Genomic DNA, 57,671 nt, shown 5'->3' with positions numbered 1-57,671 from the left:
TTGGCGGTACGCAAGTACCGCTCGGCCACGGCCTGATCATCGACCGCCCGATCATCCGGAGCAGATGACTGAGGGGCAGTGCACCACGAAGCCCCCGGCATATCGACTCGTCGACTCATGCCGGGGGCTTCGCGCTGTCCGGTGGCGGGCTCAGCCCGTGTACGGCTTGGCGTCGAGGATCTTCACCGAGGCCGTCCTGCCGTTCGGCAGCTCGTAGTCCGCGTCCTCGCCCACCTTCTTGCCGTTCACGCCGGCCCCCAGCGGGGACTGCGGGGAGTACGTCTCGATGTCCGCGCTCGCGTACTCGCGCGAGGCCATCAGGAACGTCAGGGTGTCGTCGGGGTCGCCGTCGAAGGCGATCGTCACGACCATGCCGGGCTCGACCACGCCGTTGTCCGCGGGGGCCTCGCCGACCTTGGCCTTCTCCAGGAGCTGGGTCAGCTGGCGCACACGGAGCTCCTGCTTGCCCTGCTCCTCCTTGGCCGCGTGGTACCCGCCGTTCTCCCGCAGGTCGCCCTCCTCACGGGCCGCCTCGATCTTCTTGGCGATCTCCGTGCGCGCGGGACCAGACAGGTACTCCAGCTCGGCCTTGAGCTGGTTGTACGCCTCCTGGGTGAGCCAGGTGACGTTCTCGCTGGTCTGGGTCACAGGTGCTCCTCGTAGGTACTGGGAATACAAAGCATCGCCCTACCCAGAAGGATGTGCCTCCATGGATGGGCGAAACCACGAGCCTAACAATTTCGTGGCGGAAGGGGGAGGACGAAAGCCATGAGAATTACGTCATCGCAGGTCAGCGCCGAGACCCGCCGTGAGTCTGTAGCCTCAGTGGGCGGTGCATTCCACGAGCTCGGCGCTGGTCGCGCGCGCCTTTGTACGGACCTTCACAACCTGGTCGATGCGCGTCTCGCCGCGCTGCCCGACGGGCACGTCGAGCCTGGCCACCTCGTCGCCGTTCTCGGCGCGGCTGCGCAGTGTGCAGGTGCCGGTGGCGTCCGCGTCCTTGCGCACCTCCAGGTGCACCTGTACCTCGGTGTCGGAAGTGACCTCGAACTTGATCACTTCGGCGCTGATCTGCTGCCCGGCGATGTAGTCGTAACCGAACCAGCCGATCACCCCGAGGAACACCGCACCGAGGCACGCGCCGACGATCTTGAGCTTGCGGTCGGCGCTCTCATCCGCGGAGCTGCCGTAACGGCCCGTGGGGACGTCGTCGCGCAGCGCGGTCATGTCAATTCCTCTCGGCGGGGGCTGCGGAATTTTCCGTCCCCCTATTCGGTCACTATAGAAGCCGCCCGCCCGTCACCCGACCGCCGCCCCACATCGATGTCTCTCCGGACGGCACCGGTATCACGCGACGAATCACTGAGGATCGAGTCTTGACTGAGCAGCTGCGACTGATGGCCGTTCACGCCCACCCCGACGACGAGTCGAGCAAGGGCGCGGCCACGATGGCCAAGTACGTGTCCGAGGGGGTGGACGTGCTGGTTGTGACCTGCACGGGAGGCGAGCGCGGCTCCATCCTCAATCCCAAGCTCCAGGGTGACGCGTACATCGAGGAGCACATCCACGAAGTGCGCAAGAAGGAGATGGACGAGGCACGCGAGATCCTGGGCGTCAGCCAGGAGTGGCTCGGCTTCGTCGACTCCGGCCTGCCCGAGGGCGATCCGCTGCCTCCGCTGCCCGAGGGCTGCTTCGCGCTCGAGGACGTCGAGGAGGCCGCCGGCCGTCTGGTGAGGTCCATCCGCGCCTTCCGCCCGCAGGTCGTCACGACGTACGACGAGAACGGCGGCTACCCCCACCCCGACCACATCATGACCCACAAGATCTCGATGGTGGCCTTCGACGGCGCGGGGGACGCCGAGAGGTTCCCGGAGTCGGAGTTCGGCCCGGTCTGGCAGCCGCTGAAGCTCTACTACAACCAGGGCTTCAACCGTCCGCGTACGGTCGCGCTGCACGAGGCGCTGCTGGAGCGCGGCATGGAGTCCCCGTACGGGGAGTGGCTGGAGCGCTGGAAGGAGTTCCAGCGCGCCGAGCGCACGCTGACCACGTACGTTCCGTGCGCCGACTTCTTCGAGATCCGCGACAAGGCGCTGATCGCGCACGCGACGCAGATCGACCCCGACGGCGGCTGGTTCCGCGTCCCGATGGAGATCCAGAAGAAGGTCTGGCCGACGGAGGAGTACGAGCTCGCCAAGTCTCTGGTCGATACCTCCCTCCCCGAGGACGACCTCTTCGCGGGCGTACGCGAGAATGCCTGATATGAGCGCGAGCCTGGCACTGACGACGCACCTGGTCCCTCTGGCCAAGGAGATCGACAACGACAAGGTGACGCCCGGCGTCCTCGGCTTCATCGTCTTCGCGGCGCTGGCCGTGGGGGTCTGGCTGCTGATGAAGTCGATGAACCGGCACATGGGGAGGGTGAACTTCGAAGAGGCGCCCGACGGGGAGGCGAAGCCTGCGTCGGTGGACGGCAAGCGGGAGGCCGGCCCCGCGTCGGCCTGAACCCGGGGCTTGTTCCGCCACCCCGCCCTTTCCCGTATCCAGGGGGCTTCGCCCCCTGGATCCCCAGTCCTCAATCGCCGGACGGGCTGGATTTTCCAGCCCCGTCGGCGATTGAGGCGTGAGGTCCGGGGCGGAGCCCCGGCGGGGTGCTAGGTCGTCGCGGCCACCGGGACGCCCATCACCTCCCGCGCATGGCGGTTCGGGACCATCCCCAGGTGCCAGGCCTGCCAGCCGTCCTCCAGACGGACGCCGCGTTCCAGCATCACCGCGAGCGCCTCCGCGCAGTCCTCCAGCTTGCCGTCGCGTGACGGGTGCGGCCGCTCCATCAGCCGGGTGAGCTCCTCCTGGGCCACCACCGTGCCGACGTCGATACCGCCCGGGGACGCGTACGGCAGCAGGGTGCAGCGCAGGAAGCGGGCCCAGTCGGCGCCGCGGTCGTCCTCGTACGAGGCGAACAGTTCCACCGCCTCGTCGCACAGCGTCAGCGCCTGCGCCGGGCGGTTGTTCCCCGCGTCGATCAGGGCCAGCTCCAGACAGGTCCAGGCCTCTCCGTGGGCCACCCCGATGCGGTGGAAGTCGGCGCGGGCGTCCACCAGAAGCTGGCGGGCGAAGCCGGAATTGCGCAGATTGCCGGTCTGTTCCGCGCGCTGGTCGCGGGTGACCCGGCCCGAGTGGTGGCGGGCGCACGCCAGGCCGTAGACGTCGCGCATCCGGGAGAACATCGTGCGGGCCCGCTCCAGCTCCCGTACCGCCTGGTCGCGGTCCCCGCTCTCCTCCAGCGCCTGGCCCAGGTAGTACAGCGTCCAGGCCTCGCCGCGCGCGTCCTCGTTGTCCCGGTGCCGGGACAGGGCCTGGCGCAGCTGGTCCACCGCCGGTGCCGGATCGCCGTCCACCAGCCGCGCGCGGGCCAGCTGGGTCAGCGCCCAGGCCTCGCCGCGGCCGTCACGGGTGCGGCCGTACAGATCCAGGGCGGTGTGGAGCTCCGACTCCGCGCGCGGGACATCGCCCATGCGCAGGCACACCTGGCCCAGCTGGAAGTGCGTCCACGCCTCGCCGTGCAGCGACTCGCCCTCCCGGTGCAGCGTCAGCGCCGTTGCCAGCAGGGTCAGCGCCTCCTTGAGATTGGCCCGGTCGCGCTCCACCGCCGCCAGCGCGTGCAGCGACCACGCGCGGTCCTCGGCCTGCTCGTCCGAGGACTGCAGCTCGATCGCCTCGTGCAGCTTCGCCGCGGCCTCGGTCAGATTGCCCTGGTGGTGCAGCGTGATGCCGAGCGAGCAGAGCGCGAGCGCGGTGCCCGAGTCGTTCTGCGCCTCGCGGTAGAGGCCGACGACGGACGACAGGGTCGTACGGGCCTTGTCGAGCTCGCCGAGCTGGCGGGCCGCGATTCCGGTACGCCAGCGGACGGACCGCTCCAGCAGCCCCTGGTCCACGGCCTGCGAGAGCTCGCTGATCTCACCGAGGCGGTACAGGTCGCCGCGCAGCAGGCAGTAGTCGCACAGTGCGCCCAGCAGATTGAGCACGGTCTGCTGGTCCACGCCCTCCGCGTACCGCAGTGCCGAGGTGATGAAGCTCGACTCGTCGTCCAGCCAGCGCAGTGCCGCGTCCAGCGAGGGGAAGCCGTGCGCCCCGAACTGGCCGGCGCGCGTGGACATCTTGCCGTCCACCATGCGGATCACGGCCCCGGCCAGATCCGCGTAGTTCTGGATGAGCCGCTCCTGTGCGGCCGTGCGCTCGGCGGGCTCCTCCTCGTCGAGGAGCCTGGCCCGGGCGAAGGACCGTACGACGTCGTGCAGCCGGTAGCGGCTGGCCCGTACATGGTCGATCAGGCCCGCCCCGGCCAGGTCTGTCAGCAGCCGCTCGGACTCCTGCTCGTCCGTGGACAGCAGGGCCGCCGCGGCGGCCGCGCCCAGCGAGGCCCGTCCGGCCAGCGCGAGCCGACGGAGCAGCCGGCGCGCCTGCTCGGGCTGGTCCGTGTAGCGCAGCCACAGCGCACGCTCGACCGGGTCCACCGGACCGTAGGCGCCCAGGTCGGCCGCCAGCTGGTGCGCGGTGCGAGGGCCGAGCGAGGAGCCGGCGATACGCAGCGCGAGCGGCAGCCCGCCGCACAACTCCCGTACGGCGTCGGCCGACTGGGCGTCGTACGGACCGGACGAGGACTCCTCGGCCGAGGCCCGCAGCAGCTCTTCGGCGCCCGCCGGGTCCAGCGCGTCGACCGGCAGCTGGTGCACCCACGCCGGAATGTCGTCCGGCAGGTCGAGCGGCCCGCGCGCGGTCACCAGCACCAGACTGTCCGAGCGCTCCGGCACCAGGGTGCGCACCTGCGCCGGGTCGCTCGCGTCGTCCAGGACCACCGTCACCGGCAGTCCGGTCAGATGCTGGTGGTAGAGCTCGCTCAGCCGCCGCACCTGCTGCTCGGCCGAGGACCGCTCTCGGAACAGCAGCTGCTCGCGCGGTGCGCCGAGACGGTTCAGCAGGTGCAGCAGGGCGTCCCGTGTGGAGAGCGGCTGGTCGCCGTCGCCGCGCAGATCGACGATGCACGCGCCGCGGAACTGGTCCCTGAGGTGGTGCGAGGCACGCACCGCGAGCGTGGTGCGGCCCGAGCCCGGCTCGCCGTACAGCACCACGATCGTCGGCTTCGTCTCGGTCGACGCGCGGGCCGCGTGCACCCACTGCGCGATCTGCGTCATCTCGTCCCGCCGGCCCGCGAACGGCCCTTCCGGGTCCGGCAGATGCCCGAAGGACTGCTCGAGCACGGAGCGCCTGCGGGCCGCCGCGCTCCGGTCGGTGCCCCGCAGCTGCGGCGCCGCGGCCGCCTTCTTCGTCGCTGTACGCGTCGTCGATGCCAGCATCCGCTGCTGGTCCAGGAACGGGCGGATGCCCCGTACCTCCAGCGCGGTCAGCCACTGCAGGCGCAGCTGCTCGGCGCCGCCCGGCTGCCCGAGGGCCCCGGCGCGGCGGTGCGCGGCCGGCCAGTGCGAGGCGGTCACCTTGGCGACGGTGGTCGCGGCCCCGGCGACGGCGACGACGGCTCCGGCGCCGATCGCGGTGCCCGCGGCCGTGCCCAGCGCCAGGTCCGCGCCGATCGCGGCGGCCGCGGCAATGGCCGTCACCAGCACGGGTGTTGCTATGTTCTGCCGGTTGAACTGCGCGGACAGTGGCTGCTGCCCGGCCTCCGCCTCCGCCAATGCCTGCTCGTACGCGGCGTACTCCTCGCCCGCACTCGCCGCCATGCTGTCCAGGGCTGCCCGCCCGCGTGCCAGCAGCACACCCGAGTCCGACCGCCCTCCCGAACGCCGTACCTCTTCCTCGACGGCGCGTACCAACAGCCGCTCGGCTTCCGCCCGATGGCTGTCCCGCATGTGCGTCCCCCTCTGAGAGTTCCGGTTTCCGTACGGTTCGGTTCCGGTTCCGGTTCCGTACCGGCGTCAAGTGTCCTGCGTACGGGGCTTCAGCGCGAGGGAGCCACAAGGGACGGCAGTGCGGCGAGCGTGTCGAGGGTCCTGGGGTGCCCGGGCCCGAAGTGCGCTTTCTGGCAGGCGAGTACACGTTTCAGCTCGGTACGGCCCGGTCATTCCGGCTGCCCGGTGGTCCGCGCGGCGGGCGGCGCGTCCGCAGGCGCGACCCCTCACTGAACGTGGCTCCGGTTCCACCGTGTGTCACCACCGTGGCGCATGCGCGTGCCTTCGCCGTGTGCGCAAAGATTGAGGTATGCCGAACCGCCTCGCTCATGAGACTTCCCCCTACCTCCTGCAGCACGCCGACAACCCGGTCGACTGGTGGCCATGGTCGGACGAGGCCTTCGAGGAGGCGCGCAGGCGGGGTGTGCCGGTGCTGCTCAGCGTCGGGTATTCGAGCTGTCACTGGTGCCACGTCATGGCGCACGAGTCCTTCGAGGACGAGGCGACCGCCGAGTATCTGAACGAGCACTTCGTTCCGGTCAAGGTCGACCGTGAGGAGCGGCCCGACGTCGACGCCGTATACATGGAGGCCGTGCAGGCGGCCACCGGGCAGGGCGGCTGGCCGATGACCGTCTTTCTCACCGCGGACGGCGAGCCCTTCTACTTCGGTACGTACTTCCCGCCCGAGCCCCGGCACGGCATGGCCTCCTTCCGGCAGATCCTCGAAGGGGTCGTGGGCGCCTGGACCGAGCGGCGTGACGAGGTCGGCGAGGTGGCCGGGAAGATCGTCCGGGATCTGGCGGGGCGCTCGCTCGCGTACGGCGGGGAAGGGGTGCCCGGCGAGGAGGAGCTGGCGCAGGCGCTGCTCGGGCTGACGAGGGAGTACGACGAGCGGCACGGCGGCTTCGGCGGGGCGCCCAAGTTCCCGCCGTCCATGGCGATCGAGTTCCTGCTGCGGCACCATGCCCGCACGGGGGCCGACGGTGCGCTGCAGATGGCCGCCGAAACCTGCGAGGCCATGGCACGCGGCGGGATCTACGACCAGCTCGGCGGCGGTTTCGCGCGGTACTCGGTGGACCGCGAGTGGGTGGTGCCGCACTTCGAGAAGATGCTCTACGACAATGCGCTGCTGTGCCGGGTGTACGCGCATCTGTGGCGGGCCACCGGATCGGAGCTGGCCCGACGGGTGGCGCTGGAGACAGCGGACTTCATGGTGCGGGAGCTGCGCACGCCCGAGGGCGGGTTCGCGTCGGCGCTCGACGCGGACAGTGCCGTCGGAGACGGATGGGGGCACCCCCCGGCCGAAGGCTCTGGGGGAGTTGCGGGCAAGCATGTCGAGGGTGCCTTCTATGTCTGGACGCCTCAGCAGCTGAGCGACGTGCTGGGGGACGAGGACGGGCGGCTGGCCGCCGAGCGCTTCGGGGTGACGGAGGAGGGCACCTTCGAGGAAGGCGCATCGGTCCTGCAACTCCCGGACGGCGAAGCCGATCCGGCGATCAAGCGCCGTCTGCTCGCCGCGCGGGAGCGGCGGGCCAGGCCCGGCCGGGACGACAAGGTCGTCGCCGCGTGGAACGGCCTGGCGATCGCGGCCCTGGCCGAGGCCGGCGCGTACTTCGAACGGCCGGATCTGCTCGAACGGGCGACCGAGGCGGCAGATCTCCTGGTGCGCCTCCACATGGATACGGGGGCGCGCCTCGCCCGTACCTCCAAGGACGGCCAAGTGGGCGCACACTCAGGCGTGTTGGAGGACTACGCGAATGTCGCGGAGGGCTTCCTGGCGCTCGCGGGCGTGACCGGCGAGGGTGTGTGGCTGGAGTTCGCGGGCCTCCTCCTCGACACCGTCATCGACCAGTTCGTCGGCGAGGGCGGGGCTCTGTACGACACGGCACACGACGCCGAGCAGCTGATCCGCCGCCCGCAGGACCCGACGGACAGCGCCACCCCGTCCGGCTGGACGGCGGCCGCCGGTGCGCTGCTCTCGTACGCCGCGCACACAGGCTCGGAGGCCCATCGCGCCGCTGCCGAGGGCGCGTTGGGCGTGGTGAAGGCGCTCGGCCCGCGGGCCCCGCGCTTCATCGGCTGGGGGCTCGCGGTCGCCGAGGCGCTGCTCGACGGGCCGCGCGAGGTGGCGGTGGCCGGCCCCTGGGGAGCCGAAGTGCATACAAAGACCCGGGAGCTGCACCGTTCGGCGCTGCTGGCCAAGGCCCCGGGCGCGGTCGTCGCGGTCGGCGAGCCGGACAGCGAGGAGTTCCCGCTGCTGCGGGGACGCACCCTGGTGGACGGCAGCCCCGCGGCGTATGTGTGCAGGAACTTCGCCTGCCGGATGCCCACGACGGATCCGGCGGAGCTCGCCGAGCAACTGGGCGGCTAGGGGGGTGTCTTTCGGATCTTGCCGGGCTCGCGTGCCCTGGCACGGCACTCCCCCGTAGCCCTTCGGGCACGGGAGGTACCCCCACGCTGCGTTGTCGTCAGTCGCCGATGCTCCGCATGGACTCTCCCCCTGCCTTCGGCGGGGGGACCCCCATCCTCCGCCTTGCGATGCTCCCCCGTAGCCCTTCGGGCACGGGAGGTGCCCCCATCGCCAGACCCCGCTCACTGATCCGGCCTGATCCAAAAGACACCCCCCAGCCCCGCGGCAGTGCCCGGGCCGACACAGCACGGACAGATGTGTACGTGCCGGAAACTCGCCAAGTGGCGGAAATACATCACTTGTTATCGGGCGAGCACCGGAGTTTAACGTTCCGCGGCTAGGTTCGCGCTCGAGGAGTAGCCGGGCGGCGGCACTGGGGAGTGCCACGCCCGAAGCTGCACAAAGTGTGCTGCCGGCCAGGGGGGTCCTGTCGCCGGGGCACAGTTCCAAGGGGGGACCCTTCGGTGCTCATATCGGTGTTCGTCGTTGCCATTTCGATGGCTTTGTTCTGGATGGCGGCGTTTACGCTGTGGTGGCAGATGCATGCCTGGCGTACGCCCGAGACGCTCGCTTCGACCCGCTTCGACCGTCCCGACGGCGGGACCGGGCTCTCTTTTTCGCTGCTGCTGCCCGCCCGCCACGAGCAGGCGGTACTGGAGCACACCATCGAGCGGCTGCTGGAATCCAGCCACACCAACTACGAGATCATCGTGATCGTCGGCCACGACGACCCGGAGACCGCAGCGGTCGCCGAGCGGGCGGCGGAGCGCGACCCGATCCGGGTGCGGGTCGTCACCGACACCCATGAGTCGAAGAACAAGCCCAAGGCCCTCAACACCGCCCTCCCGCGCTGCCGCGGCGACATCGTGGGCGTCTTCGACGCCGAGGACCAGGTCCACCCCGAACTGCTCGCCCATGTCGACCACGCCTTCACCTCCACCGGCGCGGACGTCGTCCAGGGCGGGGTCCAGCTGATCAACTTCCACTCCAGCTGGTACAGCCTGCGCAACTGCCTGGAGTACTTCTTCTGGTTCCGCAGCAGGCTTCATCTGCACGCGCAGAAGGGCTTCATCCCGCTCGGCGGCAACACCGTCTTCGTGCGTACGACTGTCCTGCGCGAGGCCGGCGGCTGGGACCCGAACTGCCTCGCCGAGGACTGCGACCTGGGCGTACGGCTCTCGTCCGTCGGCAAGAGGGTCGTCGTCGCGTACGACAGCGACATGGTCACCCGCGAGGAGACCCCCGGCACACTGATGAGCCTGCTCAAGCAGCGCACCCGCTGGAACCAGGGTTTCCTGCAGGTCTACCGGAAGAAGGACTGGAAACAACTCCCGGGCCGCGGTCAGCGGTTGCTCGCCCGCTACACCCTGATGACGCCCTTCCTGCAGGCATTCTCCGGTGTGATCATCCCGCTCAACGCAGCCATCGCGCTCTTCCTCGACGTCCCCGTCGGCATCGCCATCGTGACCTTCCTGCCGCTGATCACGGCGATGGTCACCTTCGTCTTCGAGGTCGTCGGGCTGCACGACTTCGGTGTGCAGTACGGCCTTCGCGTCCGCTTCGTCCACTACCTCAAGCTCATCGTCGGCGGTCCCTTCTACCAGGTGCTCCTGGCCGGTGCCGCGGTGCGCGCGGTCTGGCGGGAGCAGCGGGGGCGCAACGAGTGGGAGCTCACCAGCCATGTAGGCGCGCATCTCACCGAGACCCGAGAGGACGTCCGCCGGTGACCACGACCCTGCCCCCGGCTCCCGACACCGCCACGCCGGCCGTCGCCCCGGATCCCCGCCCGACGGTGCCCGTGCATGTCCGGCCCGTCATACGCTTCCGCCGCTCCCGGCCCGATCTGCTGCTCTGCTTCGGCCTGCTGGCCGCGATCCTGCTCGTCCAGGGCTGGAACATCACGAACTTCCCGAACCTCAGCGACGACGAGGGCACGTATCTCGCCCAGGCCTGGGCGGTCCAGCAGGGCGACGGGCTCGCGCACTACACGTACTGGTACGACCATCCGCCGCTCGGCTGGATACAGATAGCCGGGCTCACCTGGATACCGTCCCTGATCGCGCCCGACTCGATGAACGTGGCGTCGATGCGCTTCGCGATGCTGCTGGTCAGCGCGGCGTGCGCGGTGCTGCTGTACGTGCTGGCGCGCCGGCTCTTCCTGCCGCGCTGGGCCGCCGGTCTTGCCATGGTGCTCTTCGGGCTCTCGCCGCTCTCCGTGGTGCTCCAGCGCGAGATCTTCCTCGACAACATCGCCGTGATGTGGATGCTGCTGGCGTTCTGCCTGGCCGCGTCGCCGAGCCGTCATCTGTGGCACCACTTCGCCGCGGGACTCGCCGCCGCGACGTCCGTGCTCACCAAGGAGACGATGCTGGTGGTGCTGCCCGCGCTGCTGGTGACGATGTGGCGGCACAGCCATCGCGACACCCGTAAGTTCGCCGTCACCGGCGCGATCACGGCATGCGCGCTGATAGGGCTGTCGTATCCGCTCTTCGCGCTGCTCAACAATGAGCTGTTCCCCGGTCCCGGCCATGTGTCGCTGATCGACGGCATCACGTACCAGATGGGTCGCGAGGGCTCGGGTTCCATCTTCGACGCGGGCTCCGGCTCGCACGGGGTGCTGCGGTCCTGGCTGTACTACGACAGGGTGCTGCCGCTCGGCGGCCTCGCGGGCGCGGCGCTGCTGCTGATCACCCTGCGCTGGTCGGTGACCGCACGGGCACTGGCCGGCCCGGCGCTGGCGGTGGGGATCCTCGCGCTCGTGGCGATGCGGCCGACGGGCTATCTGCCGGCGATGTACGTGATTCAGGCGCTGCCGTTCCTGGCGTTGGTGCTGGCGGGTGGCGCGGCGAGTGTGGCGCATGCGGTGCTGTGGCGACATGGAGCCCCTCCGGCGATTGAGGAGCTGGGGGTCCCCCCACGCCCGCAGGGCGTAGGGGGCGGGTCCGGGGGCGGAGCCCCCGGAAACAAGCCCCTCCGGCGTTTGAGGAGTGAGATCCGGGGCGGAGCCCCGGCAAGGGTCGGCGTGGCCGTCGTGCTCGCCGTTGTCGCCGCCGCGTACGTCGTGCCCCGGTGGTACACCGGCAACCGCGACGCCCTCACCGTCGACGCCAACGGCCCCTACCGCGCCGCCGCCTCCTGGCTCCAGGACGAGGTCGCCGACCCCGCAGCCACCAGGGTGCTCGTCGACGACGCGCTCTGGCTGGACCTCGTGCACGACGGGTACAAGCCCGGCACCGGCGCGATCTGGTTCTACAAGGCCGACCTCGACCCCGCCGTGACGAAGACGATGCCCCGCGGCTGGCGGGACCTCGACTATGTCGTCTCGTCCCCGACCGTCCGCCGCGACGCGGTGAACCTGCCCAACGTCAAGTCTGCCCTTGAGCATTCGAAGCCCGTCGCCGTCTTCGGCGGCGGCGAGGACCGGATCGAGATCCGCCGGATCGCCGGAGGCGAGCGATGACCACACCCCGTACCGGCGCCGAGGAACTCGGGGATCCGGACCTCAACGCTGCCGAGCTCGCCGAGCCCGGCGCTGTCACCATCATCGTCCCGACCTTCAACGAGTCCGGAAACATTCGGGAGTTGCTGCGCCAGCTCACCGAGTCGGTGCCGTCCCGGCTGCCGTGCGAGGTCGTCTTCGTCGACGACTCCACGGACGACACCCCGGAGGTGATCCGCGACGCCGCGCAGGACTGCCCCTTTCCCGTCGCCGTGCTGCATCGCGAGACCCCGGTCGGCGGACTCGGCGGCGCGGTCGTCGAGGGTCTGAAGAGAGCGGGCTCCGACTGGATCGTCGTCATGGACGGTGACCTCCAGCATCCGCCCGCGCTGGTGCCGGAGCTGGTCGGGGCGGGGGAGCGCGCGGGCGCCGACCTCGTGGTCGCCAGCCGCTACATACGCGGCGGCAGCCGCGAAGGCCTCGCGGGCGGCTACCGCATCGCCGTGTCGCGCGGCGCGACCTGGCTGACGAAGGCGCTCTTCCCGCGCCGGCTGCGTGGCATCAGCGACCCGATGAGCGGGTTCTTCGCGATCCGGCGCAGCGCGGTGACCGCCGAGACGCTGAAGCCGCTCGGCTACAAGATCCTGCTGGAGCTGGCGGTGCGCTGCCGTCCGGAGACGGTCGCCGAGGTGCCGTTCGTCTTCCAGGAGAGGTTCGCGGGCGAGTCCAAGTCGACGGCGAAGGAAGGGCTGCGCTTCCTGTCGCACCTGGCCGCGCTGCGTACGTCGTCGCCGGTCGCGCGGATGGTCGCCTTCGGCCTGATCGGCCTGACCGGCTTTCTGCCGAACCTGCTCGGGCTGCATCTGCTGGTCGCCGCGGGAATGCACTATCTGCCGGCCGAGATCGTCGCCAACCAGTTCGGCGTGCTGTGGAACTTCGTCCTCATCGAGGTGCTGCTGTTCCGGGACCGCCGCGGGCACCGGCACTGGGCGGACCGGGTCGGACGGTTCGCTCTGCTGGCCAACGCGGATCTGCTGCTGCGGATTCCGCTGATCGCGTTGTTCGTGGGGCAGCTGGGCCTGGCGGTGCTGCCGGCGACCACGCTGGCGCTGCTGATGACGTTCGTACTGCGCTTCGCGGCGACGGAGGCGCTGGTGTATCTGCCGCGCAAGGGGCGGGAGTCGGGCGCTGGGACGACCCGGACCTCCCGGACCACCCGGCGCGCGGGGAGCGCGCGGCGCTAGTACATGGCCGCGCATGGCTGCCGGGAGCCGTCCGGCAGCCGGTTCGTCCTTGATCGCCGGACGGGGAGATCGAGGACAGCACAGAAAGGGATCTGTCCATGCCACCAACGATCCGAAGAAGGCGCAGACGTTCAGCCGCGCTGCTGAGCGTCGGCGCGATGACCGCCGCGCTGCTGATATCTGCCCCCCAGCCCGCGTCCGCCGGAGCCAACCTGATCACCAACCCCGGCTTCGAGCAGGCAGGTACCGCCGATATGCCCGCCTGCTGGGAGAAGTCCGGCTGGGGCGACAACGACTTCACCTTCGAGACCGTCGCCGACGCGCACTCGGGCACCAAGGCCATGAAGGTGTCGCTGACCCGACGGGTCGACGGCGACCGCAAGGCGATGATCACCGAGGACACGGTCTGTGCGCCCACGGTGAAGCCGGACAAGCAGTACGACCTGTCGTTCTGGTACAAGAGCGACACCCCCGACACCGCGGTCACGCTCTTCCGGCACGACGTCACGGCCGGCTGGCAGTACTGGACGGATCTCAGGACCCTGCCGATCAGCGCGAGTTACCAGCGCTCCGAGGTTCGCACACCCGAGATCCCGCCGGGCACCGACCAGATCACCTGGGGCGTCTCGGTCTACGGCACGGGCTCGGTCACCACCGACGACTACGTCATGGAGGAAGTGTCCGCACCCGCCCCCGAGCCCCAGTGCACGGCGACGCCCGAGGAGTGCGCCAAGGGCCGCTGGGACGTCCTGACGGCCAAGAACCCGGTGCGCTCCATGCACTCCGTGGTGCTGCGCAACGGCAAGGTGCTCGTCATCGCGGGCTCCGGCAACGACCAGGCGCAGTTCGACGCGGGCACCTTCACCTCGGCGATCTACGACCCGGCGACCGGCGCCTTCCATATGATCCCCACGCCCGCGGACATGTTCTGCTCGGGCCATGTCCAGCTCCAGGACGGCCGGGTGCTGGTGATGAGCGGCAACAAGGGCTATCCCTCCGCCGACGGCACAATCGGCTACCAGGGCCTGAAGGACTCGTACACCTTCGACCCGGCGACCGAGACGTACACGAAGACGAACGACATGAACGGCGGCCACTGGTACCCGTCGGCGACCATCCTCGGCAACGGTGACGTCATCTCCTTCGGCGGTCTGAAGGAGGACTCGACGGGCAACGTGACGGCCGAGAAGTTCTCGGCGGCCCAGAACAAGTGGCTGCCGTGGTACGACGTCAACCAGACCTGGTCGTACTGGGGTCTGTACCCGTCGATGATCCTGATGCAGGACGGCCGGCTGTTCTACTCCGGCAGCCATGTCTTCGGCAACGGCACGCAGGGGTCGGGCGCCTCGATCTACGACTACACCGCGAACACCATCACCGATGTGCCCGGCCTGCAGAACAAGGACCAGCGGGACGAGTCGGCGAGCGTGCTGCTGCCGCCCGCGCAGGACCAGCGGGTGCTGACGATGGGTGGCGGCAACAACGAGACCAACCCGGCGGCCAACCGCCTCACCGACATCATCGACCTCAAGGTGCCCAACCCGTCCTATGTGCACGGCCCGTTGCTGCCGCAGGGCCAGGTCGACCAGGGCCAGGGCAAGCGGCCGCAGACGGGCGCGGAGGGCAAGATGTTCGTGTCCGCGGTGCTGCTGCCCGACGGCAAGGTCTTCGAGACGGGTGGCGGGCTGCACGACCGGGCCGACCCGGTGTACGAGGCGTCGTTCTTCGACCCGGTGAGCAATACGTACCAGGAGGGTCTTGCGACGGACCCGATCCCGCGTACGTACCACTCCTCGGCGTTTCTGCTGCCGGACGGGCGCGTGATGGCGGTCGGCGACAACCCCGGCAACGGCACATACAACAACAATGTGTCGGTCTACACCCCGCCGTATCTCCTCAAGGGCGCTCGGCCGAGTATCACTTCGGTGATCGACGGGCAGTGGACGTACGGAGACACCCAGCGGATCACGGTCGACCGGCCGATCGCCAAGGCGGAGCTGATCCGCCCGGCGGCGGTCACTCATTCCTCCGACCCCAACCAGCGGTTCGTGGATCTGCCGATGACGGTCGACGGGAACAACATCGACCTCAATGTCACCAGCAATCCGAATCTGGCCCCGCCCGGCTGGTACATGCTCTTCGCGGTCGACGCGAACGGCATTCCGTCGGTGGCGCAGTGGGTGCACCTCGGGGGCCCGGCGGCGATGTCCGCGGAAGCGCCGTCGGCGCACGTCCACAGCTTCGCGGACGCGCCTTCCTCGGCACCGAAGTCGCGGCTGAAGAAGCGGAGCTCGGCCCCGGTGAGCCCGCGGATCGCGGGGTGCGACCGGCACTACGGGACGGTCGGGGTGTGCGTCCCGACGGTCTTCCCCCGGGGTGTGAAGGCGACGACGACGGCGCGGTGCGGGTGGCTGGAGGCGCATGACTACGGCCGGCTGAAGGTGAACGGGAGGGACGATCCGTTGCGGCTGGACCCGAGTGGGGACGGGGTCGCGTGCGGAAAGGGGGACGGGGGGAGGTAGCGGGTTTCCCCTACCCGCCCTCCCCTTACGGCCTGGCGGCCGTGGGAGGTACCCCCATCCCGTAACCGGGGGCAAGCCCCCAGACCCCTCCGCGCCAGCTTCGCGGCGCGGAACTGCTGGGGCGAGCCCCGGGCCCCGCGCGCTGGCTTCGCCGCGCGTTCTACGGGGGGCTCCGCCCCCGGACCCCCGGACGCCCTTCGGGCGTGTCCTCAATCGCCGGACGGGCTTGATTGGTCGGCCTGAACTTCAAGCTCGGCCGGGCAAACCAAGCCCCGCCGGCGATTGAGGCGCAGGGTCCAGGGGCGGAGCCCATGGTTCGGGAAGGGGCGGGGTGGGGAACAAACCGCCCCCCGGTCAGAGCTTCCTGCCACCCTCAATCGTCGTCAGCGCCCGCTCCACCAGCTCGATCAAGTCGTCCTCGTGCCCCGCCCCGCCCCGCCTAATTCTTGCGCTCGCGCAGGCCCAGTTGTGGCTTCGCGTCGGCGGGGATTCGCGCGAGCGGTTACGTGTGGTGGCGGCCCAAATGTCTCATTGTCGTGCATCGACCGGCGCGTGAGCCACGTCCGGCGCCGTCGGCGCAGGCCTACGAGTGCTGGTAGGCCACCAGCGAGATGCCGACGTAGTGCACGACGAACGCCGCGAGCGTGAGCGAGTGGAAGACCTCGTGAAAGCCGAACCACCGCGGCGACGGGTTCGGCCGCTTGATTCCGTAGATCACGCCGCCCGCGCTGTAGAGCAGCCCACCGACGATCACACAGACGAGCACCGCGATCCCGCCGGCCCGCATGAACTCGGGCAGGAAGAAGACAGCGGCCCAGCCCATCGCGATGTAGCAGGGGGTGTAGAGCCAGCGCGGTGCGCCGACCCAGAAGACCCGGAAGGTGATGCCCGCCACGGCCGCCGCCCAGACCGCCCACAGCAGCATCCGGCCGCTGGAATCGGGCAGTAGGAGCATCGTCAGCGGCGTGTAGGTGCCCGCGATGATCAGAAAGATATTGGCGTGGTCGAGCCTGCGCAGCACGGCTTCACCGCGCGGGCCCCAGTTGCCCCGGTGGTAGAGCGCGCTCACGCCGAAGAGCAGGCACGCGGTGAAGACATAGATGGCGCAGGCCACCCGGGCCTTGGTGGAGTCGGCCAGCGCCGTGAGCGTCAGCCCCGCGACCAGTACGGCGGGGAACATCCCGGCGTGCAGCCAGCCGCGCAGCCGGGGTTTCACCGGCAGGGGCTCTATCTCGGTCACTTCGGGCGCGGCAGACGTCATAACGGCGATGGTACCTACGCAGCCGTAGGTAACAGGCCCCTCCGGCCAGTCTCCCGGCGAGTCTCACGCCCAGTGACACCGTCCCGGGCACAGGCCATCTCCGAGTGTCCTCCGAGTTTCGCGTGCCCGCGAGTGGTGATGCTCACGTGAGAGGTCCTCTGGACATATGCGCATACTGCACGGATGATCAGATGAGTGTGGTCGGCACCGGATGAGCGGCTACGAAGCATCCGGGTCGCGGCCCCCACGGGGCAACAAACAACAAATCCCTCACTTAGGAGCAATCGTGGCGCGCGACATCGCGGCTCCCAGCACCGTTCCCACCAACCACCAGGAGCTCGTCTCCTGGGTCGACGAGATCGCAGCAATCACGCAGCCGGACAGCGTCGTCTGGTGTGACGGATCCGAGGCCGAGTACGAGCGCCTGTGCGAGGAGCTCGTCGCAAAGGGCACGTTCAAGAAGCTGGACCCGATCAAACGCCCGAACTCCTACTACGCCGCATCCGACCCGAGCGACGTGGCGCGCGTCGAGGACCGCACCTTCATCTGCTCCGAGAAGGAGGAGGACGCGGGCCCGACGAACCACTGGAAGGCCCCCGCGGAGATGAAGGCCATCTTCGCCGGTGAGGAGGGCATCTTCCGGGGCTCGATGCGCGGTCGCACGATGTACGTCGTGCCGTTCTGCATGGGCCCGCTGGGCTCCGACCTGTCCGCGATCGGTGTCGAGATAACCGACTCCGCCTATGTCGCGGTCTCCATGCGGACGATGACCCGCATGGGACAGCCCGTCCTCGAGGAGCTCGGCTCCGACGGCTTCTTCGTCAAGGCCGTGCACACGCTCGGTGCTCCGCTGGAGCCGGGCCAGGCCGATGTCCCGTGGCCCTGCAACTCGACCAAGTACATCTCGCACTTCCCGGAGACCCGCGAGATCTGGTCGTACGGATCGGGCTACGGCGGCAACGCCTTGCTCGGCAAGAAGTGCTACGCCCTGCGCATCGCGTCCGTCATGGCGCGCGACGAGGGCTGGCTCGCCGAGCACATGCTGATCCTCAAGCTCACCCCGCCGCAGGGCGAGTCCAAGTACGTCGCCGCGGCCTTCCCGTCCGCGTGCGGCAAGACCAACCTCGCCATGCTGGAGCCCACGATCTCGGGCTGGACGGTCGAGACCATCGGTGACGACATCGCCTGGATGCGCTTCGGCGAGGACGGCCGGCTGTACGCGATCAACCCCGAGGCCGGCTTCTTCGGCGTCGCGCCCGGCACCGGCGAGCACACCAACGCCAACGCCATGAAGACCCTGTGGGGCAACGCCGTCTTCACCAACGTCGCGCTCACCGACGACAACGACATCTGGTGGGAGGGCATGACCGAGGTGGCCCCGGCCCACCTCACGGACTGGAAGGGCAACGACTGGACCCCGGCGTCCGAGACTCCGGCGGCCCACCCGAACGCCCGCTTCACCGTGCCCGCCTCGCAGTGCCCGATCGCCGCGCCCGAGTGGGAGGACCCGAAGGGCGTGCCGATCTCGGCGATACTCTTCGGCGGCCGCCGCGCCTCCGCCGTCCCGCTGGTGACCGAGTCCTTCAACTGGCAGCACGGCGTCTTCCTCGGCGCGAACGTGGCGAGTGAGAAGACCGCCGCGGCCGAGGGCAAGGTCGGCGAGCTGCGCCGCGACCCGTTCGCGATGCTGCCGTTCTGCGGCTACAACATGGGCGACTACATGGCCCACTGGATCAAGGTCGGTCAGAACGCGGATGCGTCGAAGCTGCCGAAGATCTACTACGTGAACTGGTTCCGCAAGAACGACGCGGGCAAGTTCGTGTGGCCGGGCTTCGGTGAGAACAGCCGCGTGCTGAAGTGGATCGTGGAGCGCCTGGCGGGCAAGGCCGAGGGCGTCGAGACGCCGATCGGCATCCTGCCGACGCGCGAGGCGCTCGACACGGACGGCCTCGAACTGCCCGAGGAGGACCTCGACTTCCTGCTCAAGGTCGACAAGGACGTGTGGCGCGAGGAGGCCGGTCTGATCCCCGAGCACCTCAACACCTTCGGTGACCACACGCCGAAGGAGCTGTGGGACGAGTACCGCGCGCTGGTCGCCCGGCTCGGCTGAGCACCTGGAAGACGTCGCGGCGGACCAACTCGACATCCGCCCTGACCTGTGGGGTCACCCAAGGTCTGCCGCGTCCCCGGCCCCCGGAGCCCCCTCACGGCTCCGGGGGCCGGACCCTTTTGACGCAGGTTCTGGCGCGGGTTTGGCGCACGCGGTTGCTGCCGGGGGTTTACGCAGGGCACGTGGGAGATGGGTGGCACCCGGTCCACGTGCCTCCGCGGCCGTGGACCGGGGCCGTCAGGGGGCGCCGACCAGGCTCGCTTCGGCCAGGGCGGCCGTGTGCGCGTCCATGCGTTCGGCGGAGAGGATCGCCGCCGCGGTGTCGGCGCGGGATGCCGCGACCACGAGGGCGCGGCCTGCCAGGGCGAGGGCGCGTCGGTGCAGGGCCACAGGGTCCGCGCCGCTCAAACCCGCCTGGCGAACGGGCGGGGTGCCGCGGAGGCGGGCGATCTGGGCCGCGATGCTCTCTGCGGCCTTGCCGAGGCCGAGCTCGTCGGTGACGGCGAGCAGTGCGGAGAGATGGCCCGCCAGCTGGATGTCCAGCTCTTCCTCGCGGCTGCGGTGCGGGTACTGGGCATCGTCGGCCATCGCATGGACCGACTTGGTGCGGATCGGCTCGTACATGGGAATGGCCTCCTGCTGTCTCAGAAGGCCATCCTAGCTTAGAATCTGTCTAAAGTTGAGCTCGGTCGTGAATCTTTGCTCAGGGTTGGCTGTAGCCGTCCAGGAAGGTCCCGATCCGCGTCACCGCATCCGCCAGATCCTTCGCCGCCGGCAGCGTCACGATCCGGAAGTGGTCCGGCTCCGGCCAGTTGAAGCCCGTGCCGTGCACCACCATGATCTTCTCGGTGCGCAGCAGATCGAGCACCATCTGCCGGTCGTCCTTGACCTTGTAGACCTGGGGGTCGAGCCGCGGGAACAGATACAGCGCACCCTTCGGCTTCACGCAGGTCACGCCGGGGATCTGGGTGAGCAGGTCGTACGCGACGTCCCGCTGCTCAAGGATCCGCCCGCCCGGCAGCACCAGGTCCTCGATCGACTGCCGCCCGCCGAGCGCCGTGGCCACCGCGTGCTGCGAGGGCATGTTGGCGCACAGCCGCATATTGGCCAGGATCGTCAGGCCCTCGATGTACGAGGCCGCGTGCGCCTTGGGGCCGCAGACCGCCATCCAGCCGGAGCGGAAGCCCGCCACGCGGTAGTTCTTGGAGAGCCCGTTGAAGGTGAGGACCATCAGGTCCGGGGCGACCGCGGCGGTCGGGGTGTGCGTGGCGCCGTCGTAGAGGATCTTGTCGTAGATCTCGTCGGAGCAGACGATCAGATTGTGCCGGCGGGCGATCTCCGTGAGGCCGCGCAGCATCTCGTCGTCGTACACCGCACCCGTGGGGTTGTTCGGGTTGATGATCACGATCGCCTTGGTGCGGTCGGTGATCTTCCGCTCGATGTCGGCGAGGTCCGGCATCCAGTCGGCCTGCTCGTCGCACCGGTAGTGCACGGCCGTGCCGCCCGCCAGCGAGACGGACGCGGTCCACAGTGGGTAGTCCGGGGCCGGTACGAGCACCTCGTCGCCGTCGTCGAGCAGCGCCTGCATCGACATCTGGATCAGCTCGGAGACGCCGTTGCCGAGGTAGATGTCCTCGACGTCCAGGTTGATGCCCTTGGTCTGGTAGTGCTGCATCACTGCGCGGCGTGCGGACAGCAGACCCTTCGCGTCGCCGTACCCGTGCGCCCCGCCGAGGTTGCGGAGCATGTCCTCGAGGATCTCGGGCGGGCACTCGAAACCGAAGGCGGCGGGGTTGCCGGTGTTGAGCTTGAGGATGCGGTGACCCGCTGCCTCAAGCCGCATCGCCTCCTCGAGGACCGGGCCCCGGATTTCGTAACAGACGTTTGCGAGCTTCGTCGACTGGATCACCTGCATGTCGGTGAGGATACGGGCGCGTAACGCTGATCGCTTGATGTTTTCGGCCACGGGGTGGTGGTGAGAATGTCCGATTTTGCGTGTTCGGCCGGTGAGAGTGCCCGCATTCCTTCGAAAGGACCGGCCGAGTGGTCCATACGCCTGCGGATTCCGTTGCCGCGGGGGAAAGAAAACGGGCCGGTGTTGCCCTCGTCACCCTGTCGGCGGTTGCCGCGCCTGGGGCGGCCGCGCCGGTCAGTCGGCGAAGCGGCGTACGTAGCGGCGCTGCCAGGGGGTTTCGACGGCGTGCGGGTCGTAGTTACGGCGTACGAACTCCACCGCTTCGTCGGTCGGCACACCGTCGAGCAGGGCGATACAGGCCAGCGCGGTGCCGGTGCGGCCCCGGCCGCCGCCGCAGGCGATCTCGACCCGCCCGACCGAGGCGCGGTCCCATGCCTCGCCGAGCAGGGCCCGGGCGTCCGACCGGCTGCTGGGCAGCCGGAAGTCCCGCCAGCGCAGCCACGTCGCTTCCCAGGGGACCTCGGGCGGCTGCTTGCCGAGCAGATAGACGGCGTACGTGGGCTCGGGACCGGCGGGCAGGGGCCGGCGCAGCGCGCGGCCCCGGACGAGCCGTCCGGAGGGAAGGCGCAGGACGCCGGGGGCGGTGGGATCCCAGGTCTGGGTGTTGGTCACCTGGCCACCGTAGTGCGGGGGCCGGGGGTAAGGGCCGAGGCGCACCCTCAGAGAGCGGCCAGGAACGCGGTCCACGCGGGGGCGGGTATGGCGAACCGGGGGCTGGTCTCGCCGAGCTTGGAGTCGCGGACGTGGACGGTGTGGGGGCAGGTGGCGACCTCGACGCAGGCGCTGCCTTGGCTGTCGCTGTACGTGGACTTCCGCCAGTCCAGGGCGACTTCGATGCACTCGCCGCCTTCGCTGTCGCTGTAGCTGGACTTGAACCATGCGAGTCGGTCGCTCATAGCTCTGCTGCCACCTTCCTGATGAACTCCGCCGATTCCGTGATGCTGAGGGCGTTCATTCGGATCATGTCATGAGCTTGCGTCAGGGCACTGACCTTGGCGGGATCGGTGTACAGCGCGCTGGTGTCCTGGCCTTCGGCCCAGGCCCAGTGCTCATGGTCGGGGGTCTCCAGCAGGACCAGCGGGCCGTTGAGTGCCACGCCGCTGCACCTGCCCATCGGCAGTGCCTGGATCGACACGTTCCGCAGACTGCCCGTCTCCAGGAGCCGGTGCAACTGCCTTTGCACGACCTCCTGTCCGCCCACCAATGTGCGCAGCGCCGCCTCGTACACGACGAAGCCGAACATCGTGCTCGTCCTGCGGGTCAGCGCCTCTTGCCGCTGCATCCGGGCACGAACCCGCTCCTCAACCGTCTCGTCGTCCAGTGGCGGACAGCTTTCACTGATCAACGCCCGTGCGTACTCCTCGGTCTGGAGCAAACCAGGGATCAGCAGCGGCTCGTACCAGTTGAGGGCGATGGCCTCGGCCTCCGCCGTCATGAAGTCCTGCGAACGCGCCGGGAACGGCTCCGGCTTCAAGAACTCCTGCGCCGCGGCCAGCTTCCCCTGCGCCCCGCACATCTGGTCCGCCACCTGCAACAGCCGTACCGTCGGCCGTCGTCGCCCCTGTTCCATCGACTTGACCGACTCGTACTCGTAATTCGCTTCCTTGCCCAACTCCTCGCGGCTCACCCCCGCCTGCGTACGCCACAGCTTGATCTGGTTTCCGCAGTACCGCCACGTCTCCGTCACGGTCGCCTCCTCTGGTACCCGCCGGGTACAACCACCCTCCGTACCCACCTCGTTACTCCAGAGGCTATGCCTGCGCCACCACCGTATGAGCCATGAACCAGCACATCGAGTGGCGGCTGCCGCGCACTCCCCGAAGCGTGGGCCGGGCCCGCGCGCTTCTCGCCGAGCAGGCGCGGGACTGGAAGATCCCGGACGAACTGGCCGACACCGCCGTGCTGTTACTCAGCGAGCTCATGACGAACGCCTGCCGTCATGCCCGCGTCCCGGTCGGGCGGGAGGTGGCCGCGCGGTGCGTGCTGAGTGAAGCCGTTCTGCGTGTGGAGGTCCACGACGCGAGCGACGCCATGCCGAGGCCGCGCACCGCGTGCGCGGACGACGAGTCGGGGCGCGGGCTCGCCCTCGTCGATGCCCTCGCCGACGCATGGGGCGCCGAGCCCCGGCCGTACGGCATCGGCAAGGCCGTCTGGTTCGAGCTGCGGGCCATCCGTACGTAGACACACAGGCGCGGCCCGTCCGGCGGGGGACACCGGACGGGCCGCGGGCGGAAGAGGCCGGAACTACCAGCGCGTCGTTTCGCCGAAGAAGTCCTCGATCTCCACCGCCGCGCCCGACTCCTTCGCCGTACGGAACACATGCAGGCCGACCGCCAGGTCGAGCACGCCGAGCCCGAACGGCGAGAAGATCACCGGCTTGTCGGTGCCGACGGTCACCTCGCCGTTCACCACCTGCGCGAGCGTGCCGGTGATGAAGTCGCGGCCGCCGTACTTCTGCTCGGCCAGGTGCGGCGAGGTGTTGGCCTTCAGGCAGTGGTCGACGTCGTCGAGGATGTTGTACGCCCCGTCGATCAGCTCCGGGCCGATGTCCCGCAGCGAGATGTTGAGCACCACCTGGCCGGGCGCGAAGGCGTCCGGGTCCACGATGTACGGCTCCGCGGCCGTCGTCGCGAGGACCACCACGTCCGCGCCGGTGAGGGCGGTGGACAGCGAGGACTCGGTGGCCGCCGGGTAGCCCAGGACACCGGTGGAATGCGCCGCGAGCGCCGCGCCGTACTCCTCGCTCTTGTCGTGGACCGTCACCGAAGTGACGCCCCAGTCGCGGGCCTTGAAGAACTCCAGGATGTTGCGGGCGATGATGCCCGCACCCACCACGGTGAGCTTCCCCGCCGTGCGCCCGCCGGTCAGCTGCTCCGCCGCGAGCACCGCGGACGCCGCCGTGCGGGCCGCGCTGATCTGCGAGGCCTCCAGGCAGGCGAACGGGTAGCCCGTCTCGTAGTCGTTGAGCAGCAGGGCCGCCGACGCCCGCGGGATGCCGCGCTCGATGTTCGCCGGGAAGCTGCTGATCCACTTGATGCCGGAGACGTCGGCGCCGCCGCCCAGGTGCGCGGGGAGCGCGATGATGCGGGCGTCCGGCTTCTCGGGGAAGCGGAGGAAGTAGCTGTCGGGGTTCACCGAGTCGCCCGCGTGGTGAGCGAGGTAGGTGTCGCGTACGACGTCGACGATCTCCGGTCGGGACGCTCCGATGATCTCCCGCGCGGTCTTGCCGCCGATGACGCTGAACTCGTACATGTCGTAGGTCCTTGGCTCTCAGTGGTTGACGAGACGTGTGCGGTGCGCCGAGGAGACCTGCGGCGCCGATGCGGGGGCGTCGGCCGCCTCCTCGCCGTGCGAGAGCTCCGGCAGCCACTTCAGCCAGCGCGGCAGATACCAGTTGGACTCGCCGAGCAGGGCCATCACGGCGGGCAGCAGTACGGCCCGTACGAGCGTCGCGTCCAGGAAGACCGCGACGGCCAGGCCGATGCCCAGCTGCTTGAAGTCCTGCATGGACAGGGTGCCGAAGACCGCGAAGACGGCGACCATGATCATGCCCGCGCTGGTGACGACACCGGCGGTGGAGCGGATGCCGTGTGCGACGGCCTTGATGTTGTCGGCGCCGCGGTCGTGGGCCTCGCGGATCCGGGAGACCACGAAGACGTGGTAGTCCATCGACAGGCCGAACAGGACCACGAAGACGAACAGCGGCATCCAGGACTCGATCGCGCCGACCGCCGTCGTGCCGACCAGCTCGTCGCCCCAGCCCTTCTGGAAGACCGCGGTCATCACGCCGTACGCGGCGGCCACCGACAGCAGGTTGAGGACGATCGCGGTGATCGCGACGACCAGCGAGCGGAAGCAGAGCAGCATCAGCAGGAAGCTGATGCCCATCACGAAGGCGAAGACCGGCACGATGCTCGACTTGAGCTGGTCGTTGTAGTCGGTCGAGAAGGCGAGGTCGCCGCCGACGGGTGCTTCGGTGCCGGAGGCCTTCGTCAGCGTCGCCGGGATGATGTCGTCGCGCAGGGTCTCGAGGGCCTTCACCGAGGTCGCGCCGCGGCCGTCGCCCGCCAGCGGGGCGCTGATCACGGCGATGTTCTCGGCCTTGTGGAGGCTCACCTCGATCGGGTTCTTGACCTGGTCGGAGGCCAGGGCCTGCTTCTTGAAGTCCTCGATGGCCTGCGTGGACGCGGCGGAGCCGATGTCGGAGGCCTTGTAGACGATCTGGGCCGGGGCGGGGGCTCCCGGGAAGGCCTTCTCGATCCGCTGGGCGGTGGCCGCCGTCGCGTTGTCGGCGGGCAGCAACTGGTCGAAGCCCAGCTTCTCGGTCTTCATGTCGAGCGCCGGCGCGGCGAGTGCAAGCAGCCCCGCGATGCCGATGAGCGCGAAGAGCGCCGGCACCTTCAGCACCGCGCCGAGCAGCCTGCCGGGACGCTCGTTCGCGTGCCGCACGCGCGCCTTGCGGCGCAGGCCCGGGATACGGCCGAGCTCGACCTTGTCGCCGAGCATCGCCATCACGGCGGGCAGCACCGTCATGGAGCCGAGCACCGCGATCAGCACGACCTCGATGGTGGCGATGGCGAAGCCCTCGAAGACGGTCAGGCCGGAGAAGAACATGCCGGCCATGGCGACGGCGACGGTGAGACCGGAGATCAGCACCGAGCGGCCCGAGGTCGCCGCGGCGATGCGCAGCGCGGTCGCCTTGTCGCGTCCGGCCGCACGCTCCTCGCGCTCACGGCGGATGTAGAAGAGGCAGTAGTCGACGCCGACGGCCAGACCCATCAGCAGCATCACCGAGTTGGTCATCGCGTCGACCGGCACGAGATGGCTGGAGAGCGCCAGCAGGCCCATCGCCGCGACGCACGCGGTGATCGCGAGCACCAGCGGCAGTACGGCGGCGAGCAGCGCGCCGAAGACGACCAGCAGGATGCCGAGCGCGACCGGAACGGCGGTGTACTCGGCGCGGGTGAAGTCCTCGCCGAGTGAGTCGTTGATGCCCTTGAGGCCGCTGGCCGCGCCGTACTCGCCGAGTGTCACGGCGGAGTGGGCCTCGTCCGTCGTGGCAAGAGCGTCGATGACCGGCTTGATGCGGTCGGCGGCCGTGTCCGGGTCACCCTTCACCGAGAACTGGATCAGGGCGTCGTGCTTGTCCTTGGAGACGGCGCCGGTCTGGTACGGGTCGCCGATCTTCTCGGCCAGGCCCGTGCCCTTGACGGCGGCGACCGCGTCGGTCACGGCCTTTTTGAACTCGGTCTTGTCCGCCGTCAGTCGGTCGCTGTGGACCAGGACCATCTCGGCCGCGGGAGTGCGGATGCCGGCATCCACGAGGATCCGGGCGGCGCGCCCCGACTCACCGGTGCCGTAGTCCGCCTCCGTCAGATTCTGCTGTCCTGCCATACCGCCCAGCACCGTGAGCGCGATGACGGCGAAGAGCCACCCGAAAACCGCGGTCTTGCGGTGCCGGGCGCTCCAGCCTCCCAGTGAAGCCGCCAGATTGCGTTGACTCGCCATTACCTCTCCCGATGGGGGACGTTGCCTTCAATGGGAATCAGCGTAAAGATTTCCCAAGGTCAACTCCTGCCATGGAAGTGGCAGTTGAGTGCAGCTGCAGCATCCTGCCAAGCCCCAGTACAGGACGGTTGCAGGAACCTGCAACGGCAGTCTTCGGACAACAGGAATGCGTTCCTTCCGGCCATACGGCCGGTTACGTTCAATTCTCGTCGGAAGATTCACTCAATTCCAGAACTCCAAGTATTCCAAGAAGGGGGGAAGGTGTGAATACCGCGATCGAGGCCGAAGGTCTGACGAAGCAGTACGGCAGCCATCGCGCCCTGGGCGGCGTGGACCTGTCGGTCCGGGCGGGCACCGTGCTCGGTCTTCTCGGGCCCAACGGCGCGGGCAAGACCACCACGGTCAGAATGCTCGCCACCCTGCTCGAACCCGACGCCGGAACCGCCCGTGTCGCGGGCTTCGACATCGTCAGGCAGCAGCGCGAAGTACGCCGTCGCATCGGCCTGGCAGGACAGTACGCCGCCGTCGACGAACTGCTCACCGGCCGCGAGAACCTCGTACTGCTGGGCAGGCTGCTGCGGCTCGGCCGCAACGGCGCCCGCGCCCGCGCCGCCGAACTCCTCGCGCAGTTCGAGCTGGAGGCCGCCGCGGACAAGCCCGCCAAGGAGTACTCCGGCGGCATGCGGCGCCGGCTCGACCTCGCGACCTGTCTGATCGCCTCGCCCGAGGTGCTCTTCCTCGACGAGCCGACGACCGGACTCGACCCGGCCAGCCGCGCCACGCTGTGGCGGATGGTCCAGGAGCAGGTGGACCGCGGTGTGACCGTCCTGCTCACCACCCAGTACCTCGAAGAGGCCGACTTCCTCGCCGACCGGATCCTGGTCATCGACCGCGGCCAGGTCATCGCCGAAGGCACCTCCGACGAGCTGAAGCGGAAGGTGGGCGGCGAGCGCCTGGAGGTCTCGGTCAGCGAGGCGGCGACGCTTGCGACCGCCGCAGCCGCGCTGGCCCCGCTGGCGCTGAACGCGCCGCAGCTGGACGAACGGCAGCGCACCGTCTCCGTACAACTGCCGGACGGAATGGGCGCACTGGCGTCCGCGGCCACCGCGCTGGAGTACGCCGGCATCGCCGTCGAGGAGTTCGCGCTCCGCCGCCCGTCCCTCGACGACGTGTTCTTCCACCTCACCGGACAGTCCGCCGGACCCGTAGAAACGAAGGAAGCGGAGGCCGCACGATGAGCTCGGCGCTCGCCCACGGCAGCGATGTCCTGGCCCTCACCGGCCGTCATCTGCGCCATCTGCGCCGCACCCCGGAGAAGGTCATCGGGGTGGCGCTCACACCGGTCACCATGGTCGTCGTACTCGGCTATCTCTTCGCCAGCGTCGTTCAGGTCGACAACAGCGGCGAATACCGCGAGTACGTGATGGCCGGGGTGTTCGCCCAGGTCGGGCTCTCCTGCATCGGCATCACCGCGATCGGGGTCGCGGGCGATCTGGGCAAGGGCCTGATCGACCGGTTCCGTTCGCTGCCGATGGGACGGGCGACGGTCCTGGTCGGGCACACGCTCGCCGACCTGGTCACGGCCGCCATGAGCATCACCGTCGTCGCCCTGACCGGGCTGCTGGTCGGCTGGCGTGTGCACGGCACGGTGGGGGAGACCGTCGCCGGGTTCGCGCTGCTGCTGGCCTTCGCGTACGCCATGCTCTGGGTCGGCGCGCTGCTCGGCATGGTGATGCGCAACCTGGAAGCGATCAACGGCGTCGCCGCACTGCTGCTGGTCCTCTTCTCCTTCCTCTCCAGCTCGTTCATGCCGCTCACCGGGCTGCCCGGCTGGCTGCGCGCGGTGGCCGAGTGGAATCCGGTCAGCGCCGTCTCCGAGGCCTGCCGGCAGCTGTGGGGGAACACCGGCGCCGTCACCTCGCGGAGCTTCCCGGTGGAGCATCCGGTGATTGTCTCGCTGATCACTCTCAGCGTTCTCATTGCAGTTCTTGTACCGCTGAGCCTGCGTGTGTACCGCACGTCGGCCGCGCGATGATCTGGTCGATTTGGGGGAGTCATGCCGGTCATATCGGCGCCGCAGGAGTTCAACACCGAAGACCTCTATGTAAATCTCCGTGAAATGTACGGATTTCCGCTGCATCTCAAGTGTGAGGGATTCAATTTCGCCGGTTCCATCAAACTCAAGGCAGCCGCGAGCATGATCGAGGCCGCCGAACGCAGCGGTGAACTCACCCAGGACTCGATCCTGGTGGAGTCCTCGTCGGGCAACCTGGGAGTGGCGCTCAGCGTCATCGCCGCCGCCAAGGGCTACCGCTTCATCTGTGTGGTCGACTCGCGGACGAACCTCGCCACGCGCAAGGTCATCGAGTCGCTGGGCAGCGAGGTGCACACGGTCTCCGAGCCGGCCGCGGAGGGGGGATTCCTCGCGGCCCGACTCGCGTACGTCCAGGGGCTGCTGGCCACGAGCCCGCGCTATGTCTGGCTCAACCAGCACGCCAATCCGGACAACTGGCGGGCCCACTACCGCACCACGGCTCCCCAGATCGAGAAGCAGTTCCCGGCTCTGGAGCTGCTGTTCATCGGCGCCGGCACCACCGGCACCCTGATGGGCTGCGCCCGCTACTTCAAGGAGCAGCCCCGCCCGGTCACGATCGTCGCCGTCGACAGCGACGGCTCCGTCACCTTCGGCGGCCCCGCGGGCCGCCGCATGATCCCGGGTCTCGGCACCGGCGTAAGGCCCGCGCTGCTCGACACGTCGTACGTCGACGACGTCGTGCACGTCCCGGAGACCGACACCGTGCGCGCCTGCCACACCCTTGCCCGCGGCGGATTCCTCTTCGGCGGCTCCACCGGCACGGTCGTCAGCGGCGCGCTCCGCTGGCTGGCCGAGCACCGGCCCGGCGAGGACGTCACGGCTGTCGCCATCGCGCCCGACCTCGGCGAGCGCTACCTCGACACCGTCTATCAGTCGAGCTGGGTCCGGGACATCTACGGAGACCTCGAAGGCCAAGGCCAAGGCGAAGACGATGGCGAACGCGATGGCGACGGCGGTGGCGAAAGTGACGCCGACGGCCAGGAAATGACCGATCTCTCTTCTGGAGCACTGCAGTCATGACCCCCTCTCACCCCGCGCAGCAGCTGCCGCTCTCCGCCGCGCAGCGCGAGATGTGGTACGGGCAGCAGGCGGACCCCGGCAACCCCGTGTTCACCATGGGCGACTACCTCGAGCTGCACGGCCCGCTCGACGCCGCCCGGCTGGCCGCGGCCTGGCAGGGCGTGCTGCGCGAAGCCGCCACCCTGCGCGCCCGGTTCACCGAGCACGACGGCGAGCCGCGCCAGGACTTCGCCCCCGTCGAGGACTTCCCGGTCGAGACGATCGACCTGTCGGGCGAGGACCGGCCGCGCCGGGCCGCCGAGGAGTTCATGCGGCAGGACCTGCTCGCACCGCCGGACCTCACCGTGCCCACGCTGCGCTCGGTGCTGCTCGAACTCGGCCCCGAGCACGCGGTGTTCTACATCCGCGTCAACCACATCCTGGTCGACGGCTTCAGCCGGGTCCTCATCTACAACCGGCTCGCCGCGCTGTATGCGGACCCGGACGCCGAGGGCGGCTTCCCCGGCCCGCAGACGCTGCTGGACGACGAGGACGCGTTCGCCGCGACGGCCAAGTACCAGAAGGAACGCGCCTTCTGGCAGGCCCGGTTCGAGACGACGCCCGAGCCGGTCAGCCTCTCCACGCGCCCGCTCGTGCCCGCCCGCCGATCCCTGCGGCGCGAGGCCCTGCTGCCCGCGGCCACCGTCGAGCGGCTGCGGGCGCTCGCCTGGGACACCCGCATCACCTGGCAGACGCTGCTCATCGCCGCCACGGGCGCCTACGTCCAGCGGGCCGCGGGCGTCGAGCGCGCCCTGCTCACCCTCGCCGTCCCGGCCCGCGCCACCGCCGCCGCGCGCGCGGTGCCGGGCATGCGGGCCAACTTCCTGCCGCATCCGGTGCGGATGCGTCCCGGCCAGACGCTGGCGGAGTTCCTGAAGGAGAGCGCCGGCGAACTGCGCGCCACGCTGCGGCACCAGAACTACCGGGGTGACCAGGTCCGCCGTGACCTCGGCTTCACCGGCGACGCGGGCCGCTCGCTCGGCCCGACCGTCAATGTCCTGGAGTCCGGCTTCGACTTCACCTTCGGTGCCTGCGCGGGACGGCTGCACAACCTCTCGACGGGCCCCGTCGACGACATGCAGATCATCTATCTCGACGCGGCCGCCGACGGCTATGCCGTACGCCTCGACGCCAACCCCTCCCTCTACACCGAGGACGAACTGGAGCTGCACCAGAAGCGGCTCTTCGGCTGGCTGGAGAAGATCGCCGAGTCCGGACCGGACGCGGTGCTCGGGCAGCTGGACGTGCTGCTGCCGCACGAGCTCGGGGTGCTGAGCGAGGAGTGGGGCGAGACCGCCTGGGACGATGTGTACGTCGGTGCCGTCGAGCGCATCAGGGCTGTCGCGGTCGCCAAGCCCGCGAAGGTTGCCGTCCAGGACGAAGAGCGCTCGGTCTCGTACGCCGAACTGGTCGGTCTGGGCTCGGCGTTGACGCGCAGGCTGAAGGCCGCGGGCTCAGGTCCCGACCGCCGGGTCGCGGTTCTCTGCGAGCCCGGTGTGCCCTTTGTGACGGGCGTGCTGGGTGTGCTGGGTGCCGGGGCTGCATGGGTGCCGCTGGATCTGCGGGCTCCGGTGGCGCGCACCGCCGCGCTGCTCGACGACAGCGGAGCGGATGTTCTCTACGCCGGACCGGGCCAGGAAGACCTGGTCAAGGAGATCGTGGACCGGGCGACCGCCACGCCGAAGGTGGTGACCTGGGATGGGTCGCGCGATCCGCAGACGGCTCTCGTGGAGCTGGCTGGTGCTGAGGACGACCTGGCGTATGTGATCTTCACGTCGGGTTCGACGGGTAGGCCGAAGGGTGCGATGGTGCACCGGCGGGGGATGGTCAACCATCTCCTCGCGAAAGTGCAGGACTTGAGCATGTCGGCGACCGACGTGGTCGTCCACAACGCGCCTGTCACCTTCGACATCTCGGTGTGGCAGATGCTGTCCGCGCTGATCGTCGGCGGCCGTCTGATCGTGGTGTCTCGGGAGACCGCGGCCGATCCGCAGGAGCTCTTCGGGCGCGTGGTCACCAATGGCGTGACCGTGCTCGAGGTCGTGCCGTCGCTGCTGCGCGCGGCGGTCGACGCCTGGCAGGCGGGGACGCCTCGGCCCGCGCTGGAACCGCTGCGCGCGCTGATGGTCACGGGTGAGGCACTGCCCGCGGATCTCGCCCGTATCTGGGTCGAGCTGGAGTCCCGTATCCCGTTGGTGAATGCGTACGGTCCGACGGAGTGCTCGGACGATGTGACGCATGCGGTGATCGGTGCGGGCAGTGAGCTGGGGGCGCGTGCGCCGATCGGTCATGCGGTGCGCAACACCCGGTTGTATGTGCTGGATTCGGCGCTGCGGCCGGTGGTTCCGGGTGTTCCGGGTGAGTTGTATGTGGGTGGTGTCGGTGTCGGTCGCGGGTATCTGGACGACACGCGTAAGACGGCGGTGACCTTCCTCGCGGATCCGTATGCGGAGGCGCCGGGCGCGCGGATGTACCGGACCGGTGACCGGGTGGTGCAGCGTCGGGACGGTCAGCTGGAGTTCCTGGAGCGGGTCGACCACCAGGTCAAGATCCGTGGTCATCGGATCGAGCTGGGCGAGGTGGAGACCGCACTTCGCAGCGTCGAGGGCGTCTCCGATGCCGCCGCCGCCGTGCACGACGGCCGACTGGTCGGCTACATCGTCGGCGACGCGCAGGATGTGAAGTCCACGCTCGCGGGCATTCTGCCGGACTACATGATCCCCAGCGCCTTCGTGATCCTCGACGCGCTTCCGCTCACCGGCAACGGCAAGGTCGACCGCAAGGCCCTCCCTGCCCCCGACCCCGCTGCCGTCTCCGCCGATCTGCGTGCCCCGCGCAACCCGCGCGAGCAGGCCCTCTGCGAGATCTTCGCCGAGGTCCTCGGGCTCCCCGCCATCGGCATCGACGACAACTTCTTCGACCTCGGCGGGCACTCCCTGCTCGCCACCAAGGTCGCCGCCCGGGTCCGCACCCGGCTGGGCGTGGAACTCGCCATCCGTACCTTCTTCCAGGCCCCCACCGTCGCGGCGCTCGCCGACCATCTCGCGGACACCGACGGATCCGCTCTACGGCCCGCGCTCGCCGCGGCTCCCGTACGCCCCGAAGAGCTGCCGCTCTCCCCGGCCCAGCAGCGGCTGTGGTTCCTGAACCAGCTGGAGAACGGCTCCGCGACCTACCATCTGCCCTTCGCCGTACGGCTGACGGGCACGCTGGACGCGGCGGCCCTCACCGCGGCCCTGGGCGATGTCGTGGCCCGCCACGAGGCCCTGCGCACCGTGTTCCCCGACACCTCGGGACGCCCCCGGCAACAGGTACTGCCCGCGGCGGAAGCGCGCATCGACGTGCCCGTCACGGCGATCACCGAGGACGCGCTGCCCGAGGCACTGACCGCGACGGCCGTACGCGGCTTCGATCTTGCGGCCGAACTCCCGCTCCGTGCCGAGCTGTTCAGTCTTGCGCCGACCGAGCACGTCCTGCTCCTCGTCCTGCACCACATCGCATCGGACGGCTGGTCCATCGGCCCGCTCGCCCGCGATCTGGCCGAGGCCTATGGCGCCCGGCTCGAAGGCGCGGCCCCCGACTGGGCGCCGCTGCCGGTCCAGTACCCGGACTACACGCTCTGGCAGCGCGAGCTGCTCGACGCGGTGGCGGACGAGCAACTCGCCCACTGGAAGGAGGCGCTGGCCGGTCTCCCGGAGGAGCTGGAGCTGCCGACCGACCACCCCCGCCCCGCCGTCTCCACGCATCAGGGCGGCACGGTCGAGTTCCGCATCGACGGCGAACTGCATGCTGCTGCCGTCCAGTTGGCGCGCGGACAGGGCGCGAGCACCTTCATGGTGCTGCAGGCCGCGCTCGCGACCCTGCTCTCCAAGCTGGGTGCGGGCACCGACATCCCGCTCGGCACCCCGGTGGCGGGCCGCACCGACGCGGCCCTGGACGAGCTGATCGGGTTCTTCGTCAACACCCTCGTCCTGCGGGCCGATCTGTCCGGGGACCCGACCTTCCGGGAGCTGCTCGACCGGGTGCGTGACGCGGATCTCGCCGCATACGCCCATCAGGACCTGCCCTTCGAGGCCTTGGTCGATGCACTCGCGCCCAGCCGTTCGCTGTCGCGGCAGCCGCTGTTCCAGACGCTGCTGGCGTTCCAGAACAACGCCGCAGCCGAACTGGCGCTGCCCGGACTGGACCTCGAAGTGACCCCGGTACGCACCGGCGCCGCCAAGCTGGACCTGGCCTTCGAGCTGACCGAGCGGCACACCGCCGACGGCTCGCCGGCCGGCATCGACGCCGTACTGGAGTACAGCACCGACCTCTTCACGGCCGGCACCGCACAGTCGATCGCCGATCGCCTCACGCATCTGCTGGACATCCTGGTCGGCGCCCCCGACCGCCGTCTTGGCCAGGCCGACGCGCTGCTGCCCGACGAGGCCGCCCGCATTCTCGGCGCGTGGGCAGGACCGACGCAGCACGTCGACATCGCGCCCGTGCACGAGCTGTACGCGGCAAAGGCAGCCGAGCAGCCCGCGCACCCGGCGCTCGTCTTCGGCGAACTGACCGTCAGCTACGCGGAGCTGGACGCCCGCGCCAACCGGCTCGCGCATGAGCTGATCGCCCGCGGCACCGGCCCCGGCGACCTGGTCGCTCTGCTGCTGCCGCGCTCGCCGGACATGGTGGTCGCGCTGCTCGCCGTACTGAAGGCGGGTGCGGCCTACCTTCCGATCGACGCGGCCTATCCGCTGGACCGCATCGCCTACATGCTCGACGACTCGCGGCCCGCGCTCGCGCTCACCATGGCCGCCGAGTCCACGAGTCTTGGCGATGCGTCCGTGGAGCGGCTCCTGCTGGACGAGCCTGCCGTCAGGACCGCGATCGCCGCACGACCGGAACGAGCCCCGACCGATGCCGACCGGACCGGGCCGCTGACCCCGCGCCACCCGGCGTACGTCATCTACACCTCGGGCTCCACCGGCCGGCCCAAGGGGGTCGTCGTCGAGCACCACACGGTCGCCGTGATGGTCGCCGACCAGGGCCCGCGCATGGGCATCGGTCCCGGCACGCGCTGGCTGCAGTTCGCCTCGTACAGCTTCGACGCCGCGACCTGGGAGCTGTCCATCGGACTGCTGTCCGGGGCGACGATGGTGCTGTCGACCGCACAGGAGCGCGGACCCGGCGAGCCGCTTGCCGACCTCGTGGCCCGCAGCGGCATCACCATGGTCTGCCTGCCGCCGACCGTGCTCTCCGCCTGGCCGGCGGACCGGCCGATGCCCGAGGGCATGCAGCTGGTCGTCGCGGGCGAGGCCTGCCCGCCCGAGCTGGTCGAGCGCTGGTCGCGCGGGCGCGTGATGCGCAATGCGTACGGCCCGACCGAGGCGACCGTCTGTTCCAGCATCAGCCTGCCGCTGTCCGGCGCGGTCAAGCCGCCCATCGGCTTCCCGCTCCACAACACCCGGCTGTACGTCCTCGACGCGCGGCTGCGGCCGGTGCCGCCGGGCGTCACGGGCGAGCTGTACATCGGCGGCGCGCAGCTGGCCCGCGGCTATCTCCGCCGCCCCGCGCTGACGGCGGAACGCTTCGTCGCCGATCCCTTCGCGAAGGAGCCCGGTGGCCGGATGTACCGCTCCGGCGACCTGGTGCGCTGGAACGCCGACGGCAGCCTCGACTATGTGGGCCGTGTCGACGACCAGGTCAAGCTGCGCGGCTTCCGTATCGAACTGGGCGAGATCGAGGGCGTACTGCTCGCCCGCGACGACATCGCGCAGGCCGCGGTGATCGTCCGCGAGGAGCGTCCCGGCGACAAGCGCCTGGTCGCCTACGCCGTACCGACGGCTGAAGCCGATGCGCGGGAGCTGCGCAACCACCTCGCCGCAGCGCTGCCCGAGCACATGGTCCCGGCCGCCGTCGTCGTCCTCGACGAGCTGCCGCTCACCGGCAACGGCAAGCTGGACCGCCGGGCCCTGCCCGCGCCCGACTACACCACGGTGACCTCGGGCCGTGCCCCGGCGAACGAGCGGGAGGCCGCGCTCTGCCGGGCGTACGCCGAAGTGCTCGGCCTGGAGCAGGTCGGCGCCGACGACAGCTTCTTCGACCTCGGCGGCGACAGCATCAGCTCCATCCAGCTGGTCAGCAAGGCACGGGAAGCGGGCCTGGCGATCACCGCGCAGGACGTGTTCGTGCACCGGACCCCGCAGGGTCTGGCACTGGCGGCCCGCGCCGCCGAGCAGGTCGAGATCGTCGGCGCCGGGGACGGCACCGGCACGGTCCTGCCCACACCGATCACCAGCTGGCTGGACGAGATCCCCGGACCGGTCGACGGCTTCCACCAGGCGGCGGTCGTACGGACTCCGGCGGGAGCCACGTACGAGCGGATCGCGGCCGCGCTCCAGAGCGTGCTCGACCACCACGACGTGCTGCGGTTGCACGGGGACGAGATCCGCGAGGCGGGATCCGTACGGGCCGGGGACGTGCTGCGGCGGGTGGACGCTTCGAGCGTCGCCGAGGCCCAACTGCCCGCCCTCGTACGGCAGGCGGCCGACCGCACCTGGCGCGAGCTCGCGCCGCGCGAGGGCGACGTGCTGCGCGCCGTCTGGATCGACGCGGGCGCCGGGCGCGCGGGACGGCTGCTGCTGACCCTGCACCACCTGGTGGTGGACGGTGTCTCCTGGCGCATCCTGCTGCCCGATCTGGCGCAGGCGTACGAGCAGCCGGACAAGGCGCCGGCACCGGTCGGCACCTCGTTCCGGCAGTGGGCGCGGCTGCTCCACCAGGAGGCCGCCGGCCGTGCGGCCGAACTGCCCCTGTGGGAAGAGGTATTGAGGGGTGGCGAGCCTCCGGTCGGACGGCGTCCGCTCGACCCGGCCCAGGACACCGCGGCCACCGCGCACCGGCTGCGTCTGGAGCTGTCGGCCGAGCGAACGGCCGCGCTGCTGACCGAGGTCCCCGCGGTCTTCCACGCCGAGATCAACGACGTACTGCTTTCCGCGCTCGCCCTCTCCGTCGCCGACTGGCGGCGGCAGCGGAACGAGCCGCAGGACGTCCTCCTCGAGCTGGAGGGTCATGGGCGCGAGCAGATCGTGCCGGGGACCGACGTCTCCCGCACGGTCGGCTGGTTCACCAGCACCCACCCGGTGCGGCTCGATGTCGGGCTGCCCGACTGGGACGACATCACGGCGGGCGGCCCGTCCGTCGGCCAGGTGCTCAAGGAGATCAAGGAGCAGCTGCGGCAGCTGCCCGACCACGGCATGGGCCACGGCCTGCTGCGCCATCTCAACCCGGAAACGGCCGAGCGGCTGCGCGGCTACCCGGCGCCCCAGCTCGGCTTCAACTACCTGGGTCGGATGGCGATTCCGGAGGCAGCCGACTGGCAGCTCGCCGCCGAGTCCCTGGACGTGGCGGCCGGCACCGACCCGGGCATGCCGCTGCCGCACGCGCTGGGCGTCAACGCCCGGACCGAGGACCGGCCCGAGGGGCCGCGCCTGGTCGCCGACTGGGCATGGGCGGGGCTCACGGTGGCGGACGCGGACGCGGAGGCGATCGCCCGCGGCTGGTTCCGCGCGCTGGAGGCCCTGGTCGAGCATGCCGCGCGGCCCGACGCCGGGGGCTTCACACCGTCGGACCTGTCGCTGGTGGACGGCCTGGACCAGGGCGAGATCGACGAGTTCGAGAACGAGTTTGCGGATGAGTGGGGGACGGATCTGTGAGTGGGACCACGAGAAGACCACAGGGCGCGGGCGGCGGCCTCAGTGACGTACTGCCGCTGACGCCGCTCCAGGAAGGGCTGCTGTTCCACGCCGTCTACGACCGGCAGCAGCTCGACGTGTACGCCGTGCAGCTCGTCCTCGACCTCGAAGGACCCCTCGACCGGGCCGCCCTCAAGGCCGCGGCCGCCGGACTGCTGCGCCGCCACGCCAATCTGCGCGCCGGCTTCCGGTACCGCAAGAACGGGCAGCCGGTTCAGCTGATCCCGCGCGAAGTGCCCGTCCCCTGGCGGGAGCCGGCCGCAGCGGGCGATCTGGACGAGCTCACGGAACTCACCGACCGGGACCGCTCGGAGCCGTTCGACGTCGGCCGCCCGCCGCTGATCCGCTTCACGCTGATCGGTACGGGACCGGACAGCCACCGGCTGCTCATCACCTGCCACCACATCCTGCTGGACGGCTGGTCGATGCCGATCCTGCTCCAGGAGCTGTTCGCGGCGTACGGGGCCGGGGGCGACGCCGCGTCGCTGCCCGCCGTCACCGCGTACAAGACCTATCTGTCCTGGCTGGCCGGCCAGGACCAGCAGGCCGCCTCCGCCGCCTGGCAGCGGCTGCTGTCGGGCCTGGAGGAGCCGACCCGGCTGGTCCCGGCCCCGCCCGGCCGTACTCCCGTGCTCCCCGAGCGGTGTGTACGAGAGCTCGACGAGGCGGCCACCCAGCGGCTCACCGCGTGGGCCCGCGAGCGCGGAGTCACCCTCTCCAGCGTTCTGCAGGGCGTCTGGGCCGTCGTCCTGTCGGCACTGACCGGCCGGGACGACGTGGTGTTCGGCACCACGACCTCGGGCCGGCCGCCGGAGATCCCGGGCGTCGAGTCGATGGTCGGCCTGTTCATCAACACCCTGCCGGTACGGCTGACGGCCCCGGCCTCGCGCACGCTCGCCGAGGTCGTCGCCACCGCGCAGTCGCAGCACACGGAGCTGCTGCCGCACCAGCACCTGGGCCTGTCCCGCATCCAGCAGGACGCGGGCCACGGTGAACTCTTCGACACCGTCCTGATCTTCGAGAACTACCCGCTCGACTCGGACGCCCTGCGCGACGCGGTCCCGGGCCTGCGGGTCACGGGCATCCAGGGCCGCGACGCGACGCACTACCCGCTCTCGCTGCTGGTGCTGCCGGGGGAGCGGCTCACGCTGCGCCTCGACCACGCGCCGGACCTGGTGACGGGGGAGGAGGCGGGGGCGATCGCGGGGCGTGTGCTGCGGCTGCTTCACGCGTTGCCGGATGAGGCGGATGTGCCGCTTGGGCGGCTGGACCTGCTGAGCACGGGTGAGCGGGCGCGGCTGCTTCGGAGGTACAACGACACGGGGCGGGAGTACCCGACGGCCCCGCTTCGGGAGCAGTTGGCATTTCAAGCCCGTCAGGGCTCTGCACCTCAATCGTCGACGGGGCTGAAGAATCAAGCCCGTCCGGCGATTGAGGACACGCCCGAAGGGCGTGCGCTTCAGCCGTCCCAGGCTGAGGCCGCCGCGGCTGCGGGCGTCCGTCGGGGCTCTGCCCCGAACCCCACGCCTCAATCGCCGGCGGGGCTGGATTTGCCCGGCCGAGCCTCCAGCGCAGGAAATGAAGCCCGTCCGGCGATTGAGGACTGGGAGGCCGGGGGCGACGCACCCGCACTCCGCTGCGGCAGCGAACGGCTCACCTACGCCCAACTGCACGCCCGCGCCGACCAGCTGGCCCACGAGCTCGTCGCGCAAGGCGCAGGCCCCGGCACCCTCGTCGCCATCGCCCTGCCGCGCTCCGCCGACCTCGTCATCGCCACCCTCGCCGTCGTCAAGGCCGGCGCCGCCTATCTGCCGCTCGACCCCGACTATCCGGCCGACCGGATCGGCTACATGCTCGACGACGCGGCCCCGGTGCTCGTCCTCACCACGACCGCCGTCGCCCACGCGCTGCCCGCCGTCACCGAGCGCCCTCACCTCGCGCTCGACACAGAGGCGACCGCACAGCAGATCGCGGCCCGCCCCACCGGGCCCGTCGCGACCCCCGACCCGCACCCGCTGGACACCGCGTACACGATCTACACCTCCGGCTCCACCGGCCGCCCCAAGGGCGTCGTCGTACCGCAGGGCGCGTTGATCAATCTGGTGCACGACATGACCGAGCGCTTCCGGATCGGCGCGGACGACCGCTTCCTGTCCGTCACGACCTTCGGCTTCGACATCTCCAACCTGGAGATCTTCGTGCCGCTGCTGGCCGGCGCCGAACTCGTCCTGGCCGAGCGCGACACCGTACGCGACCCCGCCGCACTCGCCCGGCTCATCGCCGACAGCGACGCCACCGTCATGCAGGCGACCCCGACCCTGTGGCACGCCCTGGTGACCGAGCAGCCCCAGTCCCTCGCCGGACTGCGGGTGCTGATCGGTGGCGAGGCCGTCGGCGAGCCGCTCGCCGACGCACTGCGGGCCGAGGCCCGCGAGGTCACCAATGTCTACGGGCCGACCGAGACGACCATCTGGTCGACGGCCGCGACGCTCGACGGCGTACGCGGCGGAGTGCCGCCGATCGGCCGGCCCATCGCCAACACCCAGGTGTATGTGCTCGACGACGCCCTGCGCCCGGCCCCGGCAGGCGCGATCGGTGAGCTGTACATCGCGGGCGACGGCGTGGCCCGCGGCTACCACGGGCGGCCCTCGCTGACCGCGACGCGCTTCGTGCCCGACCCGTACGGCCCGGCCGGCAGCCGGATGTACCGGACCGGCGACGTCGTGCGCTGGGGCGCGGACGGCCAGATCGAGTACATCGGCCGCGCGGATCACCAGGTGAAGATCCGTGGCTTCCGTATCGAGCTCGGCGAGATCGAGTCCGCGCTCGCGGCACACGCGGATGTGGCGCAGGCGACCGTGCTGGCGCGCGAGGACCGGCCGGGGGACACCCAATTGGTGGCCTACACGGTCGCCGTCGAGGGGCGGGCGGCCGACCCGGCGGCGCTCCGCGCACACCTGGGCGAGACGCTGCCCGCGCACATGGTGCCCCCGCTGTTCGTCGCCATGGACGCGCTGCCGCTCACCGCGAACGGCAAGGTCGACCGCAAGCTGCTGCCCGCGCCCGACCCCGCCCTGCGCGCCGCCGGACGTGCCCCGCGCACTCCCCAGGAACAGCTGCTCTGCGAAGCGTTCGCCGAGGTGCTCGGCCTGCCCGCGACGCCCGGGCCCGACGAGTCCTTTTTCGAGCTCGGCGGGCACTCGCTGCTCGCCACCCGCCTGGTCGGCCGGATCAGGGCCGCGCTCGGCGTCGATCTGCCGGTCCGCGCTGTCTTCGAGTCGCCGACCCCGGCCGGTCTGGGGGCCCGTCTGGAGGGCGCGGGCGAGGCGCGGACCGCTCCGGTCCCGGTCGTACGTCCCGAGGTGCTGCCGCTCTCGCCCGCCCAGCAACGGCTCTGGTTCCTCGGCCAGTTGGAGGGGGAGAACCCGGCATACAACATCCCCGTCGCGGTCCGGCTGACCGGCGAGCTGGATGTGGACGCGCTGACCGCCGCCGTGCGGGACGTCGTCGGGCGCCACGAGGCGCTGCGCACCCGCTACCCGGACACGGACGGCCGGCCACGGCAGGAGGTGCTGGACGCCGACGCCGTACGGATCGAGCTGCCGGTGACCGAGTCGGCCGAAGGTGCAGTGGCGGCGGCGGCCCGGCGCGGCTTCGACCTGTCGGCCGAACTGCCCCTGCGGGCCGAGTTGTTCAGGGTCTGTGCCACCGAGCATGTCCTGCTGCTGGTGGTCCACCACATCGCCGCGGACGGCTGGTCGATCGGCCCGCTCGGCAGCGATCTCGCGAAGGCCTACGAGGCCCGTCGTCAGGGCGCGGCACCCGCCTGGGCGCCGCTGCCGGTCCAGTATGCCGACTACACGCTCTGGCAGCGCGAGCTGCTCGACGCGGTCGCGGACGACCAGCTGTCCTACTGGCGCGAGGCGCTGGCCGGGCTGCCGGAGGAACTGGAGCTGCCCACCGACCATGCGCGACCGGCGGCTCCGACCTATCGGGGCGGCACGGTGGAGTTCCGTATCGACGGCGAACTGCACACGGCGATAGGGAAGTTGGCGCGGACGTCGGGCGCCAGCACCTTCATGGTGCTGCAGGCCGCGCTTGCCGCGCTGCTCGCCAAGCTCGGCGGCGGTGACGACATCCCGCTCGGCACACCCGTCGCGGGCCGCACCGACCCGGTGCTCGACCACCTCGTCGGCCTGTTCGTGAACACTCTCGTCCTGCGCACCGATCTGTCGGGCGCCCCGACCTTCCGGGAGCTTCTCGAGCGGGTCCGGGCCGCGGACCTTGCGGCGTACGCACACCAGGACCTGCCGTTCGAGGCACTGGTCGACGCCCTCGCGCCGCCCCGCTCGCTGTCCCGTCACCCGCTGTTCCAGACCATGCTCACCCTGCACAACACCCCTGAGGCAGCCGTGCAGCTGGCCGGGACCGAGTCCGAGCCGCTGCTGATCCCCACGGGAACGGCAAAGGCCGACCTCGCCTTCGAGCTCTTCGAGCGGCGCACGGCCGAGGGCAGGCCGGACGGGATCGAGGCCGTACTGGAGTACAGCAGCGACCTCTTCGGTGCGGCTACCGCGCAGTCGATCGCCGACCGTCTGACGCATCTGCTGGGCGTGCTCGTGGGTGACCCGGACCGGCCGGTCGACGAGGCCGACGCGCTGCTGCCCGCCGAGCGTCGGCGGATGGAGGACGGCTGGTCGGCGACGGCTGCGGAAGACACGTACGTCGGTGTCGTCGAGCGCATCAGGGCGATTGCGTCGCTGCACCCTGACGACCGTGCTGTCCAGGACCCCCGGACCACCGTCTCGTACGGGGAACTGGTCGGTCTGGGCTCGGCGTTGACGCGGCGGCTGACGGCGGCCGGGGTGGGTCCCGACCGTCGGGTTGCCGTGCTCTGCGAGCCGGGTGTGCCCTTTGTGGCGGGCGTGCTGGGCGTGCTGGGCGCCGGGGCCGCGTGGGTGCCGCTGGACCTGCGGGCCCCGGTGGCTCGTACGGCCGCGCTGCTCGACGACAGCCGTGCCGACGCGCTGTATGTCGGCCCCGGACAGGAGCAGCTCGCCCGGGAGATCCTGGCCCGGGCCGGCACCTCGCCGACCGTCGTCCCGTGGAACGGCGCGAAGGACGAGCCGGACGCTCTGGCACCGCTCGCCGGAGAGCCGGACGACCTGGCGTATGTGATCTTCACGTCGGGTTCGACGGGTAGGCCGAAGGGTGCGATGGTGCACCGGCGGGGGATGGTCAACCATCTGCTCGCGAAGGTGCAGGACCTGAACCTGACCGCCTCGGACGTGGTCGTCCACAACGCGCCCGTCACCTTCGACATCTCGGTGTGGCAGATGCTGTCCGCGCTGATCGTGGGCGGCCGTCTGATCGTGGTGTCGCGGGAGACCGCGGCCGATCCGCAGGAGCTCTTCGGGCGGATCGCGACGGACGGGGTCACCGTCCTGGAGGTCGTACCGTCGCTGCTGAAGGCGGCGGTCGACTCGTGGCAGGACGGCCTCGGGCGCCCCGAACTCGCCCCGCTGGACCGACTGATGGTCACGGGTGAGGCGCTGCCCGCCGATCTGGCCCGCCAGTGGCTGGAGCTCGCCCCGCACATTCCGTTGGTGAATGCGTACGGTCCGACGGAGTGCTCGGACGATGTGACGCATGCGGTGATCGGTGCGGGCAGTGGGCTGGGGGCGCGTGCGCCGATCGGTCATGCGGTGCGCAACACCCGGTTGTATGTGCTGGATTCGGCGCTGCGGCCGGTGGTTCCGGGTGTTCCGGGTGAGTTGTATGTGGGTGGTGTCGGTGTCGGTCGCGGGTATCTGGACGACACGCGTAAGACGGCGGTGACCTTCCTCGCGGATCCGTATGCGGAGGCGCCGGGCGCGCGGATGTACCGGACCGGTGACCGGGTGGTGCAGCGTCGGGACGGTCAGCTGGAGTTCCTGGAGCGGGTCGACCACCAGGTCAAGATCCGTGGTCATCGGATCGAGCTGGGCGAGGTGGAGACCGCACTCCGCAGCGTCGAGGGCGTCTCCGATGCCGCCGCCGCCGTGCACGACGGCCGACTGGTCGGCTACATCGTCGGCGACGCGCAGGATGTGAAGTCCACGCTCGCGGGCATTCTGCCGGACTACATGATCCCCAGCGCCTTCCTCACCCTCACCAGCCTGCCCCTGACGGGCAACGGCAAGGTCGACCGCAAGGCCCTCCCCGCCCCCGACCCGGCGGCGATGTCCACCGGCCCGGCTCGACTGCCCCGTACGGAAGCCGAGCGCACCCTCTGCGAAGTCTTCGCCGTCGTCCTCGGACTCCCCGAGGTTTCCATCGACGACAACTTCTTCGACCTCGGCGGCGACAGCATCCGTTCCATCGAGGTGGTCGCCCGCGCACGCCGGTCCGGTCTGAGCGTCACCGCGGCCGACGTCTTCACCCACAAGTCGGTCGCCGCCCTGGCCGCGGCCGTCGGCGAGGCGGAAGCCGTGCCCACCGTCGGCACGGACGACGGCGTGGGTGTCATGGCGCCCACCCCGGTCATGCTGCGCATGCTCGAAGAAGGCGGCCCCATCGACGGCTTCAACCAGTCCGTCGTCCTCACCACTCCTGCCACCCTCGATCAGGACCGGCTCACCGCCGCGCTCCAGCGGGTCATCGACCATCACGACGCCCTGCGCCTGCGCCTGATCGGCGACGGACCGGCGAACTGGCGGCTGGTGACCGGCGAACCCGGTTCCGTACCGGCCGGCCCGCTGCTGACCCGTATTGATGCATCGCACCGGGCGTACGAGGACGAGGCCCTGCTGCGGCAGGCCGTCACCGCGCAGTCGACGGCCGCCCGCGACCGGCTCGCCCCGCGCGAGGCGGTCAGTCTCCAGGCGGTCTGGCTCGACCGTGGCCCCGAGCGGCCCGGCCGACTGGTCCTGATGCTGCACCACCTCGTGGTGGACGGCGTCTCCTGGCGCATCCTGCTGCCGGATCTGCTCTCCGCGTACGAGACGCCCGAGACGGCCCTCGACGCGGTCGGCACATCCTTCCGGCACTGGTCGCAGCTGCTGCACACCCAGGGCGCCGAGGGTGTGCGCGCACCCGAACTGTCCCTGTGGCAGACGCTGTCGGGGCAGGACGAACCGCTGATCGGCAGCCGGGCTCTCGACCCGGCGCGGGACACCCACGCCACGGCCCGCAGGCTGCGGCTGACTCTCCCGGCCGAGGACACCGCCCCGCTCCTGGAGCGTGGCCCGGCCGCCTTCCAGGCCGAGATCAACGACCTGCTGCTGGCGGCGCTCGCGCTCGCCGTCGAGGAGTGGCGCGGGACGGGTGCGCTGGTCGAGGTCGAGACCCACGGCCGGGAGCAGCTCCACCCGGGCATCGATCTCTCGCGCACGGTCGGCTGGTTCACCAGCACCCACCCGGTGCTGCTGCGGGCCGCGGGACTCGGCCCCGAGCAGGCGGTCAAGGAGGTGCGGGAACAACTCGCCACCCTGCCGGAACACGGCCTCGGCCATGGCATTTTGCGCCATCTCGCCCATGAGCGGTCGCTCGCCGTGAATCCGCAGCTCGGCTTCAACTACCTCGGCCGCTTCACGGGTGTGGAGGCGTACGGAAGTGAGTGGGCGGCCGCTCCCGAGTCCCGGGAGGCGTTCGCCGCGGCCGCCGACGGCATGCCGCTGGGCCATGTCGTCGAACTGGACACGCTCGTCGAGGACGGCGCACAGGGACCCGAGCTGGTCGCCAACTGGACCTGGGCCGGCGGAGTGCTGGACGCTCCGGCCGCCGAGGCACTCGCTCACGGGTGGTTCCGTGCCCTGCGGACGCTCGCCGCACGGGCGGGCGAACTCGCCCTCTCCCGGCCGCCGGCCGCTGAGCGGCGCCCCGCCCTGCTCACCGAGGCGTTCGAGAGGGTGCTCGCCATCCGGCCCGAGGGCACCCGCCCGCCGCTGTTCTTCCTGCACGGCGGCGTCGGACTCAGCTGGCCGTATCTCGGTCTCGCCGAACATCTCGGCCAGGAATTCCCTGTATATGGATTCCAGGCGTCCGGAATTGTCACGGAAGCGCCGCTTCCGTCGTCGATTGCGGAAATGGCCCAGGAATATGTGCGGAGAATTCTGGAAATTCAGCCCAACGGGCCCTACCATCTTATTGGTTGGTCGTTCGGGGGACTGCTCGCCCATGCGAGCGCCACCCGGCTCGAAGCGCTCGGCCACCGGGTCGCCTTCCTCGCCAACCTCGACAGCTACCCCGTCCCGGAGCCCGACGGCATCCCGGACGACCGGGCGCTGCTGGCGAAGATCCTGGAGTACTGCGGGTACGACCCGGAGCTGTTCCAGGGCCGTGAGCCGCAGCTCACCGAGGTTCTGGAGCTGTTCAGGCGGGACGCCAACCCGCTGGCGGGACTGGACGAGGAGCAGCTGGGCCGGCTGCTGCGGATCGTGCGCAACCACGCCGTCCTCAGTGCCGAGTTCACACCCGACCGCTTCAGCGGGGACGTCCTCTTCCTGTCCGCCGCCCTCGGAACCGACGAGAACTCCCCGACCATCGCGGAATGGGCCCCGTACATCGGCGGCCGGATTTCCCACCACAGCATCGAATCGGACCACGACGGAATGATGCGCCCCGAACCGCAGGGGGCGATCGGACGCATCATCGCCGCGCACCTTTCAGGCATCGGCGCAGGCGCCGCAGAATTCACGGAGGACGCATCATGAAGAACAACCCGTTCGACGACGAGAACGGTACCTTCCTGGTCCTGGTCAACGACGAGGGACAGCACTGCGTCTGGCCGGAGTTCGCCGCCGTGCCCGACGGCTGGACCACCGTCCTGCCGGCCGGCAGCCGCGAGGCTGCCCTCGACCACATCGAGCGGACCTGGACGGACATGCGTCCCAAGTCCCTCATCCAGCACGCGGCTGCCTGACGGTCGCCCACCCCTCAGCAACGAACTCATCCGAGAGGCATCGCAATGACTGTCAACGCATCTGCCGACGTGGCGGCCGTCCGGTCCATCATCCTCGACGTCCTTGAACTGGAGGACGAAGAGCTCACCGCCACCAGCCTGTTCATCGAGGACCACGGCGCGGACTCGCTCGGCGCCATCGAGATCCTGTCCCGCATCGAGGCCGAGCTCGGCGTGGTCATCCCGCAGGAGGACCTGGTCAAGCTGATCCACCTCGATGCCGTCCTCGAGGTGCTGGCCACAGCCGAGGGGCGGCAGCCGTGACGAGTGAGCCACGCCGGGTCGTTCTCACCGGCTGCGGGGTCCTGTCCAGCATCGGCACCGGGGTCGCGGAGTTCACCGAGTCCCTGAAGGCGGGCCGGGTCGGCACCGGTGAGATCACCGTCTTCGACACCGCCGGGTTCCCGGCGAACCGCGGCCACCAGGTCCACGGGTTCGACGCGGCCACGTGGCTGCGGAACGTACGGGCCGATGAGACCGGGCGGGCCTCGCAGTTCTCGGCCGCGGCGGCCCGGATGGCGCTCGACGACGCCGGACTGACCGAGGAGCAACTGCGCGCGCGGCGCGGCACCATCGTCATCGGCACCACCGACGGCGAGGTCGGCGAGCTCGATCTGCTCGCCGAATCCGCGCTCGCCATCGGACTCAGCGCCTTCACGGGCGCGGCGATGAGCCGGTCCGCCACCGGCTCCCTCGCGCTGAACGTCGCCCGTGAACTGGGCCTGTCCGACGTCGAGATCAGCACCGTCGCCACCGCCTGCGCCGCCGGCAACTACGCCATCGGCAGCGGCTTCGACACGGTGCGCAGCGGCGAGGCCGAATGGGCGCTCGTCGGCGGCGCGGACGCGCTGAACCGCAAGACCTTCGCGGGCTTCTCGCGGCTCGGCCTGATCGCCCCCGACGAATGCCGCCCCTTCGACTCCGAGCGCAAGGGCCTGCTCACCGGCGAGGGCGCTGGCCTGCTGCTCCTGGAGACCGAGGCGTCGGCGCTGGAGCGTGGCGCGCACATCTACGCCGAGGTGCTCGGCTACGGCCTCAACTGCGATGCCGCACACCCCACCGCCCCCGAGGAGGACAGCGTCGCCCGCTGTATCCGCCTCGCCCTCGCCAACGCCTCCGTCAAGCCGGAGGAGGTCGACCTGATCTCGGCGCACGGCACCGGCACACCGACCAACGACACCACCGAGATCGCGGCGATCCGCCAGGTGTACGGGGACGGCGCGCCGCGGACCGTGGGCCTCAAGGGCATGATCGGCCACACCATGGGCGCGGCCAGCGCGCTCGGCGCGATCGCATCGGCCCTCGCCATCCGGCACGGCTTCATCCCGCCCACGGCCAATCACCGTGTGACGGACCCGACCTGCGACGTCGACGTGGTGCCCAATCAGTCGGTCTCCGCGGACGTCCGGATCGTGCAGAACAACGGCCTCGCGTTCGGAGGCAACAACGCCGTCGTACTGCTCGGCCGCCACGAGAACCCCCGAGGGGAGTACGCCCGATGAGCACCACCACCGCGGTGATCACTGCGTGGTCGGCCGTGTCGCCGTACGGCACAGGCAGTGAGGCCCTGACCCAGGGCCTGCGCTCGGGCACGGCACCGGAGCCGTCCGCCACCCCCGAGGAATGGCTGTCCGAGCCGTCCGCCACCGCTCGCCTCGTCCCCGGGTTCGACGTCCGCGAGGCGCTCGGCCGGGTCGGCACCCGCGGCATGGACCGGATGACCGGGCTGACGGCCGTGGCCGTACGGGAACTGCTCGGCGACGAGGAGGGCGACACCGGCACCGGGCTGGTCCTCGGCACGGCGGCCGGCGGTGTCCAGGGCTTCCTGGAGTTCACCAAGGCCTCACTGGAGGGCGAACGGCCCATCGACGTACCGCCGTCGAAGGTCCCCAACATGGCGATGAACAGGGCCGCTTCGGCGAGCGCGATCCGCCATGGCCTGAAAGGCCCCAACTCCACGGTCGCGGCGGGCCGTCTCTCGGGCCTGATCGCCCTCGCGCACGCGCGGCGGCTGCTGGCGGACGGCCGGGCCCGGCGGGTGCTGTGCGGCTCGGTCGAGGAGTACTCGGCGAGCCGCGCCCAGCTGGCCCACCGGGCGTACGGAGACGAGGCCGTCGTCGGCGAAGGCTGCGCGATGGTGCTGCTCGAACCGGGCGACGCCACGGGAGGGGCCCTGGCCGAGGTTCTCGCGGTGCACCACCGCGTCGCGCTGACCGAGGACTTCGCGGACGCGCTCGCGGCAACCGTGCACGACGCGCTGACCACGGCGGGCGTACGCCCCGGCGAGATATGGGCAGCCGTCCCGGGCGGCGCGCCGGGACCGGCGGGCGAACAGGAACAGCAGGTACTCCAGGCGCTGTTCACCGCCTCGGCACGGGACCGGGTCCCGTCCCCCGCACTGCTCGGCGACACGGCCGCGGCCACGGCCTCCTTCCAGATCGCGGCACTGCTGTCGGCTCCGGACGGGGCAGGCCGCATCGCCCTGATCACCGCAACGGACCCGGACGGCCCGGTCGGCTGCGCGGTCCTGCGTCTGCTGACGAACGCCACGCCCGCTTCCGGCACACCGACCGGTGAAGCCGCCGACGGCTCCGGCAGGGCGGACGGTGTCGTATGACCGCCCGCCCCGTCGCCCTGATCAGCGGCGGCTCACGCGGCATCGGACGGAACGCCGCGCTGCGGCTCGCCGAGGAGGGGTACGACATCTCCTTCTGCTACCGCGGCGACGAACAGGCCGCCGCCAACCTGGAGAAGGAGCTCGCCGAGGCGGGCGCGCGCTCACTCGCCGCGCGCGTCGACGTCAGCGACACCGATGACGTGCGCGCCTGGGTGAGCCGTACGGAGAAGGACTTCGGCCCCGTCGAGGTCGCCGTCACCTCCGCCGGCATCACCCGCGACAAGCCGCTGCTGATGATGTCCGACGCCGAGTGGCACGACGTGATCGCCACCAACCTCGACGGCGTCTACCACGTCTGCCGCGCCGTCGTCTTCCCCATGCTCAAGCGCCGTAAGGGCAGCATCGTGACCGTCTCCTCGGTCTCCGGGCTGCACGGCAACGCCGGCCAGACGAACTACGCGGCCTCCAAGGCCGGGATCATCGCGTTCTCGCGCTCGCTGGCCAAGGAGGTCGGCCGGCGCGGCATCCGGGTCAACGCGGTCGCGCCGGGACTCATCGACACCGACATGTCGGCCCGCCTCGACGGCACGATGAAGGACCAGATCGCCGAACGCACCGCGCTCGGCCGGCCCGGACTCACCTCCGAGGTCGCCGATGCCGTGGCGTTCCTGGCCTCCGCCCGCGCGGCCTACATCACCGGCGCGGTCCTGCCCGTGGACGGCGGCCTGTGACGACCCACCGGGTGGATGTTCCAGCCCGTCCGGCGACCCCGGACACGGCCGAAGGCCGTATTGGGGGTCCCCCCACGCCCTCGGGGCGTAGGGGGAGGGTCTGGGGCGGAGCCCCAGTTACGGGAAGGGCCGGGGCGGGGGCTGCCCCCGCCCTGCAGCCCGGCCACTGCCACCTCTGGTGGGCGTCGGCCGACGACGCCGACCCCAGCCTGCACGCGCTGCTCGACACCCGCGAACGCACCCGCCTCGCCGAACTCCGCCACCCCGCCGCCCGCGCCCTCTACCTCACCGCCCACGCCCTCGCCCGCGTCGCCGTCGCGACCCAACTCGGGCTCAGCGCCCACGACGTGACGTTCACCGTGGTGTGCAAGCACTGCGGCGGCCCGCACGGCAAGCCGCAGCCGCCCGGTCCGCTCAGGCTCTCCCTCTCGCACTCCGGAGACCGGGTGCTCGTCGCCCTCGCCCACACCACCCCGGTCGGCGTGGACGTCGAGGAGATCGCCCCGTACGCCCACGACGTCGCGACAAGGGTCCTCGCCCCGCAGGAGCGCGCGGTCCTCGCCACGCTCCCCGAAGCCGCGCGCCCGGCCGGCTTCATCCGTTACTGGACCCGCAAGGAGGCCCTGCTCAAGTCGACCGGCGACGGCCTCGCGGTCGCGCCGGACCTGCTCAAGGTCACGGCCCCGCACGCCCCGCCGCGGCTGCTGTCCTGGGACGGACCGGACCGCCCGCTGCTGCCGCTGCGCCTGTACGACCTCGACGCGGGCCCCGGCCACCGGGCCGCGCTCGCCGCCGTCGGCGCACCGCTGCGCCTGTCCGTCCACGACGGCTCCGCACTGCTGCGCACGACCACCACCGAAAGGGAACTGGCCCCATGAGTACGTACGTTGCTCTGATCGCCGACGCGCTCAGCCCGTCCGCCGTGTCCGTACTCGGCCAGGACGGCAGCGTCGAGGTACGGCACGTCGACGGCACGGACCGCCCCGCGCTGCTCACCGCGCTTCGCGACGCCGACGCCGTGCTCGTACGCTCAGCCACCCGCATCGACGCCCAGGCGCTGGCCGCGGCCCCCCGCCTCAAGGTCGTCGCCCGCGCGGGCGTCGGGCTGGACAATGTGGACGTCCCCGCGGCCACCGCCGCCGGTGTCACCGTCGTCAACGCCCCCGCCTCCAATGTCGTCAGCGCCGCCGAGCACGCCGTGGCGCTGCTGCTGGCGGTGGCCCGCCATGTCCCGCAGGCCGACGCGGCTCTCAAGGCGGGCCGCTGGGCGCGCAGTTCGTACACCGGTGTGGAGCTGGCCGGAAAGACGCTCGGCGTGCTCGGCCTCGGCCGGATCGGCTCGCTGGTGGCCCGCCGTCTTGCCGCCTTCGACATGGAGGTCATCGCGTACGACCCGTACGCGAGCGAGACGCACGCGGCGGGGATCGGCGTCCGGCTGGTCGGCCTCGACGAACTGCTCGCCCGGGCGCAGTTCCTCACCGTGCATCTGCCGCGCACCCCACAGACGACGGGCCTGATCGGCTTCGACGCGCTCCAGCGGGTCCGCTCCGACCTGCGCATCGTCAATGCGGCGCGTGGCGGCATCGTGGACGAGAACGAGCTGTACGCCGCCCTCAAGGAGGGCCGGGTGGCCGGCGCCGCCCTCGATGTCTACGCCACCGAACCGTGCACCGACTCCCCGCTGTTCGAGCTGCCGAACGTGGTCGTCACCCCGCATCTGGGCGCCTCCACCCCCGAGGCGCAGGAGCGCGCGGGCACCCAGGCCGCCGAGTCCGTACTGCTTGCCCTCGCGGGTGCGCCCGTGCCCGACGCAGTCGACGCCCCCGGCAGGGCCCTCGCGGTCAACCGGTGACGTCAGCCTCCATCGGCGCCCGCATCCGTTTCCTCGTCGGAGCCCGCAGGACCGAGCCAGCCCCGGTCCATCGCGAGCGCTCCGGCCTGGAAGCGGCTGCGGGCGCCCAGGCGTGCCATCAGTTCCGCGGTGACACGCCGTCCGGTGCGCACCGATACGCCCAGCTTGCGGGCGACGACCTCGTCGGTGTGGCCTTCCAGGAGCAGGTCCAGAACGGCCTGCTCCTGCGGGGTCAGGCCCTCCGGCTCCTGCGGCCGGGCGCCGCCGATCGGCTGCGCCTGCTCCCAGGTCTGTTGGAACAGCGAGGTGAGCGCGGTGATCACACCGGTGCCCTCGAGCACCAGAATGCCCTTGGCCGCGGCCTCGGGATCGGTGGGGACGATGGCCGTACGACGGTCGTAAATGATCATGCGCAGCGGCAGCTGCGGGAGGGTGCGCACCTCGCCGCCGCTCTCCTGCAGCCAGCGCGCATAGCCCAGCGTCGCAGGGTCGTTGCGGATCGAGTCGAGGTAGACGTAGCGCAGCTGGACGCCGCGGCTCAGGGCGTTCCGGTCGAGCGGTCGCGCCGCGTCGAGCGCCGCCCGGGTCTGTGCGCCGCGTGGCGCAAATACGGCTATCTCGCTCTCCGCGCTGTGCGACAGGCGCTCGATCTGCGAATTGATCGCGTCCAGGCCGGTGTATCTGCGCACTTCGTTGGTCTCGGCCGAGGGGCTGTCGTCGTACTCGGTGAGCATCCGTGTGATGGTCAACCGGGCCGCCGCCATGGCCTGTTGACGCTCCGCCAGCTCCTGTTCCTGGCGGTGCAGCAGACTGGCCAGCCCGAACTCCGGGTTGACCAGCCGCATTTTGTCCGGTTCCTCCGAGGACCTCCGTACCAGAGCGAGTCCTGCCAGCTCATTGAGCGTGTCGGTCACCCTGGAGGCAGGCCAGCCGAGCACCTCGGCGATCTCTGCCACCCCCGCCCTGGGTGTTTTGAGCAGTACTCGATAGACAGATTCTGCATCCGAATCCAGACCTAACTGGTCCAACGTTCGCCCCCCGGAGAACTCCCATGTCAACGGCGCGGTCACACGCAGCGACGAAAACAAGTATCTCAGCCAGATTCGATCAGCAGCAACGTTACTTGCCAGTCACTGTTTCGTTTCAGTTGCTGTTCATGGAGGCGCAATCATGTTCCTGGTGACGGCCAGAGTGCCCGCGCGGGCGCTGACCGCCGGGGAAGCGCTCGACGACCGGATCCGCCGTGTGGTCACCTCCGAGGACCGTCTGGAGCATCTTCATCTCAGCCTGGCGGCGGACGGTGACGCGCAGTTGGTGCTCTTTCTCGGCCACCCGGACGCGGCCCGCACGGAGGAGGCCGCGGCCCTTCTTGTCGCCCGCGCACTGCGACCCTCACCCGGTACCACAGCGATCGTGTGGGAACCAGCGGTTCCGCTCCCACTCGCCATGGAACGGCTTGGACTGGTCCCGGCTGACAGGGAGTTGCCATCACAGGACCCTGACAGTCCGTGTTGCAGACGGGACGGGTTGTGAGAGGCAAGACTCATGGCTGTCGGGAGGAACGCCCGATCGCAGTGAGATTTCAGGGGGAGAGAAGCAGTCATGGGGAACATCGCGCAACGTCGCGTACGGATCGCCACCATGCCCGCGGCCGCCATGGGGACGGCAGTTGCGGCGCTGATCGCTCTGGCGCCGACGGCCGGCGCCACGGAGACCGCTCATGAGTCTTCGACGGGAGCGTCGGTCTCGGTGCTCGGTATCGTCGCGGGGGCAGGGGCGACGCTCGGGGTGAAGCCGCACGATCTCGCACAGTCGATCCAGCTCACCATCAACGGCAACACCTGGGGGGACTAAATGCTCGCGGCTGAACCGGACCACCTGCGCGGGGCGAATGTGAGCGAGCTCCGCTCCGGCATCGACCGGATCGACGCCGAGATCCGGGCCCTGTTCGAGCGCCGCCGCGAACTCTCGCACGCGGTGCAGCGGGCCCGGATGGCCGAGGGGGGCTCGCGTACGGACACCGGCCGCGAGATGCAGATCATCAAGTCGTACGCGGACGGCTTCGGCCGTCAGGGCACGGCGATCTCGCTCGCACTGCTGGAGATCTGCCGGGGGTCGTCCCCCGCGGCCGAGGGCTGACCACCCCCAGGTGTGCAACTGCCGCCCCGGCCACCGAGAGGTGGCCGGGGCGTCGTGCTTGCTCAGAACAATTCTGCTCAGGGCTCGGGGCACACCTTCCATGCGAGCCGGTAGATGGTGTTGATCTCTCCGTCCGTGGAGTCCATCGTCATGAAGCTGGTCGTCTTCTTCGGATCCGATGTCCCGGCGTTGACCCGCACTTCGGTGTTTATGTTGAAGTTGCGCTTCACCCCGCAGGGCGCCCAGACCAGTTGTCCCCACTCGGTGGAGTCGGTGGCCTGCCAGTTGTCATCGAGCGGGCCCTTGAAGGGGTGATTTCTGGACGCCGTGTCCGGGGATCCCTGGAAGTAGTACGAGGCCTTCTGTGCGGCGGTTGCGCCGGACTGGAGGCTGGCGAAGCCGCGGTAGTCGGCGCTGGCGATCGCGTAGGTGAAGCCCTGCGGGACATGCACCACGAGGTTGAGCTGGCAGTTCTTCCGGTAGTCGGTCGGGGTCGCCCCGACGCCGACCTTGGCGAGATACTCGCTGTAGGTCACGGTGAAGGCGGTGTTGTCCTCGGACACCGCCACCGCGGCGGACCCTGGACGACAGCCGGATCCGTTGACTGTCGCGATGTCGATCGTGATTTTGTCGGGGGGCGCGATGCTGACGGCGGAAGCGTTCTGAGAGGCCAGCAAGGAAGCGAGAATTGCCGCTGCCGCGCCGCCCGCGAAAAGTGCACGGGACATGATTCTCCCATCGGGGAAATGTGAGGGGTTCATCCGGAAGCCGGCCACGACAAATTCGGCCAGGAACGCCGATTAGGCATGACCGTGTCAACTCTTCAAAACATTTCTGGGCGCTTCTCGAAGAGCCGGAACGACTGGAATGGTAGGTACCAACGCAGGGGCTGACTAGGTCCGTTATCAGCCTCTCGTCGATGTGCCGGAATCAGCCATCACAAAAAAGCGGCCCCGAGGCGCACTTTCGTGCACCTCGGGGCCGCTTTGTACTGAATGTCAGCCGATGACGCAGGCGTTGCCCATAGTCGGGTTCAGCAGCGCGATCAGGTTGAGGGAGTTGCCGCAGGCATTGAGCGGAATGCTGAGCGGAATCTGCAGGACGTTGCCCGACAGGACGCCGGGGGAGCTGACAGCGGAACCAATGGCATCCCCGTCCGCCATGGCAGGGGCGGCGGCGCCCATGGCCAGGAGGACGCCTGCGACGACGGCCGCAGCCTTCGTGTGCTTCATTTTTTGGATCCTTTCAGCAGTGGTGCCGTACGCAAGCGCGACCTTCGCGCTGCGCTGCCAGTTTCCTGTTCGTGAACACCTCTGCAGGACTGGTAACGACTGGATTCCCGCCAAGAAACCTCAATATGACCGCCCGTTCGAAAAGTCACTCGTATGCAGCATGGGCACTTTATCGAACCGCCGGGGAGATTCCTTGCCGGAAACTCTGTTCCTGCTTCTCAGGGGCGTCATTTCTATTTCTCTCGAGCATATGACGCCCTGAATGAGTGCACCCCGAACGCGCGGCGCTCAGCGGCGAACCCGTACTAGCTGTCGGTGGAGCCGTTTCCGGACAGGACCGGAATGCTGTCGAGGATGTGCGACAGCGGTTCGTCGCCCTTGGCCTGGGTCGAGTTCTCGGTGCACTGCTGGGTCTGTGGGGCGGACAGGACCGGGATGTCCTGTACCCCGACAGGCACGACGCCGATGAGCGAACCGGCGTTGGCCTTGGCCGGCAGGCCGAGGCAGGGCTTGTTCAGGGAGCCCTGGACGAGACCGATCTGCGGGCTCATGTCGCCGTTGGTGGTGGAGTTGCCGAAGACCTGCGAGGCCCCGACGCCGCTCTCCGTGGTGGTGCCCCCGTCGTCGCCGATGGCAAGGGCCTGCGGAGCCATCGCGGCACCGGCGCCCACCATCGAAGCGGTGACCGCAGCGGTGGCCAGAATCTTCTTGATCACTTTTTGTCCCTTTTCGCTTTGACCGATCGAGCGCGGAGCAGACTGATCAACTGCGTCCGGCTGGTTTGGTTCCGTCCGGTCACTCGAATGCCGCAATGCGCTTATGGATGGCCGGTACGTAAATACCGGCGGAGGGCCATTGAGGAGCCCTCCGCCGGTGAGAGCAGACCGTCGCGCGCACCCGGATGCGCCATGCCAACAGGAAGCACGACTGCCCCACGACGCAATGCGCCGCCGGCTGGAGGGTTGCACCGGGCGCAGATCGCTTGCACGGTCTGCTCCACCATTCCATCATTCCCGGGCGGTCGCCCAGGCGCCGTATTCACCCGTCTGCCGAATGAAATTCCGGGCGGTCACAGCAATTCGTGATTGGGGCACAATGGGGCCGTCCAGCACGCAATCGAAGCGGTGAAAACAGTATGACAATCACGGTGACCGGATCTGTGCCCACAGAACACGGGAGGAGCCGAAGGGCTCGCAGAGACGAAATCGGCGGCAGTCGTCCCTTCGCCTGGCTGCTTGTGATCACGGGGGCGGCGGGTCTGCTGGCTTCGTGGGTGATCACGATCGACAAGTTCAAGCTGCTGGAGGACCCCAGTTTCACGCCGGGGTGCAGTCTGAATCCGGTCGTTTCCTGCGGGAACGTCATGAAGAGCGAGCAGGCGTCGGCGTTCGGGTTCCCGAATCCGATGCTGGGGCTTGTTGCGTACTCGATGGTGATCGCGATCGGGGTGGCGCTGCTGGCGGGGGCGCGGTACCGCCGCTGGTACTGGCTGGGCCTCAATGCCGGCTGTCTGTTCGGGGTGGGGTTCTGCACCTGGCTGCAGTACCAGTCGCTGTACGAGATCAACTCGCTGTGCCTGTGGTGCTCGTTGGCGTGGGTCGCCACGATCGTGATGTTCTGCTACGTCACGGTGCACAACATCGAGCACCGGTTCATCCGAGTGCCTCAGGGGCTGCGGAAGGCACTGCTGGAGTTCCACTGGGTGCCGCCGGTGCTGTGGATCGGGATCATCGGGATGCTGATCCTGACCCGCTGGTGGGACTTCTGGACCGGCTGACCCGGGCCAACTCCCCGTACGGACACGCAAAGACCCCGGCGGCCTGCGAGAGGCGCCGGGGTCTTCGATGTGACTGGCTCTGCGTGCCGACTGGCGTCGGACGGTGGGCCTCAGCTGTCGGTGGAGCCGTTTCCGGACAGCACCGGGATGTTGCTGAGAACGTGCGACAGCGGTTCGTCGCCCTTGGCCTGGGTCGAGTTCTCGGTGCACTGCTGGGTCTGCGGGGCGGACAGAACCGGGATGTCCTGTACCCCGACGGGCACGACGCCGACGAGCGAACCGAGGTTTGCCTTGGCGGGAAGACCGACGCAGGGCTTGTTGAGCGAGCCCTGGACGAGACCGATCTGCGGGCTCATGTCGCCGTAGGTCTCGGCGTTGCCGAACGACTGGCTGGCCTCGTTGCCGCTCTGCGTCATCGTGCCTTCGTCATCGCCGATGGCCATAGCCTGCGGTGCCATAGCCGCGCCCGCGGCCGCCACGGAAAGGGTGATCGCCGCAGTGGCCATAACCTTCTTGAGCATGTTCCGTCCTTACGTCTCGTGGATGCCCGCTGGTGGGGCTCCCTGGTCAACTACCTCCTTTGGTGATTGGTTCTGCGGGTTCACTCAATTGGCCCGCATCGGCACGCTCGTAGGGAAATTGAGCTGAACAGGGGGTACCGGCGCTGTCGCCGTGTCATCTCTATGGGCAATCCGTTTCGATCTGTGTGCGCCCTAATGTTGGGCAGAACATCGAGCAGAAGGTGCTATTTCTCATGAAGACTGCCAAGAAGGCCGCCCTGGTGCTGGCCACCGCTGGACTCGCCGCTGGTGCTGCCTCCGGTTCCGCGTTCGCCGACACGACCGCGTCAGGTTCCGCCGCCGGCTCGCCGGGTGTGCTCTCCGGCAACCTGGCCCAGCTTCCGACCCACGTCCCGGTGAACCTCGTCGGCAACTCCGTGAACGTGGTCGGCCTCCTGAACCCGGCCTTCGGCAACGTCGCCTCCAACGGCTGACCCGCGCCCGTCACACCAGGGTGGCGGCCCCCGGGCCCCCCCCGGGGGGGCCCCCGGGGTTGGTTTCCCGGGGAGGTGCCGGAGCGGCGGAAATCCACAGCCACCGGGCGGGGGGGCGCCCCGCCCGGG

Annotated in this window: 42 protein-coding genes and 1 pseudogene (1 of these 43 running past the window's edge); 27 read left to right on the top strand and 16 right to left on the bottom strand. The window is 70.1% G+C overall.

Going from position 1 to position 57,671, the window contains the following annotated elements; genetic code table 11:
- A protein-coding gene (locus ACI2LP_RS12180) for an ABC transporter permease (RefSeq protein WP_404724407.1) crosses the window boundary here: on the top strand, positions 1 to 36 show its 3' portion. It extends 825 nt beyond the left edge of the window; the window shows 36 of its 861 coding nt (coding positions 826-861); the start codon falls outside the window, past its left edge; it ends in the stop codon at positions 34 to 36.
- 114 nt (positions 37 to 150) lie between these two features.
- Here the strand turns inward: ACI2LP_RS12180 and greA are convergent, their stop codons facing one another.
- Together greA and ACI2LP_RS12170 are read right to left on the bottom strand one after the other, a co-directional pair.
- Positions 151 to 648: a transcription elongation factor GreA gene (greA, locus tag ACI2LP_RS12175; RefSeq protein WP_404724406.1), complete on the bottom strand. Its 498-nt coding sequence runs from the start codon at positions 646 to 648 to the stop codon at positions 151 to 153.
- A gap of 174 nt (positions 649 to 822) precedes the next feature.
- Entirely contained in the window at positions 823 to 1,227 is a 405-nt protein-coding gene (locus tag ACI2LP_RS12170) for a DUF4307 domain-containing protein (RefSeq protein WP_404724405.1), read from the bottom strand.
- Positions 1,228 to 1,376: 149 nt separating this feature from the next.
- Between ACI2LP_RS12170 and mca the strand changes: the two genes are divergently transcribed.
- Both mca and ACI2LP_RS12160 read left to right on the top strand, forming a co-directional pair.
- On the top strand, positions 1,377 to 2,258 hold the full coding sequence (gene mca / locus ACI2LP_RS12165; protein ID WP_404724404.1) for a mycothiol conjugate amidase Mca: 882 nt from the start codon (positions 1,377 to 1,379) through the stop codon (positions 2,256 to 2,258).
- Positions 2,251 to 2,502, top strand: a complete 252-nt coding sequence (locus ACI2LP_RS12160) for a hypothetical protein (protein WP_360878391.1) — start codon at positions 2,251 to 2,253, stop codon at positions 2,500 to 2,502. Before mca ends, ACI2LP_RS12160 begins: the two co-directional genes overlap by 8 nt.
- Positions 2,503 to 2,651: 149 nt before the next feature.
- Here ACI2LP_RS12160 and ACI2LP_RS12155 read toward each other — a convergent pair whose 3' ends face one another.
- Positions 2,652 to 5,861: a tetratricopeptide repeat protein gene (locus ACI2LP_RS12155; protein ID WP_404724403.1), complete on the bottom strand. Its 3,210-nt coding sequence runs from the start codon at positions 5,859 to 5,861 to the stop codon at positions 2,652 to 2,654.
- Positions 5,862 to 6,210: 349 nt separating this feature from the next.
- Here ACI2LP_RS12155 and ACI2LP_RS12150 point away from each other — a divergent pair, with 349 nt between their 5' ends.
- From ACI2LP_RS12150 to ACI2LP_RS12130, 5 genes are all read left to right on the top strand, one after another.
- Complete coding sequence (locus ACI2LP_RS12150; protein ID WP_404724402.1) at positions 6,211 to 8,271, top strand: thioredoxin domain-containing protein; 2,061 nt, start codon at positions 6,211 to 6,213, stop codon at positions 8,269 to 8,271.
- 536 nt (positions 8,272 to 8,807) lie between these two features.
- Positions 8,808 to 10,037 carry a glycosyltransferase gene (locus ACI2LP_RS12145; RefSeq protein WP_404724401.1) on the top strand — a complete coding sequence of 410 codons (1,230 nt, stop codon included), beginning with the start codon at positions 8,808 to 8,810 and terminating at the stop codon, positions 10,035 to 10,037.
- Positions 10,034 to 11,770, top strand: a complete 1,737-nt coding sequence (locus ACI2LP_RS12140; protein WP_404724400.1) for an ArnT family glycosyltransferase — start codon at positions 10,034 to 10,036, stop codon at positions 11,768 to 11,770. Before ACI2LP_RS12145 ends, ACI2LP_RS12140 begins: the two co-directional genes overlap by 4 nt.
- Complete coding sequence (locus ACI2LP_RS12135; RefSeq protein WP_404724399.1) at positions 11,767 to 12,993, top strand: glycosyltransferase; 1,227 nt, start codon at positions 11,767 to 11,769, stop codon at positions 12,991 to 12,993. Before ACI2LP_RS12140 ends, ACI2LP_RS12135 begins: the two co-directional genes overlap by 4 nt.
- Before the next feature lie 98 nt (positions 12,994 to 13,091).
- Complete coding sequence (locus ACI2LP_RS12130) at positions 13,092 to 15,515, top strand: galactose oxidase-like domain-containing protein (protein ID WP_404724398.1); 2,424 nt, start codon at positions 13,092 to 13,094, stop codon at positions 15,513 to 15,515.
- 583 nt (positions 15,516 to 16,098) lie between these two features.
- Here the strand turns inward: ACI2LP_RS12130 and ACI2LP_RS12125 are convergent.
- Positions 16,099 to 16,776: a hemolysin III family protein gene (locus ACI2LP_RS12125; protein ID WP_404724397.1), complete on the bottom strand. Its 678-nt coding sequence runs from the start codon at positions 16,774 to 16,776 to the stop codon at positions 16,099 to 16,101.
- 286 nt (positions 16,777 to 17,062) lie between these two features.
- Here ACI2LP_RS12125 and ACI2LP_RS12120 point away from each other — a divergent pair, with 286 nt between their 5' ends.
- Positions 17,063 to 18,886 (top strand): phosphoenolpyruvate carboxykinase (GTP), encoded by a 1,824-nt coding sequence (locus ACI2LP_RS12120; protein WP_404724396.1) that lies wholly within the window; start codon positions 17,063 to 17,065, stop codon positions 18,884 to 18,886.
- A 237-nt stretch (positions 18,887 to 19,123) separates the two neighbouring features.
- On the opposite strand, the gene ACI2LP_RS12115 is transcribed toward ACI2LP_RS12120, so the two are convergent.
- The 5 genes from ACI2LP_RS12115 to ACI2LP_RS12095 form a co-directional block, all read right to left on the bottom strand.
- On the bottom strand, positions 19,124 to 19,510 hold the full coding sequence (locus ACI2LP_RS12115) for a hypothetical protein (protein ID WP_404724395.1): 387 nt from the start codon (positions 19,508 to 19,510) through the stop codon (positions 19,124 to 19,126).
- A 79-nt stretch (positions 19,511 to 19,589) separates the two neighbouring features.
- Entirely contained in the window at positions 19,590 to 20,801 is a 1,212-nt protein-coding gene (locus tag ACI2LP_RS12110) for a pyridoxal phosphate-dependent aminotransferase (RefSeq protein WP_404724394.1), read from the bottom strand.
- Between the two features lie 234 nt (positions 20,802 to 21,035).
- The gene (locus ACI2LP_RS12105) at positions 21,036 to 21,473 is read right to left on the bottom strand and encodes a protein phosphatase (RefSeq protein WP_404724393.1); all 438 of its coding nucleotides are present in this window, start codon (positions 21,471 to 21,473) and stop codon (positions 21,036 to 21,038) included.
- Positions 21,474 to 21,520: 47 nt separating this feature from the next.
- On the bottom strand, positions 21,521 to 21,757 hold the full coding sequence (locus ACI2LP_RS12100; RefSeq protein ID WP_404724392.1) for a DUF397 domain-containing protein: 237 nt from the start codon (positions 21,755 to 21,757) through the stop codon (positions 21,521 to 21,523).
- Positions 21,754 to 22,548, bottom strand: a complete 795-nt coding sequence (locus ACI2LP_RS12095) for a helix-turn-helix domain-containing protein (RefSeq protein ID WP_404724391.1) — start codon at positions 22,546 to 22,548, stop codon at positions 21,754 to 21,756. Before ACI2LP_RS12095 ends, ACI2LP_RS12100 begins: the two co-directional genes overlap by 4 nt.
- Positions 22,549 to 22,640: 92 nt before the next feature.
- Here ACI2LP_RS12095 and ACI2LP_RS12090 point away from each other — a divergent pair, with 92 nt between their 5' ends.
- A complete protein-coding gene (locus tag ACI2LP_RS12090; protein WP_404724390.1) occupies positions 22,641 to 23,042 on the top strand; it encodes an ATP-binding protein in 402 nt (133 codons plus the stop codon).
- Between the two features lie 63 nt (positions 23,043 to 23,105).
- On the opposite strand, the gene sbnB is transcribed toward ACI2LP_RS12090, so the two are convergent.
- Both sbnB and ACI2LP_RS12080 read right to left on the bottom strand, forming a co-directional pair.
- Complete coding sequence (sbnB, locus tag ACI2LP_RS12085) at positions 23,106 to 24,113, bottom strand: 2,3-diaminopropionate biosynthesis protein SbnB (RefSeq protein ID WP_404724389.1); 1,008 nt, start codon at positions 24,111 to 24,113, stop codon at positions 23,106 to 23,108.
- A gap of 18 nt (positions 24,114 to 24,131) precedes the next feature.
- Entirely contained in the window at positions 24,132 to 26,369 is a 2,238-nt protein-coding gene (locus ACI2LP_RS12080; RefSeq protein ID WP_404724388.1) for an MMPL family transporter, read from the bottom strand.
- A 263-nt stretch (positions 26,370 to 26,632) separates the two neighbouring features.
- Here ACI2LP_RS12080 and ACI2LP_RS12075 point away from each other — a divergent pair, with 263 nt between their 5' ends.
- From ACI2LP_RS12075 to ACI2LP_RS12020, 12 genes and pseudogenes are all read left to right on the top strand, one after another.
- Positions 26,633 to 27,607: an ATP-binding cassette domain-containing protein gene (locus ACI2LP_RS12075; RefSeq protein WP_404724387.1), complete on the top strand. Its 975-nt coding sequence runs from the start codon at positions 26,633 to 26,635 to the stop codon at positions 27,605 to 27,607.
- On the top strand, positions 27,604 to 28,404 hold the full coding sequence (locus ACI2LP_RS12070; RefSeq protein ID WP_404724386.1) for an ABC transporter permease: 801 nt from the start codon (positions 27,604 to 27,606) through the stop codon (positions 28,402 to 28,404). Before ACI2LP_RS12075 ends, ACI2LP_RS12070 begins: the two co-directional genes overlap by 4 nt.
- Positions 28,405 to 28,425: 21 nt before the next feature.
- Positions 28,426 to 29,484, top strand: a complete 1,059-nt coding sequence (gene sbnA / locus ACI2LP_RS12065) for a 2,3-diaminopropionate biosynthesis protein SbnA (RefSeq protein WP_404724385.1) — start codon at positions 28,426 to 28,428, stop codon at positions 29,482 to 29,484.
- Positions 29,481 to 37,220, top strand: coding sequence for an amino acid adenylation domain-containing protein (locus ACI2LP_RS12060; protein ID WP_404724384.1), 7,740 nt, complete (start codon positions 29,481 to 29,483; stop codon positions 37,218 to 37,220). Before sbnA ends, ACI2LP_RS12060 begins: the two co-directional genes overlap by 4 nt.
- Positions 37,217 to 45,952, top strand: a complete 8,736-nt coding sequence (locus ACI2LP_RS12055; protein ID WP_404724383.1) for an amino acid adenylation domain-containing protein — start codon at positions 37,217 to 37,219, stop codon at positions 45,950 to 45,952. Before ACI2LP_RS12060 ends, ACI2LP_RS12055 begins: the two co-directional genes overlap by 4 nt.
- On the top strand, positions 45,949 to 46,161 hold the full coding sequence (locus ACI2LP_RS12050; RefSeq protein WP_360885245.1) for an MbtH family protein: 213 nt from the start codon (positions 45,949 to 45,951) through the stop codon (positions 46,159 to 46,161). The genes ACI2LP_RS12055 and ACI2LP_RS12050 overlap by 4 nt, the downstream gene beginning before the upstream one ends.
- Before the next feature lie 45 nt (positions 46,162 to 46,206).
- Complete coding sequence (locus ACI2LP_RS12045) at positions 46,207 to 46,464, top strand: acyl carrier protein (protein ID WP_404724382.1); 258 nt, start codon at positions 46,207 to 46,209, stop codon at positions 46,462 to 46,464.
- Positions 46,461 to 47,702, top strand: a complete 1,242-nt coding sequence (locus ACI2LP_RS12040) for a beta-ketoacyl-[acyl-carrier-protein] synthase family protein (protein WP_404724381.1) — start codon at positions 46,461 to 46,463, stop codon at positions 47,700 to 47,702. Before ACI2LP_RS12045 ends, ACI2LP_RS12040 begins: the two co-directional genes overlap by 4 nt.
- Positions 47,699 to 48,817, top strand: a complete 1,119-nt coding sequence (locus tag ACI2LP_RS12035) for a beta-ketoacyl synthase N-terminal-like domain-containing protein (protein ID WP_404724380.1) — start codon at positions 47,699 to 47,701, stop codon at positions 48,815 to 48,817. Before ACI2LP_RS12040 ends, ACI2LP_RS12035 begins: the two co-directional genes overlap by 4 nt.
- Positions 48,814 to 49,548 carry a 3-oxoacyl-[acyl-carrier-protein] reductase gene (fabG, locus tag ACI2LP_RS12030; RefSeq protein WP_404724379.1) on the top strand — a complete coding sequence of 245 codons (735 nt, stop codon included), beginning with the start codon at positions 48,814 to 48,816 and terminating at the stop codon, positions 49,546 to 49,548. The genes ACI2LP_RS12035 and fabG overlap by 4 nt, the downstream gene beginning before the upstream one ends.
- An 11-nt stretch (positions 49,549 to 49,559) precedes the next feature.
- On the top strand, positions 49,560 to 50,426 hold the full coding sequence (locus ACI2LP_RS12025; RefSeq protein ID WP_404724378.1) for a 4'-phosphopantetheinyl transferase family protein: 867 nt from the start codon (positions 49,560 to 49,562) through the stop codon (positions 50,424 to 50,426).
- Positions 50,423 to 51,388, top strand: a pseudogene (locus tag ACI2LP_RS12020) (hydroxyacid dehydrogenase); the annotation flags it as partial. The gene ACI2LP_RS12025 and the pseudogene ACI2LP_RS12020, both read left to right, overlap by 4 nt.
- Before the next feature lie 14 nt (positions 51,389 to 51,402).
- Here ACI2LP_RS12020 and ACI2LP_RS12015 read toward each other — a convergent pair.
- Positions 51,403 to 52,470 (bottom strand): helix-turn-helix domain-containing protein, encoded by a 1,068-nt coding sequence (locus ACI2LP_RS12015; RefSeq protein WP_404724377.1) that lies wholly within the window; start codon positions 52,468 to 52,470, stop codon positions 51,403 to 51,405.
- A gap of 100 nt (positions 52,471 to 52,570) precedes the next feature.
- Here ACI2LP_RS12015 and ACI2LP_RS12010 point away from each other — a divergent pair, with 100 nt between their 5' ends.
- From ACI2LP_RS12010 to ACI2LP_RS12000, 3 genes are all read left to right on the top strand, one after another.
- Positions 52,571 to 52,933 (top strand): hypothetical protein, encoded by a 363-nt coding sequence (locus ACI2LP_RS12010; protein WP_404724376.1) that lies wholly within the window; start codon positions 52,571 to 52,573, stop codon positions 52,931 to 52,933.
- 69 nt (positions 52,934 to 53,002) lie between these two features.
- Positions 53,003 to 53,254 carry a hypothetical protein gene (locus ACI2LP_RS12005; RefSeq protein ID WP_404724375.1) on the top strand — a complete coding sequence of 84 codons (252 nt, stop codon included), beginning with the start codon at positions 53,003 to 53,005 and terminating at the stop codon, positions 53,252 to 53,254.
- Positions 53,255 to 53,539 carry a chorismate mutase gene (locus tag ACI2LP_RS12000; RefSeq protein WP_404724374.1) on the top strand — a complete coding sequence of 95 codons (285 nt, stop codon included), beginning with the start codon at positions 53,255 to 53,257 and terminating at the stop codon, positions 53,537 to 53,539.
- 77 nt (positions 53,540 to 53,616) lie between these two features.
- Here ACI2LP_RS12000 and ACI2LP_RS11995 read toward each other — a convergent pair whose 3' ends face one another.
- The 3 genes from ACI2LP_RS11995 to ACI2LP_RS11985 all read right to left on the bottom strand — a co-directional run bounded on the left by ACI2LP_RS11995 (position 53,617) and on the right by ACI2LP_RS11985 (position 55,487).
- A complete protein-coding gene (locus tag ACI2LP_RS11995; protein WP_404724373.1) occupies positions 53,617 to 54,267 on the bottom strand; it encodes a DUF4360 domain-containing protein in 651 nt (216 codons plus the stop codon).
- A gap of 270 nt (positions 54,268 to 54,537) precedes the next feature.
- Positions 54,538 to 54,771, bottom strand: a complete 234-nt coding sequence (locus tag ACI2LP_RS11990) for a chaplin (protein ID WP_404724372.1) — start codon at positions 54,769 to 54,771, stop codon at positions 54,538 to 54,540.
- 305 nt (positions 54,772 to 55,076) lie between these two features.
- A complete protein-coding gene (locus ACI2LP_RS11985; RefSeq protein WP_404724371.1) occupies positions 55,077 to 55,487 on the bottom strand; it encodes a rodlin in 411 nt (136 codons plus the stop codon).
- A 419-nt stretch (positions 55,488 to 55,906) separates the two neighbouring features.
- Here ACI2LP_RS11985 and ACI2LP_RS11980 point away from each other — a divergent pair, with 419 nt between their 5' ends.
- Positions 55,907 to 56,548: a vitamin K epoxide reductase family protein gene (locus ACI2LP_RS11980; RefSeq protein WP_404724370.1), complete on the top strand. Its 642-nt coding sequence runs from the start codon at positions 55,907 to 55,909 to the stop codon at positions 56,546 to 56,548.
- 110 nt (positions 56,549 to 56,658) lie between these two features.
- Here ACI2LP_RS11980 and ACI2LP_RS11975 read toward each other — a convergent pair whose 3' ends face one another.
- Positions 56,659 to 57,069: a rodlin gene (locus ACI2LP_RS11975; RefSeq protein WP_404724369.1), complete on the bottom strand. Its 411-nt coding sequence runs from the start codon at positions 57,067 to 57,069 to the stop codon at positions 56,659 to 56,661.
- A gap of 233 nt (positions 57,070 to 57,302) precedes the next feature.
- On the opposite strand from ACI2LP_RS11975, the gene ACI2LP_RS11970 reads away from it, so the two are divergent.
- Positions 57,303 to 57,542, top strand: a complete 240-nt coding sequence (locus ACI2LP_RS11970; protein ID WP_404724368.1) for a chaplin — start codon at positions 57,303 to 57,305, stop codon at positions 57,540 to 57,542.
- Positions 57,543 to 57,671 lie beyond the last annotated feature (129 nt).

This window comes from Streptomyces sp. NPDC019890 (assembly GCF_044903445.1).
In the GTDB taxonomy this organism is placed as follows: Bacteria; Actinomycetota; Actinomycetes; order Streptomycetales; family Streptomycetaceae; genus Streptomyces.
This window is presented reverse-complemented; position numbering and strand designations above follow the sequence as displayed.

What these genes read in the sequence shown, in the direction of transcription:
- ACI2LP_RS12170 (WP_404724405.1), bottom strand. Translation starts at nt 1,227, where the DNA reads ATGACCGCGCTGCGCGACGACGTCCCCACGGGCCGTTACGGCAGCTCC.
- ACI2LP_RS12160 (WP_360878391.1), top strand. Translation starts at nt 2,251, where the DNA reads ATGCCTGATATGAGCGCGAGCCTGGCACTGACGACGCACCTGGTCCCT.
- ACI2LP_RS12155 (WP_404724403.1), bottom strand. Translation starts at nt 5,861, where the DNA reads ATGCGGGACAGCCATCGGGCGGAAGCCGAGCGGCTGTTGGTACGCGCC.
- ACI2LP_RS12150 (WP_404724402.1), top strand. Translation starts at nt 6,211, where the DNA reads ATGCCGAACCGCCTCGCTCATGAGACTTCCCCCTACCTCCTGCAGCAC.
- ACI2LP_RS12145 (WP_404724401.1), top strand. Translation starts at nt 8,808, where the DNA reads ATGGCTTTGTTCTGGATGGCGGCGTTTACGCTGTGGTGGCAGATGCAT.
- ACI2LP_RS12135 (WP_404724399.1), top strand. Translation starts at nt 11,767, where the DNA reads ATGACCACACCCCGTACCGGCGCCGAGGAACTCGGGGATCCGGACCTC.
- ACI2LP_RS12130 (WP_404724398.1), top strand. Translation starts at nt 13,092, where the DNA reads ATGCCACCAACGATCCGAAGAAGGCGCAGACGTTCAGCCGCGCTGCTG.
- ACI2LP_RS12125 (WP_404724397.1), bottom strand. Translation starts at nt 16,776, where the DNA reads ATGACGTCTGCCGCGCCCGAAGTGACCGAGATAGAGCCCCTGCCGGTG.
- ACI2LP_RS12115 (WP_404724395.1), bottom strand. Translation starts at nt 19,510, where the DNA reads ATGTACGAGCCGATCCGCACCAAGTCGGTCCATGCGATGGCCGACGAT.
- ACI2LP_RS12110 (WP_404724394.1), bottom strand. Translation starts at nt 20,801, where the DNA reads ATGCAGGTGATCCAGTCGACGAAGCTCGCAAACGTCTGTTACGAAATC.
- ACI2LP_RS12100 (WP_404724392.1), bottom strand. Translation starts at nt 21,757, where the DNA reads ATGAGCGACCGACTCGCATGGTTCAAGTCCAGCTACAGCGACAGCGAA.
- ACI2LP_RS12090 (WP_404724390.1), top strand. Translation starts at nt 22,641, where the DNA reads ATGAACCAGCACATCGAGTGGCGGCTGCCGCGCACTCCCCGAAGCGTG.
- sbnB (WP_404724389.1), bottom strand. Translation starts at nt 24,113, where the DNA reads ATGTACGAGTTCAGCGTCATCGGCGGCAAGACCGCGCGGGAGATCATC.
- ACI2LP_RS12080 (WP_404724388.1), bottom strand. Translation starts at nt 26,369, where the DNA reads ATGGCGAGTCAACGCAATCTGGCGGCTTCACTGGGAGGCTGGAGCGCC.
- ACI2LP_RS12070 (WP_404724386.1), top strand. Translation starts at nt 27,604, where the DNA reads ATGAGCTCGGCGCTCGCCCACGGCAGCGATGTCCTGGCCCTCACCGGC.
- sbnA (WP_404724385.1), top strand. Translation starts at nt 28,426, where the DNA reads ATGCCGGTCATATCGGCGCCGCAGGAGTTCAACACCGAAGACCTCTAT.
- ACI2LP_RS12060 (WP_404724384.1), top strand. Translation starts at nt 29,481, where the DNA reads ATGACCCCCTCTCACCCCGCGCAGCAGCTGCCGCTCTCCGCCGCGCAG.
- ACI2LP_RS12050 (WP_360885245.1), top strand. Translation starts at nt 45,949, where the DNA reads ATGAAGAACAACCCGTTCGACGACGAGAACGGTACCTTCCTGGTCCTG.
- ACI2LP_RS12045 (WP_404724382.1), top strand. Translation starts at nt 46,207, where the DNA reads ATGACTGTCAACGCATCTGCCGACGTGGCGGCCGTCCGGTCCATCATC.
- ACI2LP_RS12035 (WP_404724380.1), top strand. Translation starts at nt 47,699, where the DNA reads ATGAGCACCACCACCGCGGTGATCACTGCGTGGTCGGCCGTGTCGCCG.
- fabG (WP_404724379.1), top strand. Translation starts at nt 48,814, where the DNA reads ATGACCGCCCGCCCCGTCGCCCTGATCAGCGGCGGCTCACGCGGCATC.
- ACI2LP_RS12010 (WP_404724376.1), top strand. Translation starts at nt 52,571, where the DNA reads ATGTTCCTGGTGACGGCCAGAGTGCCCGCGCGGGCGCTGACCGCCGGG.
- ACI2LP_RS12005 (WP_404724375.1), top strand. Translation starts at nt 53,003, where the DNA reads ATGGGGAACATCGCGCAACGTCGCGTACGGATCGCCACCATGCCCGCG.
- ACI2LP_RS12000 (WP_404724374.1), top strand. Translation starts at nt 53,255, where the DNA reads ATGCTCGCGGCTGAACCGGACCACCTGCGCGGGGCGAATGTGAGCGAG.
- ACI2LP_RS11995 (WP_404724373.1), bottom strand. Translation starts at nt 54,267, where the DNA reads ATGTCCCGTGCACTTTTCGCGGGCGGCGCGGCAGCGGCAATTCTCGCT.
- ACI2LP_RS11990 (WP_404724372.1), bottom strand. Translation starts at nt 54,771, where the DNA reads ATGAAGCACACGAAGGCTGCGGCCGTCGTCGCAGGCGTCCTCCTGGCC.
- ACI2LP_RS11980 (WP_404724370.1), top strand. Translation starts at nt 55,907, where the DNA reads ATGACAATCACGGTGACCGGATCTGTGCCCACAGAACACGGGAGGAGC.
- ACI2LP_RS11975 (WP_404724369.1), bottom strand. Translation starts at nt 57,069, where the DNA reads ATGCTCAAGAAGGTTATGGCCACTGCGGCGATCACCCTTTCCGTGGCG.
- ACI2LP_RS11970 (WP_404724368.1), top strand. Translation starts at nt 57,303, where the DNA reads ATGAAGACTGCCAAGAAGGCCGCCCTGGTGCTGGCCACCGCTGGACTC.